Annotated in this window: 7 protein-coding genes; all 7 read right to left on the reverse strand. The window is 67.5% G+C overall.

The window, feature by feature from the left end; all coding sequences use genetic code 11:
* Positions 1-1,672 (reverse strand): WXG100 family type VII secretion target (locus tag QSK25_RS40870; protein WP_285646629.1); only part of this gene is annotated, 1,672 nt, incomplete at its 3' end.
* Between the two features lie 63 nt (positions 1,673-1,735).
* Positions 1,736-2,446 carry a hypothetical protein gene (locus tag QSK25_RS40875; RefSeq protein ID WP_285646630.1) on the reverse strand — a complete coding sequence of 237 codons (711 nt, stop codon included), beginning with the start codon at positions 2,444-2,446 and terminating at the stop codon, positions 1,736-1,738.
* A gap of 16 nt (positions 2,447-2,462) precedes the next feature.
* Entirely contained in the window at positions 2,463-2,753 is a 291-nt protein-coding gene (locus QSK25_RS40880; protein WP_285646631.1) for a WXG100 family type VII secretion target, read from the reverse strand.
* Positions 2,754-2,797: 44 nt separating this feature from the next.
* A complete protein-coding gene (locus tag QSK25_RS40885) occupies positions 2,798-3,127 on the reverse strand; it encodes a WXG100 family type VII secretion target (RefSeq protein ID WP_285646632.1) in 330 nt (109 codons plus the stop codon).
* Between the two features lie 358 nt (positions 3,128-3,485).
* A complete protein-coding gene (locus QSK25_RS40890) occupies positions 3,486-4,220 on the reverse strand; it encodes a type VII secretion system-associated protein (protein ID WP_285646633.1) in 735 nt (244 codons plus the stop codon).
* Positions 4,221-4,491: 271 nt separating this feature from the next.
* Positions 4,492-8,256, reverse strand: coding sequence for a hypothetical protein (locus QSK25_RS40895; protein ID WP_285646634.1), 3,765 nt, complete (start codon positions 8,254-8,256; stop codon positions 4,492-4,494).
* Positions 8,257-8,312: 56 nt separating this feature from the next.
* Positions 8,313-43,496 carry a toxin glutamine deamidase domain-containing protein gene (locus QSK25_RS40900; RefSeq protein WP_285646636.1) on the reverse strand — a complete coding sequence of 11,728 codons (35,184 nt, stop codon included), beginning with the start codon at positions 43,494-43,496 and terminating at the stop codon, positions 8,313-8,315.
* Positions 43,497-43,972: the final 476 nt, after the last annotated feature.

Genomic DNA, 43,972 nt, shown 5'->3' on the forward strand with positions numbered 1-43,972 from the left:
GAGCCATCGGCGGCATCATCGGCATACCACCCGTGCCGCCGCCGCTCAGGCCAAGTCCAGGCTGGTCGGTCGTGCCGGGAGTGTTCGTCAGTGGATCACGCAGGTTCGAGGTGTCCAGGTTGGGGGCCGGCGAAAGGCTGCCCGGCGCGTCCACGGCGCCCGGTGGCTCCACCGGGTTGAACGGCGTGAGCTCGGGTGTCTTCCCTCCAGCCCCGCCACCCGTGCCACTACCGGAGCCGCCCGGAATGCTCGGCGGAACAAGCGGCGAGATCGGGTTCACCTTCGGATCGAACGGCGTGATACCAGGAAGCGTCGGCGTCACACCGCCGATCTGACCGCCCCCGGAGCCGGTATCGCCGGGTCGTGGCAGCGTGGGAGGCGCGGTCGGGTCCAGCTTCGACAGATCGGGGGTACGCGGGTTCGCACTGCTCGGCGGTGCGATGGACCCGAACGGCGTCGGCGTGGTCAGCGGTGCTGTGGTCGGCGTGAACGAGCCAGGAGCGTCGACCCCTCCAGGGCCGGACAGGTTCGGCGGTGTGACCGAGCCGAGGGTGTCCGGCGGGGTCAGGGTCGGACTCGGGCTCGGGGTCAGCGAGTCGAGGTTCGGGCTTGGCGTCAGCGCGTCGAGGTTCGGGGGCGCCAAGGTCGGAGCGTCGGTCGGGCTGTCTCCCAGCTTGAAAGGTACGGGCGACGTCGGCGGCGGCTCGATGACCGCGGTGTTGGGCGGGTCCTCGATGCTGCCGCTGGGGGGAGGTTGCGTGGTGCCGGTCGGCGGAGGAACGGTGCTCACCAAAGGAGGATTGTTCTTCGGGGGTCCCGTTTCCCCTTCCGTTCCAGGACCGCTCACCGTCGCGGGAACGTGCTTGGGCAGGCCGCCACCCGTCTCGCCGCTGCCTCCACCCGTGCTGCCAGGCGGTCCTGTTGTGGCACCACGGGGAGCGCCGACTGGCGTCAACGTGGTGTCGAAGGTGGTGTGCTCGTACTTCTGCGCCAGGGTTTTCAGCACCTTGCGCATGTCGTTGGTCATCGCCTCGACGACCCTGGGGAACTTGCTGACCTCGACCAGGCCATTCGGCAGGATGACGTCGATAGCCTGACTGTGGGTCCTGACCGAGGCGTTGTGCAGGAACGCCATGCGCCTGACTTCGCTCGCGTAGTGCAGGTCGATCGCGTGGACGGACTGCCTGGCCCAATCGAGGTACTGCCCCGCCTGGTGCAGTTGCAGCGGCACCGGCGCCAGCTGAGCGGCTCCTCCGTCCAACTGCGTCGCATGGTTCAGAAACGCTTGGGCGAACTGGGTCATCATGATCCGAAACGCTGCGGAGGCCTCGCCTTTCCAGGGCCCGTCTTCTCCCGCAAGTGCTTCCGAGTGCTTGGCGAGCGTCTTGCCGATGGTGTGCAGCACGGTTTGCACCTCGAGGAAGGTGACGGCTGCGCTCCACAGCGTCTGCGGGTCGGACGGGCCATCGACTAGATCTTCACGCGAGGTGGCGGAGACCGCGGCTCCGTTCCAGATCGAGGCCTTGATCGCCTTCCAGTCCCACTTGTCGTAGTCGCCCCTGGTGAGACCATCCTGTTCGGAGCGCGCGATGAGCTCGCCCTGCGGTCCGACTCTGAACCCGTTGGGCGCGTTGCCCTGGTCGTCGGGAGGGCTCGTCGGTTGATCACCCATGGTGAGTTGCCTTCGCGTGAGACAGGGCCGGAACCGGGACTGGTGGGAACGACAGGTGACGAATCAGATCGACGGCGAGGTCGTCGTCGGCGGTGAGGTCGTCGTGGTAGGCGGCGTCGTCGTCGGGCCGCCGGTCGTCGTCGTTGGCAGCGTCGAGACGGGAGGCGCGGACAGGACGTCCGCTCCGCCGACCGCCTTGGTGATCTCCGGCCTGGCGGCGTGGAGAACTTCCAGAAGGTCGTCCCCTGTCGCCTTGTTCAACTCCTCGGAGTTGGTGACGGTGAGCGCGAACGCCTCCAGGTCATCCGCGCTCAGTTTGAAAGCGTGAATCGCCTGAACGACGAACTCCCTGGTTGACCCGTGAATCGAAGGAGAACCGTTGACTCCGACCACCTTCGAGGTCAGCTCCTTCGCGTCGTAGAACCCGCCAGGAGCCAGCCGAACGCCGTCGAGCTTCGGCAGCAGCCCGCGCAGCCAGCTCTCGAACGTCCTGAGATTCCCGGCGAAATGCCGCAGCGCATCGGTGTTCACCCGGATGTCGGTGCCGCCACCCTCGCCGGTGGTGGGCGATCGAGGCGGCTGGTAGACCCCCGCCAGACGATCGTCGGGCCGCCCTTTCCACTCCCCTACCGACTCGTTGAACTCGCCGGTGTATTTGTTGGGCACTGCGTTGTTGTAGTCAAATCCCACAATGCACTCCTTGTTCGTTCCGTCGAGCAGTCGCTCCGAGACGGCAGAGCGGGCGACCGTGATGCCGCAGAGAAGCGGCATCACGGGCTCGCCGAATTCCTCAGCTTCCCCAGCGCTTCATTCCGTTGCGCTCGGTCATCGCGTACTGGACGCCGATGTCGTTGAGCGCGCCCTTCACACTTTCCAGCGTCATCGGCATACGAGCCGCCGCGGCGTCCCACTGCTGCTTCGCGCTGACGTAGCTGAGCTTGGCTCCGTCGGACCAGTCGTACAGAAGCTTCTGCACCTGGGCGTCCATTCGCTCCAGCTCGTCCCTGAGCTGCTTCGAGACGGTGGCCATGTGCTGACAGAAGGCGTCAGCCTGGGCCCGGTTGAACGTGTAGGTGGTCAAGTCACTATCCTTTCAAGGAATTCGCCGGCCAGAGTCAGGTTCGACTAGAAGCCGTCGAGGCCAGCGTTCGCACCGACTGGAAGGGACGTGGCGATACGAGCGTTCTCGTCCTCACTCGCCTGGATTTCCTTGCTGTTCATCTGCATGTCGGCAGCCATCTGCCCCAACAGGCCGTTGATCGTCCTGCAATCCGCCATCCATCGCGCCACCGCGTTCTGGAACGCACTGGCCGCGTTACCGGTCCAGGTACCCGAAAGATCGACCAACGCACGATGAACGCTGCTCGCGCTCTGCTCCGAGAAAGCCTTGGTGCTGAGGAAGTGCTCAGCAGCCTTGTGCATTCCCGGCGTCGTGGTTGACACAGTTCCGGACATTTATCATCTCCTTGTCAAAGCTGGATCAGACGACGGGTTGCACCGCCGTGTCCAAGCCCACCACGAGAATCACGGCTGCGGCAGCCCCTCCGCCACCCAACTGCCCTTGAGGTCCCCCCGCCCAGCACGTTCACCCTTGCCCGAACCACGGGCGCGAATAGTTCCGCACGGCAGCGACCACGAGCGCCGTAACACTGGGAAACACGAACAAAACGACAACGGCCGACCGAGTCTGAGCAGATGCTCAGGCTCGGTCGGCCGACGGCTTGGCCGGCACGGAGCCGGATCGTGCCGATGGCGGGCAGGCGACATCAAGGCGCGACGACGTTCCCCGCGCCGCCAGGAGAGTCGCGAGAGCTCAGCTCTGGCCGGAGACGCCATCCTCAGGAGCGCTGCCCGTGGGAGCGCTGCCTGCCTCGTCCACGGCGCTCTCCTGGCGCTCCGGCAGGTCTACGACATCGACGACGGCCCCTGGGGGGCTCCACGGCGCCACCTGGAGATCGGTGGCCTCCTGATGCTCCGCGTACAGCTCAGCGGCCCGTTCGTCGTCCAGCATCAACGTCTCGCGGATGAAGTCACCGGTCAGGCGTACGGCCGCGGGACTTCCGGGGTTGAAGAACACGTCGATGCCATCCGCGAGCAGCACGACCAGTTCCTCCAGGTCGATCCGCCGCCAGTCCGGCGCGCTCACCCGCTGCCGGTGCAGTTCGCCGGTGGCGATGACGACACACTGAAGCTGATCGGGAGAGTTCATGATCAGCGGGCGGCCGTCGCCGTTCATCGCGATGTCGAACAGGGAGTCCCGCAGCATGAGCTGGATGTGCTCGGCCTCCGCCCGTTGCTGCATCACCAGCCTCAGCACGGCGTCCAGCGGGTCCGTGGGCGATTCGGCGTCCGATGGCACGTGTTCGGGATTCGCGCGGAACTTTCCCAGTGTCCCGTCGCTTTCGACGGGCCACATCCCCACCACGGCTTCGATCGGCGGCGTCTCGTCCTCTGTCTTCGGGTGCCACGCCGGGTCCATGAGGAGGAACCAGTTCTCCATCGCACCAGCTGGTTCGGTGTCCTGCGATGTGTCGGTCACGGTGTCCATGACGATTCCTCGCTCCTCAGGATGCAGGTCCTCCAGGAAGGACAACGGCTGGACCGAGTTTCCCACGGGGCGGGAACCACTGCCGCGCACAGTGCACGACCACCCCGCCACAACTGCCTCTACTACCCGCTGTCAGGGATTGCGTCTCATTTCGAGCTCCCGGCGTTCGCGCCGAGTGCCGAGTGCTGATGCGCAATACCGCGCCCTGGGACGCCCTCAACCCAAGAATCGTTCGCGCGACTCGCGGGGGGCGGACTCCGCCAAGCCACCGCTATGGAAGGAGCGTCGGGTCTCCCCCGGCGGAGCTCGCGAACGACCGCAGTTCCAGATCGCTGATCTCCACCCGAATGCTCCTGGTCTCATCCGCTTCCCACATCGTGAGAAGGAACGCGTCGGAGTGGAGCTGCGTCAATGGCGAAGTCGCCTGGGACATCACCACAAGACGCACGGGAACGCGCGAGTTCGACACCTGGTTGCGGAAGGCAGGCGACCTGAACACCACCTCGGCGAACTCCTCGCCGCCAAGCACCTTGCCGTCGACCAGGAACCCGCGGCCGACACCGGTCACCATGACCTTGAACTCCTTCTCCCCTGTCGCGGGCAAGGACTTGTACAGCGCTTCCCACAGCGGCGTGTCCCACCGGACGCCCTCGTTGAAGCTCAGCCCGCCCGCCGCGTTCTCCGACGGCGGATGCCCCTCTCCCCTGCGGGAGTGGGAAAGCGCCTGGAAGGCTCCGGCCACTTCGTAGGTCCAGGTATTCAGGTACTCCGACTGCTCCTCCGGCTGCGACTGGGAGAACTCGGGAATCGCTTGCAAAGCCGACTGACCGAGTTCGGCGTGCGGAACGTCGACCTCCACGAGAGCCGACACGTCGGTCCCTGCCGCGGACTCACTCGTCGCCGTCCGGATCGGGATCAGCGAGAGGTCGAACTCCATGCCCACGGCGCGGTACCGCTCGGCACTCGCCATCAGCGCACGCAGCAACTCGTGGCGCACAGCCGATGTCCCGGCGGTCGCGGGGTCTTCCAGCCTGCGTCGCTTCCCTCTGCCGTACGCGGCACCGTCGCGCGTGCTCCCCCGCGCCTGGATGCTGACCGAGGGCAGCGGCGCGCCATTGCGCAGTCGCCACCACACCACCGGAACAAGAGCGTCCGCGACAGCGCTCAGCTCACTCAGCGCCGTCTGATCGACGCTGGTCCCACTCCGCCCGAGCGACATGGCCACGGCGTCGAACTCACTGACGACCAGTGCGCTCAACGGAACTTTCGGCGGGACGGTGCCGGGCTGGGCCGACACCCGGAGATATGAGCCCCCGTCCGTCACCGCCAGTGACTGGCCTTCCCCGAAAGTGACCTTGCCGGTCGCGGCGAAGACAGGGCTCAGACCACCGTTCCAGGCTCGGGCGAACGAGGCGGCGGCACCACTGTCACTCTGCCCGGAATAGGACCGGCAGGCGAGCAGGATGACAGCCGTGTCCGCATCAAGATGAGCATCGACGAAATGTCCGGAGTGCCGCACGATAGTGGCCAGAGTCGCACCGGGAACAGTGAACTTGTCACCCACCTGCAACGGACGATCCGACGTGAGCGCTACCGCCATCCCTTCGGGAGTGCCGTGCGTCTCGATCATGTACTGCGACTTCACGCCATCGTTCCACGGCGTCAGGTGGTGAACAGCGCGAAGCAACGGGCTGCCGTCCTGACCAAATCCGGCGTCTTCCACCTCACCGTAGATCATCGTGCCGGCGCCGCGTTTTTCCTGCCAGACGAGCGCGTTGTAGTAGGCGTCCTTCAGGTCGGCCGAAAAAGACATCCCGGCGGTGTCGAGACGCTCACCGACGACAGGGCGATAACTGAGTACCGCACCGGAGCGCTCCGGATAGGCTGATTTCGCGTGCAGGATGAACGGGGCCCGGCCGGAGTGAATCCTACCGCCACTTTCAAGGGTGATCGCGTCCTGCGCCGTCAGCACATTCCGGTGATAGGTGAGCGCTCGTAGCTCGTTCGCGAACCCCTCCGCATCGGGTACGGCTCCGTCGAGTGACGCGAGGGCGATCGGTTTCGCCAGTGTAAGACTCAGGCGTGAACGCAGCCCACGATCAGCCCTCAGCACCCTGGCCAACTCGGCTGCGGACACCGTTATGCCCGCACCGTCCACGCGCTCGACGTGATAGCCGCATCCGCCGTTTTCCAGTGCTGCCAGAATCAGGAACGGAGGACCCACGCCCGAATCACCGGTCTGCTCCGCGCCGAACGGAACCTCCACCGACGCACTTCCGTTCCAGTACGAGTACGTCCTCATGGTGCGCGACCTGACCGCCAAACCCCACCTCGTCGCCGCCGCGAGCTTCGACCGGTCGCCGGGTGAACGCACGAACCACGCCACCGTCTGACCAGCAGAGTTCAGCAACGCGTCGGTCTTGAGATCCCCTGCCCGCAACACCGACACCAGCGTCAACCCCGGTTCGCCTCCACCATCACCGAGCAGACCGTCGGCCCCGGCCACCGCCCCCACCGCGAACACATCGCGGAAGTCTTTACCCACCCTCAACTCACCCGCGAAATCAAACCCCAGCCCACCGAAGTTGACCCGCTCACCACTACGCGCACCCACCAGTACCACCGGCCGTCCCGGCTCCGCCATCAACGCACTCTCAAACTCGGCATTCCCGCGCAACAACCGCGCCAAAACACCCCCACCCACCTCATGAACAACCCCGCCCTCCCCCGCTACCTCCGCGAACGTGCCATCCACCGAATCCACGACCACAAACAGCGGAGTACGGCCGCTCAACCGCGCCACGCCGTCGACCGACACCGATCCGGACGCCACCGCATCCCTGAACAACACCATCCGCCGTGCCGACTCCATCGACGACGGCACACCGAACACCGAATCCATCACCAGCATCCGCACGCCCGATGGCACGCTTTCCCCCAGTACCCGCCCCACCGGAACACGGGGAACAGGCCATCCGTCCGCCGCCTCCAACGGCCCCTCATAGTCGTAAACGTGCAACGACCCCGCCAGGCCCAGCAACGCTTTCACAAACCTCGCGTTCACCATGTCGCCGGACGAACTGTCCGCCCGAGAAATGAACAACAGCAACGGCGGGCGCTTCACCCGCCTCAGCACCAAACTCCCGAACAAACTCGACCCGAACACCAGCCGAGCCGCTTCCTCGGGAGACAGGAGCCTTCTCATCCCGTTCGTCACCGACAAGGCGAGTGACCCGTTCCAGTTCTCCAGGTAGAGAGGCACTGGCCGCACCCGCTGACCCGTCGTCGCCAGCGCCCACTCCCCGAGCGTCCACTCCTCCTTGGAGGTCCGGTCATCGTGGACGGCGACCACTCTGAGACTCTCGTCCGCGACGGACCGGCTCAGGCTCGCCATGACGTCCCAGGCCTGGTTCGTGGCAACGGACCCCATGCCGACCACGGTGCCGTTCCGCGAGCACAGCGGCTTCCAGGTGATCGACTCCGGCTGGAGCCGGGTCTTCACGGGCACGAAGTCGTCGAGGCTCGTCGACGCCTCCACGATGCGCGGTCGTTCCGGAGACCCCAACGCGTCGGCGAACGCCCGCACCTCGGAGTGGTCCGCCGCCGTCGTCCCTGCTCCGTCCCAGACCAGGCGCACCGGTACCGTGGACTCCCCCGCGTGCTCCTGGAAGTGGGGAGACCCGCTCACCAGTCCGGCGAAGGCGACTCCGCCGAGCGGTGATCCGTTGACCAGGAACTTCCCTTCCCCTGCCCGCACGAAGACGTAGAAGGCGCCCGACTCACCGGGTGCGGACGCGTAGAGAGCCCGCCAGTGCGTGTCTCGGGAACCGTCGCCGACACTGTCGAAGCTCAGTCCGCCCGCCACACGCCCGTTCGGCTGATGGCGCACCGCCCCGGCGAACTCCGGCGGATCAGCGCTCGTGTCCTCCACCATGCTCTCTGGCGAGCTGAGCGGGAACACGTCCTGCGCCTGTTCGATCGGTGCGGGACCTGGCTCGGTTCCCGGCATCGACGTCGACGCGGTGCGGCGCTCCAACGCCAGAGGAGGAGGTGGCATGAGTTCCGACCTCTCAGGCTCCGCTCCGCCTGTCGTCACCGCTCCTTCGTCTGCCACCCGCTCTTCGTCGGGTGACCCGGAAAATCCGGCAACATCACCCTGTCGACCGTCAGGTCCTCGTCCCGCATTCCCAGCAGACGCCCGATCGATCGCGCCAGGTCACGTTCGCTCATGTTCCTGGGCCATGTCACCTGGTCCGGCAGGTCCCCGGTTCCGGTGGTGATCGACACGGTCGCGTCCGCCGCCTCCTGATCGTCGGTGAACTCCACGGTCACGTGGAGTTGTTCACCTCCGGGGAGCCGGCGCCCGTCGTTGAGCATCTCCTCGACGCCCGTCAGTGCCCGCTGTTCCATCTCGGGGTCACGATCGGCGACGTGCAGACGCACCGTCAGGTCCTTGACCCTGACACCGTTCACGTTCAGGTCGCGTACTTCGTATCCGATCGGCCCCGCCAGGGATCGTGGCGATCCCGTCTCGGATGAGGTGACCGCACGAGCGTCGTCACCACCGCGCATCCGCTCGGACACGGCCGTGCGGGCGCGTACCTCCGCGATCGTCGAAGAGGAAACCGGCGAAAAACCCTCGTCGGTCGACACGGTCCCGCCGCCGGACTCATCACCGTCGGCCTCTTCGCGACCCGTGTTCGTCCCGGACGCCTCGCTGGTAGTCGACTCCGGACGAGGCGGGAGGACGACCTCGGCCCACCGAGGACGCGACAGCAGGTCTCCTGCCGAGCCCGTGGCGGAGTCCAGGTCCGACTCGAACACCTGAGTCGAGACCTCACGGGCCGGGCCGCCAGCGGCGAGCGCGGTGCGGAATCGCTTGATGCCAAGCGATTCCACCTCGGTGCCGCGTCGAGGCACCACCACGAGCCTGACCGGTACCGACACGTCGGCGGCGTGGTACTTGAACATCGGCGAACTCGCCGCCAGCCGAGCGAGCTCGGTGCCGTCGATCAGCTTGCCGTTGACCATGAACTTGTTGCCGGAGCCGGTCACCATGACGACGAACTCCTTGACACCGCCGTCCGGCAACGAGTCGTACACAGCCTCCCAGTGCGGCTTGTCCCACCGGACGCCCTCGTTGAAGCTCAGCCCGCCCGCGGCGCTCTCCGACGGCGGATGGCCTTCACCCCAGGGCGAGTGGGAGAGCGCCTCGAACGCCACGAACAGGCGCTCGGTCCAGAGGTCCTTGTAGTTGCGCTGCTCCTGGGTGAGCGAGTTGAACAAGGGTGCCTGTGTGAGCGCTGTCTGGCCCAGCTCCGCGGCGGGCACCTCGAACGCCACGACCGCGGACGCGGCCTGGCCGACGACCGAATCCGCGGTCTCCAGCCGGATCGGGATCAGGGACACGTCGAAGTCGATGCCCGCCGCGCGATACCGTTCGACGCTCTCGTTCAGCGCCCTGGTCAGCTCGCCCTTCGCCGCAAGCGCCTGCTTCTGTCCCGGCACCTCGCGCCTCCACCACCGGCGCGCCTTCCAGAAGATCGAGCTCTTGGCGCGGCCCTGGCCGGTGATCGTGATCTCCGGCAGAGCGGCTCCGGTGCGCAGCCTCCACCACACCACCGGCACGAGCTGGTCAGCGGCGGAACGCAGCTCGGCGCGCCCCTGGTCCCCGATCGTCTTGCTCGACTTCCCGAACGACAGTGACACCGTGTCGATCTCGTCGACGACGAGATCCTTCAGCGACACCCTGGGCAGCGCGCTCCTGCCGTGCTGCGGCACCGACTCGAACCTGTTCCCCAGTCCACGGGCGTGCACCGCGACGCTTTGGCGTGTGCTGACCGTCGACAGCGCGCCGAACACACGGATCTTGCTCGACTTCCACGCCTTTCCGAAGCCGGTCGCGACGTTCTCCTGGCCGTCCTCCACCCGCGCGTTCTGGTTGCACTGCATGAGCGCGACCCAGGAATCGGGATGGGGTTGCGCGAGCTGGTACGACGCGGACGCCCCCACGATCATCGCCAGGTCACGCCCGCTGACCTTCAGCGAGTCACCGAGTTGCAGCGGATGTTCCGTCTTCAGCGCTGCCGAGGACGTGGTCGGGCTGCCGTGGCCGTTGACGAACCACGGTGGCACGCCCGCTCCGCTCCACGGCGACAGATACGGGGCCACCCGGAGAATCGGCTCACCCGCCGAGTCACGAGCTCCGGTGTCCACGACCTCCATGTGGATGCGCAGCGTCATGTCCGTCGTCTTGCGAGCGATCGAGGCCCGCTCGAAGACCTCCTGGTGGTCGAGCGCGAAGAACTGGCCGTAGGTTCCGACCTGCGCGCTCGTCGAGGGCTGACTGAAGATCAGGCCACTCTTCTGCTCGAAGCTGAGCGCGTGGACATGGCTCTCCACCTGGCCCTTGCCCATGTAGATCACGCCGTCGGGCCGAGGAGTCACCGCCTGTGCCGGGACATGAACCTTGCGAAGGTACGCGCCCTTCGCCATCTCCTCGGTGAAGTCCGCGATCGCGGGCACCATGCCGTCCTGCGACACCAGCACGATCGGCAGTGACTTGTCGGTGCCGAGCAGTTCGCGCAGTTTCGGGTCGCCTCGCAGCACACCGGCCAGCTCACCGATCGACAGCACCTGTTCCGCGCTGTCCTGCCTGCTTGTCCGAATACCTCGCTTGTCGTGTGTGAGCCCCACGAAGATGACGACGGGAAGCTCGCTGGTGACCCCGCGGTAGCCCATTTCGAACGTGCCGGAACCGTCAGTGAAGCGGTATTTCTTCCGCTGGTCGCCGACAGCGTTGAGCGCCCACTTCTTCGCCTCTTCGAACTTCCGCCTGTCGCCGGGAGACCGCACGAACCACGCCACCATCTCTCCAGCGGAGTTCAGCAACGCATCCGTCTTGAGATCCCCTGCCCGCAACACCGACACCAGCGTGAACCTCGGTTCGCCCCCGCCGTCACCGAGCAGACCACTGGCTCCTGCCACCGCCCCGACCGCGAACACGTCGCGGAAGTCCTTGCCCAGCCTCAACTCACCCGCGAAGTCGAAGCCCACCCCACCGAACTTCGCCCGCTCGCCGCTCCGCGCGCCCACCAGCACCACCGGCCGCCCCGGCTCCGCCCTCAACGCGCTCTCAAACTCCGCGTTCCCCCGCAACAACCGCGCCAGCACACCCCCACCCACCTCATGAACAACCCCGCCCTCTCCCAGCACCTCCGCGAACGTGCCATCCACCGAATCCACGACGACGAACAACGGATTGCGGCCGCGCAACCGCCCTACGCTGCCAACCGACACCGATCCGGACGCCACCGCCTCGCCGAACAGTTCCATCCGCCGCGCCGACTCCTCCGACGACGGCAGACCGAACACCGATCCTGAACCCGTCACCAGCAGCCGCACCCCTGACGGCACGCTCTCCCCCATGACCCGCCCCGCCGGAATCCGGGGAACAGGCCACCCCTTCGACACCTCCAACGGCCCGTCGTAGTCGAAGACGTGCAACGAGCCCGCCAGGCCCCGCAACGCCTCCACGAACTTCGCGTTCACCGCACCGCCGGACGAACCGCCCTGCCGAGAGGTGAAGAGCAACAACGGCGGGCGCTTCACCTGCCCCAGCACCAAACGCCCGAACAAGTCCGACTCGAACACCAGCCGAGCCGCTTCCTCGGGAGACAGAAACTCGGTCATCCCGTTGTTCAGCGGAACGGCGAGGAAGTCGCCCTCACTGTCCAGCACAAGAGGCACGGGCCGGACACGACCGCCCGTCGTCGCCGGCGCCCACTCCGCGAGCTTCCTCTTTCCCCCGGTTCGCTTGCCGGCGGCGTCGTACGTCTCGATCATCCGCAGGCTTTCGTCCTCGACGTGCGCGCTCAAGCCGCCCAGCGCCTGCTTCGCCTCGTCCCCCGACGCGAACCCCATACCGCGTTCGGCGCCATCACCTCCGATGATCGGCACCCACTGGACAGACTTGGGATGCACGGGGACGTGCACGGTCCTGAAGTCGGCCACGCCGTTCGAGAACTCGACGTAACGCGGTTGTTCGGGCGTGCCGAGAGCCTCGATGAACTTCACGACCTCGCTTTCGGCCGCCGTGTCGTGCCGCGGCCCTTCCCAGACCAGTCGCACCGGAACCGTGAAGCCACCGGCGTGTTCTTCGAAGTGCGGCGAGCGGCGCACGAGCCCGGCGAACGCGGTGCCGTCCAGCAACGAACCGTTGACCAGGAACTTCCCGTCCTTTTTCCGGACCAGCACGTGGAAGGCGTCGGCGTCGCCACGCAAGGACTGGTACTGGACCCTCCAGTGGATGTCATCGGACCCGTCTCCCTCGCTGTCAAAGCTCACGCCACCAGCCACGTGCAGCCCCGGTTCGTAGGTCACCACACCGGGAAGCTCAGCGGTTCGCTCGACCAGCGTGAACCCGGCCGGTCCCCCCTGTTCGGAGGAGTCCGTCGTGTCCGACCCCAGTACGAGCGTCATCTCCACATCGGAGTCGGGGTCCGGTGAGTCGATCGGTCCCGGCGCGGGCTGGCCGTCGTGCGCGAGTTTCGCGAACTTGGCGTTGACGGCCGCGATCCTGGTCGTGTCGAACTTCGGTTCGATGGCCTCCAACTCGCTCTCGCCGAGATCCTCGGCCGACAGGAGCGTTGTGATCAACACGGTCGTCGCGGGTGTCCGGTCGAGGCTGCCGATCTCGATCGTCACGTCCCCGAGCGTCAGACCTCGTCCCAGCCTGCCCCTGCGCGCCCATTCCACGGCCATCTCGTTCTGCAACGCCGAAGCAACGAGGTCCGCCACCGTCATGCTGCCGCCGGCAACCGTCACGAAGGGTAGTTCGGCGCCGTTGCGCTTGCGCCACAACGCCGCACGGGCGATCCGCTGCCCGAGCCTGCGGATCTTCTCCGCGTCGCCCTCCGACAGGCTCGGGTCGATGTCGGAGCCGAAGAAGACCATCTCCGGCTCGATCCGGGAGGCCGCCAGGTCCGCCAGCGGCACATCGTCCTCCGGTCGTGGCGTTGGCGTGCCCGCCTCGCTGAAGAACGCGCCCGCGTCGATGTCACGGCCTCCGCTCAGCCCGATCATGCGGACCTGACTGTTCGCGGCGTAGAACCGAGGAGTGCCGTTGATCAGTCGCCGCAGCCTGGCCTGACGTGCCTCGGCCCGCACCCTGGCGGCGAAGGTGTCTCCTGCGGGCTGGATCGCGTTGACCCTGCACGACTGAAGGACGACAGGCCTGTTTCCGTCGAGCTGTGCCCGCCGGTAGACGTCGCTCGCGAAGTACGCCTTCGCGGCCGTCGCGCCGTCGAGCACCACCTCGTCACCGAGTTCCCCTGGACGGTCGGTCTTGAGGGCGAACCGGAATCCGGTGGCGTTCGCGTGTCCCATGAAGAACACGGGCGGGTTGTCGTCTCCTGCCCACGGCGACAGATACGCGATGGACCGGGTCCTGCTTACCTGGTTGCCCTGCGCGTCCGTCTCCTGCGTCGTCAGCGTCTTCAAGTGGTACATCTGCTGCGCCGCGTTGTCGTTGTGCGCGCTCATGTGCATGGTGATCAGGTCGTTGGCCTTCACGGGGGCGTAGGCCACGAAGGAGCCGGAAGGTCCGCCGCGATGGACGCCGTGCAGCACGACGTCGGCAGGCCCCGGTGTGGGGAGCGGATGCTCGATCAATCCCTGATCTGTCAGCCTGAGCCTGCCGTCTGCCTGCCAGCCATCGGCCGGCGCCGCCTCGAACACGGACAGCCGGTGTCCGCTCGCCATCAACGCCTGGGCCAGCCGATCCCCGATGCCGAGCACGCCGTTCGGCGAGATCAGCAGAATCGGCTGCCTGTTCGCCAGACCGCGTGACCGCGTGAGCATCGACAGGCCCGACATCATCGCGGCCAGTTCGGCCGGAGAGACGAACAACGGCTTGGTGTTCTGCGGCGCGCTCTTTCCTCCGTGGCGCAGCGCATGGTAGCCGTCCGGACCCGAGTCCACGAAAACCACGAGCGGCGGCATCGTCAACGACGACCGACGAGTCCGCGCCCGACCGTCAGGACCGACGATCTGATACTCCGCCAACGTGTCCAGCGTCGCCTTCGACGTCCACAGCGCCGCCTTGTCGTAGCCACCCCTGTTGCCGGAACTCCAGATGTACATCCCCTGGACGCCGCCCGGCCCCGCCGGCAGCACGCTGAGCGCGAGATCGCCGTGCCTGATCGTCGACACGTCCTCGACGTCGACATCGGCGAGTGTGACAGCACCCCCGAGCAGCGGCGCCGGCTCGCCGGTCGTGGCGAGTCCCTGTCCGAAGAACCCTTCCTTCCTCAGCGCACCGGCGAGGTCGAACGCGAGCCCGCCCGGTCCTGCCAGTTCTCCCGCGCGGCGTCCGACGACCCTCCACGGCCGTTCGGGATCATCCTTCATCGCCTGGCGGAACTCGGGAACCGTCAGCAGCATCTCGCCGAGCCGAGTGCCGTCGACCTCGATCAACGCACCGGACCGGCCGCGCAGTCTGGCGAACCTTCCGTCGGACGAATCCACCACGATGTAGAGCGTGGTGCTGCCCGACGTCCGGCCGAGCGCGGACGTACGGAGCCGGGCCACGGACTGGGCGAACGCCTGGACCGCCCGGGGCGTCACGTCGGCTCCGGGGAAGCCGAACACGTTCCCCAGGAACAGATGCGCGATATCGGCGACGGGGGGCAGCGGCGCCGGGGTGAACTCCGCGTTCCAGCGGACGGCCAGCGTGCCCTCCACGATGCCTGCTCGCCCGGCGTAGTCGAAGCTCTGCCAAGGGCTGCGGCTCAGCGCCCGCATCGCCGCGAGCAGGTCCGCGTTCGTCCGCTTCGCCATCGCCATCTTCTGCTTCGCCACCGCCAACTGCTGGGCAGTCGGGTTGGCTCCCGGCGGATCGACGCCCATCGTGGAGGTCACGAGGAGCAGCGTCGGCAGCACGCCGCCACTGGTGAAGGCCGAGAAGTGGGATGACCCGAGGATGAGCTTGGCGGTCTCCGCGGCGGGGACCCTGAGCGTGATACCGGTGTTCAGCGGTACGTCGAAGGTCGTGCCGTCACCGGTGAGCAACAGCAGCGCGACGCGACTACGAGCACCGTCCGCCGACGGCACCCAGACCTGGTTCAGGGCGCGCCGCTGGCCCGCGCCGTCGCCGATCTCCTTCATGACCCTGGTCTGGAGGTCGGCGGTGAGCCGACGGCTGGCCTGCGCCAAGTTCTGCTTCCGCCGGAGCTCCGAGTCGAAGGCCATGCCGAACATCTGGCCGTCGACGTCGGTCATCGGAATCCAGGACACGTCGTCGACCCTCGGAGAGGTCGCCCTCGCGATCCGGCTGCCCGACAGCGCCCGCGCCTGACCGTCCTGCCCGATCTCCAGCGAGAAGAGCGCGGCCTCGACGAGGCGGAAAGGTCCGTGACCGCGCAGCGCCTCTCCGAACCGTTGCGCGAGCTGCCCTGCCCGCACCGCGTCGTTCAGGTCGAGACCGAACAGCCGCACTCGTGTCCGCGCGTCCGACGCGTTGGCGGCGAAGTGCGGCGACGAGGCCACGATCGCGGCGAACGAGGCCGCGTCGACCATACGATCCGCGATCTGGAAGGCGTCGCCGTTCTGGAGGGCGAAGATGTCGAAGGGCCTGTCGGCGCCTCCGGGGATCGAGCCCTCCAGGTGAGTCCAGCGCGCGGTGGAATCGTTGGTCCAGTTGTAGCCCAGTCCGCCCGCCTTGCTCGGCGACGAACCGAAGGTGTCGACGAAGCCCTGCCTGCCGCGCCGCACCAGGCCACCCCAGCCAGAGCCGCCGCCGCCGTGGTCCCGCGCGTCAGGGGTGAGCTTGGCGAAGGCGGTGTCCACTTCGGCCACCGCGTCGTTGCTCTTGGTCACCGCGAGGTTCCGCAACGCCCGCTGACCGACGTCCACCGAGGGGAGAGTCACCTCGATGGTCGCCACCCGCGCGCCTCCTCGTGGCACCGCGTCGCCGATCACGTCGATCTTGAGATGCGCTGGGTCGGTGTCGAGCCCGTACTTCCGCAGCACCGCGAACTCGGCGCGCACCCGCGCCATGAACAGGTCGTTCGTCGCGTTCGCCCGGTCGAGCCCTGCCCTCGCACCGCGCGATACCGTGCCGATCGTGCCGAAGCCGGTGATCTTGACCCGGATCGGACCAGCACCGTTCGCCGCGTACCAGACCGCCGCGCGGGCCACCCTGCGAGCGGTGTCCGCCACCTGATCCCGCTGGTCCGCGAGCAGCGTCTTGCTCCTGGCGGGGAAGGACACCGTGACCGGATTGATCGCGTCGGCCGCGAGGTCGGCGAGCGGCAGTGGCGGCAGGGCGCCTTCTGTCCCCGCCAGCGCGGGACCGCCGTCCTGGTCGGCGACGAGAAGACCGTTGCCGGAGTGGACTCGCAGGCCTGACGTGAACCCCACGATCCTGGACGGCGTCTTCCGCGCGGACCGCAGGCCGGCGTCGAGATCCCGCACGGCGCCGGACTGGTTCACCGAACAGGCGAGCAGCAGGACGGAGTGCTCCTCGCGCGTGCCTGCCCGCTGGTAGGCGGCACCCGTCGACACCAGCCTCGACATGGTCGCGCCACCGATCACGACCGTGTCGCCGATCTCCCACTTCCTACTGGTCGGCAGTCCGACGACGAACCCCTCTGGGGTGCCGTGGCTGTCGATCACGTACGGCTTGCCGCCCCCCGCGATCGGGCTGAGGTACGCGACGTACTCCGTCTCGGACGGCCCGTTCTTCCTCGACGCCTCGGTGACCTCCTCCCGGACGTAGTACCGCCTGCGCGAGGACATGCTTCGCGCGGTCCGGGACATTAGATACGTGTCGACCGGCGAGCTCGGGAAGTACTGACCGTCCACCGCGCGCAACAACGTCACCCTGGGATGCGTGACGATGTCGGCCGCGGTCAGTTCGGACTGGTTCGACGCCTCGTGGATGGCGAGAGCCGACTCCCTGACGGTGATGGTGCCGTCGGGCTTGAACGTCAGTCCGGCGGTCGCCGTGCGCAGGGTCCGCCGGAATCCACCCTCCAGCAGCGAATCGCGCACCTTGTCGCCGTCTGTCACGCCGCCGTCCGGCGACGCGAGGACGATCGACCGGCCGGCACCGTCCGTGCCGAGAATCTCCCTGAGCCGGGGGTTTCCGCTCAATACCTTGGCCAGCTGTTCCGACGTCAGCGGCACCGTCACGCCGTCACGGCGCTTGCCTCGGAAACCACCCGCGCCCGATCCCGCGATCAGGAAGAGCGGCATCTCAGTCCAGTCCGCGTCACGCACGTCTCGTGAGCCGTCAGCAGCCTCGACCTGGTAGGCACGCAACTTCTCGTCCGTCGCGTGGAGCGCCCACTCCTTGGCCGCCTGGTAGTCCGCGTCGTCGTTGTCCGCGCGAACGTAGAGCGCGACCGGATGGCCGTCGCCGTTGTCGAGCACCTCGACGTCCAGGTCTCCGTCACGCAGGCCGGACACCAGAGCGAACTCCTCGTCCTGGTCACCGCGAGACTCGGGAGAGGCCCACGAGTAGACATCGCGGTAGATGCCCGCTTCCTGCAAGGCCGCGGCGAAGTCGTGGGCCGCGTCCCCGAAGTGGGGGGTCGTGACGCTGTGCGTCGTCACCAGCACCACCGGCCGGTCGGGATCCGCCGCGAGCTCACGCCGCACCACCGGGTGAGTCAGCACCATCCGCCCGAAGTCGGCGCCGCTGAGCTCCAGCTCCCGCCCTCCGTGCAGCGAGACCCGGAAGTGCCTGCCATCCGGCGAGTCCGCCATGACGTACAGCGGACGGCGACCGGTCATGGCGTCGGGTTCGAACCTGCCCTCCCGCACAGCCGACGTGAGGTTGCGCAGTCCAGGCATCTCGTGACCGGGCAGCGGGAACGCGAACACGGAGCCGGTCGACGTGACGATCGCCGGACTCACCGATTTCCGGACAGCGGCCGCGTTCAGGGAGAATTTGTCGTTCTTGCGCGAGGAGAACGTCTGCTCGAACTTGGCCCCCTGCGGCACGCGCAGGCTGGACACCGTCGCGTCGTGGTCGGCTGGTCCGGCGTAGGCGGTGATCCGCCGCGGTCCTCCCAACTCGCGCAGCCGCGCCTGGAACCTGCGGTTGGCCTCGCTGGTGGAGGCGTGGTCGGCGGCGGGATCGTTCGTGATCAGCAGGACGTCCGGCTGCCCGTTCCCCTGCTGGAACTTCGCGAACAACTCCGACTTGTACGCGAGCTTCGCCATCTCCTCCGGCGAGACCCGGACAGTGCCGTCACCGCGCAGCGGAACGACGAACTCCTCGCCGTCGGCGTCGAGTAACAACTCGAACGGCCGCAGTCTCGCTCCGTCCGTCGTGTCCGCCCACAAGGCGATCTTCGGCCGGACGTCCGTGAGGCCGCCCGCCTCGGTGTGTTCCTCAAGGACGAGACGGACGCTCTCGTCAGTCCCCTGACTCGCGTTCAGGACCGTGCCGCTTGCCTGACGGGCCTCGGTGTCGAAGCTCGCGCCGAGCAGGCTGCCGTCCGCGCGGTACAACGGCAGCCACGCCACGTCGTCCGGCTGGATCTCCGCGACCCGCTGGAAACCGTCTTCCTGGTACTTGCTCGCCTCGACGAGGCGGAATCCGTCCTTGCTCCGCAGAAGTGCCGCGAACTGGCGGACTTCCCTGTGCCGCGGGTCGGCCCCGACGATCCGCACCGGCACGGGTGAGCCCGCCGCGTGCTGCCGGTAGTGGGGCGAGTTCTTCAGAATCTCCAGCAGAACTCGCGGGGACACCCAGGAACCGTTGGCGTACAGGCCGCCGCTGCCTGGCGTCAGATAGAGGTAGAACGGCTTTTCGTCAGCCGGCGCAGGGGGCACGGCCGCATACCGGGTCGTCCGCGCCTCGTCGTCAAGATCGACATAGCCGCCCAGGTCGAAGCTGAGTCCTCCGGAAGCATGGGCCGAAGGCTCGTGCACGGCGGCCGGGGTCTCCGTGATCCTGGCGCGCGCCATCGGCTGGGTGCGGTGCGGCGTGCCGCCCTGCCAGGCCGGCTGGGCGGGCGGGAGCGCCAGTTTGGCGAATGCCCTGTCGAGCTTCTCGATGGTTTCCGGTGTCTCGCTGTCCTTGGTCCGCCCCTGCACCTCGGCGATCGCGGCAAGGCCAAGCTCGTGCACGGGCAACTCGACGCTGACGGTGGCGTGGCGGCGCGCACCGGGCGGAATGAGGAGATCCACGAGGTCGACAGCGACATCGTCGACGCCGAGCCCCCGCGCGAGCCTGCCCAGTCGTCCCCACTCCGCGACCATTTCCGACCTGATCGCGGCGTAGGCGCTCTCGGACGGCGATTCGCCCAGGTCGTCGGTGTACCCGTTGACGACGAGCTTGGGCATGCCGGCACCGTTGAGCGCTCGCCATGCCGCCGCTCTCGCCACCTTACGAGCAAGCGAGTGCAGCAACATGGTTCCGAGCTTGCCCAGCACCCCTGTCGCGTCGAACTTCGTGTCGACCGAGTCGATGTTCGCGGCGGCCAGATCCCACAACGGAATCCCGTCGTCAAGCGAGTTCCCGAGCTGTCCCACCGCACGGAACGTGGACGCCTTCACGCTGCGGACCGAGCTGTTCGGAGAGACGTAAACGTCTCTGTGGGTTCCGACCACCTCTGGCTTACCGCCGTGGACAAGCCTCCAGTGACGGGAGAACAACGCGGCGGCGGAGCCCTCTCGGCCCGGACTCACACTGTCCGCCACACACACCGACAGCAGCACCGGCATCTGCGGGTCCAGCCCGGCCATCTGGTAGAAGCCGCTCGCGTTCAGGAGCTTGGCCGCCTCCTTGCCTCCGACCACGACGGAGTCGCCGACCTCCATCGGGTTACCGGTCGCGAGCCCGAGCACGAAGCCGGTCTCCGTCCCGTGACCGTCCCAGACGTAGGCGGGGAGGTCCCCGGAGGCGTTCGGCGACAGGTAGGGAATGACCCACGCGTACTCGATCACCTGTCCCTGGGCGTCCTGCTTCGCGGACGCCACCCGCCTGAGGTAGTACTGCTGCCTCACTTGCTTGTCGATGCTCGCGGAAAGAGGCATCAACCAGGGATCACTCGGATCAGTGGGAGCGATGTGCCCGGACCCGCTCTGCCATGAGTCCTGCCTCGGGTACCACATGATCTGGTCCGCGCGGGGAGCCGGTGGACGATGGACCGCGAAGCGCCGGCCCCTGACCGTCAGTTCCCCGCCCGCGTCGAGCGACAGACCATGCGGAGCCTCGAAAAGCTTTCGGGCCACCCCTCCGTCCAGCAGAGCCTCGACGATCGCCTTGCCGACAGTCGTCCCGCCTGTCGTCGAGACGAGCAGGATCGGCCGGTGCGGGGAGTAGGCCAGCATCCGGCGGAACTGCGGCTGAGTCGCCAACATCTTCGCGAACCGGTCCGGCGACAACCGCACCGCCATGCCGTCCTTGCGGATGACGGGGATCTTGCCCTGGTCCTCCGTCACGAACACCAGGATCGGCAGGGTCCACGCTGGCCAGCCTGACGGCTTCAACGCGGTCAGGTCACCGTGCGGCAGTTCCACCCGGTGCTGGGCAAGCGATGCCGGAGTGACCTCCCTGGCCCATGCCGTGACGTAGGGCATGTCCGCGTTGCTGCCGTCTCCGAAGAAGTACAGCCCGAGCGACTCCCCGGCCGCGCCGAGCAGGACGTCGACTTCGAGGTCTGTTCCTCGCAGGTTCGACACGCGGGCGAACTCGACGTCCGAACGGTCTTCTGGGGCGTCGGGATCTCCGATCGGCGCATAGACGTCACCGAAGAAGCCAACCCTGCCGCGCAGCTCACCGGCGAACTGGTATCCCAGTGAGCCACCGGGTACGGATCGTCCCGCGTCGCGAGCCAGCAGGACCACCGGGACGTCCGGATCATCGTCCAGCGCCTCGGCGAAATCGCGAACCCTGAGCAGCATCGACGCCAGGTCTGCGCCGCTCACGTCGTACTTTCTGCCGGCCCGTGACATGACTCGCGCGTAGGTGCCGTCAGGCGAGTCCACGACGACGAACAGTGGCTTCTTGCCTCGCGTGCGGCGCACCGACGTCCAAGGACCATCGAGGGTCGACGTCCCGCTGTCCACCTCGTCGGCGAGGTCGGCGATCCGCGCGGACGCGCCACTGTCCGCCGGGAACCCGAACACCGACGGCGTGATGATCGTGAAGACTGACCGAATCGACAGCGGAGGGCCAGCGTTGACGACGGCGTTGGGGGGAAGGATGAGTCCTGTGGTGCCGTAGGCCAGCCTGCCCGCGAACTCATGTGTCTGCCAAGGCTCACCGTTGAGCCGCTGAAGAGCGTCCGCGAAGTCGGCCATGGTCCGCCCCTGACCACCGTCACCGGGGTCGTCGCTGAGCAGCAGGAGCCGAGGCCTCGTGATCAGGGAGCGGTAGGGCTTGAACGCCGTGGAGCCGAGCAGCAGCTCCGCCATCCTCAACGGAGTCGCCGCGGTGGCGTGCCCGCCAGGCAACGGCACCATGAACACGCCGTCCCTGCTGCTGAGCGCGACCAGCACGGGGCGAACCCTGGACCCGAACGTCTCGGGCACCCATGCCTGCTGGGTGAGACGAACGCGCGTGGAGTGAGGCACTTCCTCGTAGATCAGCCGCAGCGCCAGATCGGATTCCACCGGCTTCAGCCGTCGGGCGATGGTCGACAGAGGTTCGACGTCGAACGCGAGCCCGAAGTTCTCGCCGGTCGGACCCGTGAACGCCGTCCACTGGACATCGTCCGGCTCGATCACGGGCACAGGCAGATAGCCACTGTCCGGAACCGGAACGATGTCACCGTTGCTGTCGGCCTCGACCTGCTGAACGGCCAGCTCCGCGTACCGGAACGCGTCGGTCGGCCCCCGATCCGCCTGTAGGAACTGCATGGCCAGCTTGTGCTCCGAGGGGATGGACCGGAGCTTGTCCCGGTACGTGCGGCCGACCAGCCTGATCGGCACCGAACGATCGGCGGCGTACGCCTGGAAGTGAGGCGACCTCCGCATGGCCTCGGCCAACTGGGTGCCGTCCACCAGCTTGCCGTCGACCATGATCTTGTTGCCGGCCCAGGTCACGAAGACGTAGAACGGAGGAGGCCCGATCCTGGTCAGCTCGGTGGCTTCCTCCAGGGTCGCGTACACCCGCTCCCAGAAGGCCTTGTCCGTGCCCAGCCCCGAGTCGTAGCTCAACGCACCGGACGCCACGATTCCCGCCGGTGGGAAGACGTCCGGCAGCACCGCGAACACCGGGGAGCCGCCACCCGACGCGACGTCCGACGACTCGTCCTCCGACGACTCGACGATCGTCCCCTCCGGCGAGTCCAGCAGGAGGACACCGGGGTCCGACTCGCTGCCGGAATGAGCCCTTTGGGACGACGTGCTGTGCGCCAGCCAGGCGTCCGTCTCCTTAAGGCCACCGGGACGAATCCGGACCTGGTCCTCACCGAACCGGGTGGCCAGCCTCCTGGCCCTCGCCAACGCGACGTTGTTGCCCTTCACCCCGAGTTCGCGGGCCAGCACCGCGCGGAAGGCGGCGTTCGAGACGACGAAACCCTGCGAGACCTTGTCCAGCAGCGTCCATCGCTGCGCAGGAGTGAGTCGCAGGAGGTACCGCTGAGCACGGTCGACCTCGTCGGTCCAGGGAAGCTCCGGCAGGCCATCGCGGTGGATCAGCGGTCGAACGTCCTCTGTGGACGCCGCATCGGGCTCGTCCAGTCGAGCATCCGGTGCGTCGCCTGTGGCAGACGGCGAAGGCGCGGCGTCCGTGGTGGACGGCGAAGGCAGGGCGTCCGCCACCGGGTCCGCACCGACGGTCTCCGTCCGAGGCTGCGGCGCGTCGTTCACGAGCTTGGCGAACGCCGTCTCCAGCGCGTCGACCTCGGCGTTCGCGATGCCGTCGAGGTGCCCGGTGATACCGGCCACCGCGTCTGCCCCGAGCGCGTGTCCAGGCAGGACGACACTGATTCTGGCGAACCGCTTCTGGTGAGGGCGCCCCGCGACGGTGATGGTGATGTCAGTAGGCGAAACCGCGCGCCCCAGCCTCCCGAGTCGCGTGAGTTCGGCGGCCAACTCGGCACGGAAGACCGCGGCGACCGGTTCGGTGGAGATCGTCACCTCCGGCAGGTCGGCTTCGTTCCGCTGACGCCATGCCGCCGCCCTGGCGACCTTGCGCGCGATCTGCCGTACCCGCTCGGCGTCTCGTGCCAGCAGTTCGTTTCCTCGCCAGGACAGCTCCACCTCGAGCGGATCGATCCGATCGGCTGCCAGGTCCGACAGTGGCACGGACCCGCCGCCATCGCCGGGGGAACGGTCGGCGTCGGCCAGTGACCCGCCTGCCGTGACCACGACCGGCTTGCCAGGAGCGGTCACTATGACCGTCTCGGCCGCATAGGTGACGGCCTTCGCGCTGACGGCCTTGTTCCATTCCTTGCCCAGAGCCTTGGCGTCGCTTTCGTTCTTGCTGGCGCTCACCGCGTCGGCCATGCAGAACACCAGCATGATCGGACGTTCCGGGTCGGAACGCGCACCCATGTACGCGGAGGTGCCATACATGATCCTGGCCGCGTCGCCGCCCCGGAGCGTGACACTGTCACCGAAGTGCAGCGGCGAGTCGGTCTTCGTCCTGAACTCAAGGCCACCCACGTCCCCGTGACCGCTCTGAATCCACACGGCCTTGTCGGACATCGCGAAGGGCGTCAGGTACGGGGCGTACCTCGCGGGCACCTCGCCGCCGTTCTCGTCCTTGGTCGCCGGCGAGATCTCCTTGAGGTAGTACAGGTGCCGCACGGCACGGTCACGGCGCGCTTCGGCCGACATCCCCAGGACGTCGTCCACGTCGTTCGGGAAGAACTGCCCGTAAGTGCCCAGTTTCCCGTTCACCGACGGGTACGACACGATGTCGTCAGGCCTTGGAGGAGGCGGGGTGAAGGTCTCCAGCCTGGGTCCGTCCACCTCGAACCAGCCGGGGCCGGTGAGCTGGCCACTCGCCAGCAGATGAACGTTCCTGCGGAAACCCCCCTGGGAGAACACATCGGTGAACGTCCGGCCGTCGGCTGGCGACCAGCCCGGTGACACGACCACCAAAGGCCGATTGCCATCCGCCGGCAACAGCTGGCGCATCCGGGGATCGGCCCTCAGCACCTTCGCGAGCTGTTCGGCCGTCACCGACACCGGCCGCGTGTCCTCCTGACCGCTCTCGTCCGTACGGCCGTGACGCAGTCCGTGCGCTCTGGACGGACCGGATTTGAAGATCACGAACAGCGGCATGACGCTGGCAGGCCAGGGCGTGCTCTCCTCGTGGGTGCCGGTCTCGTCCGTCCGGTCGTAGGTCCTCAGGCTGGTCGCGGTGACGTCCTCCGCCCAGTCCCTCGTCTCCTCGTAGTCGTCCTGATCCCCTTCGCTTCGGACGAACACCGCGACCGGCTTGTCGTACATGTTGTTCAGCACGTCGAACTTCAGGTCACCGGCTCGCAGCCCGGACACCAGCGCCCATCCGTCGTCCGAGTCCGGCGACGGGGCGTACACGTCGTTGAAGATCCCGGCCTCGTGCAACGCCCCTGCCAGCGCGAAGCCGACGTGACCTGTGTTCAGCTCCCGACCGGCCGCGTGGATGCTGAGCAGCACAGGACGATCCGGGTCGGACTCCAGCGCGTGGCGGAAGGCGGGATCGGTCAGCAACGTCTGACCGAACCGGTGTCCGTCCAGTTCGTAGGTCACCCCGGTCGACGACCTGACCAGGACCACGCGACCGTCAGGCGAGTGGGCGGCGACCAGCAGGGGCTTGCGCCGTCCCGACAGGTGCGAAGGCCGCCGCACGACGGAAACACCGCGCTGCTCCTGATCAGCGAGCTCACGCAGCGACCGGGCCTCGTCGTCGGTGGCGGGGAACCCGAGCACTCTGCCAGAGGCCACCCTGTCGATCTCGCTCACCGGCATCGAGTCGGTCTTGGTGATCTTCGCGCCCAGCGGCACGACCAGACCCTTCGACTCGAACTCGAGCTCGCCCACGTAGTCGTAGCCAGGCCACGAGGTCCCGTCCAACGCGCGCAACGCCTCCCGCAGATCGGCGCTGACGGTGCTCTGATGGTCCTGGTCGGTGTTCTCCGCGCTGATGAACAGGAGCAGGTCTCCCCGAACCGCGTGGCCCTTCAGCTTCTGGTACGTCGGCGACTCGAACACCAGCCGTGCCATCCGCGATACCGGAACGACCGCTGACCAGCCGTCCTTCAGCGGAACGACGAACTCCCCCGCGCGCATCGCCAGCACGATCATCACCGGCCGGGCTCGATCGCCCAGGCCAGAGGGCGCCCACGGAGGCATCTCCAGCGTCGCCGGCTCGGAGCGATCGGAGACGTTGCGGCGCCTGCCGATCGCGCTCATGATCGCGTTTGATCCGTAGAGACTCAGCGAGTGGTTGAGGAACGCGTTCCTGTCGTCACCGAGGACGAGAGCCAGACCGAAAACAGGATCGTCCGTGTGCTCAAGGGGAGTCCACGACACCTCCTGGGAATCGAATTCGACGTCCTGAACGGCGTTGTCGGTCGCGGTCACCGTGACGAAGTCGCCGTCTTCGACGAAGGCGACACCCTCGTCGTCCAGCCGCAGGTCGCCGGTAGCCACCTCGACCACACGAGGCGGCCCGTCGCCGTTCAGCTCGCGGGTGAACTCCCCCACCTGGTCGAGAAACTCCTCCAGATCCTCGATATCCGAACCGATCACACGCAACGGCACCGAACCGTCGCCGGCGTACTGCTGGAAATGGGGAGAGCTCGACACGATCCGCGCGAGCTCGGCGCCGGTAATCAGGCTGTCGTCGTGTGCGAACCCTCCCTCAGTCACGGACACGAACACGTAGAAGGGCGCGGTCGTCAGACCGTGTTCCGGCAGGGACTCGTACAACTCGTCCCACATCCTGGCCTCGCCGTCGTCTCCTGAGGTGAGGAACAGCGCTCCCGACGACGCGGTCCCGAGCGGGTCGCGAACGTAGGCGTTGCCGAGTTCGCCCGCCGGAGCGACCTCGTTGTTCTTCCCGGTGTCCCAGGTGACAGGCGAGTTCGTCCGGTCCAGCTCGATTTCGGTGGCCTGTGAGCTGACGTCGACCGGGCTGACGGATCGTGCGTTCTCTCGCGGCGAGGCGTCGGACCATTCCGAGCCGTCAGAGCCGTGAGAAGAGCCACCACGGGCCAACGTGCGGGGTCCGTGTTCCATCCACGGCGTCTTCGGGTCCGTCCCCGTGCCGGTGGCGCTGCCCCGCTCGGCGTTGCGCAACGTGATCCGGTCGGTGCCGAACCGCAGCGCCAGCCGCTCCGCCTTGGCTCGCGCGGCCTCCTCGCCCCGCACGTCGAGCTCGTGACCGAGAACCATACGGATCTCGTCGTCCACATCGGCGATCTCGTCCACGAACTCGTTCAGCATCTCCTGATGCACGAACGGCAGATCGGCCATGTGGATCATCGCGGCCTCGTACTGATCCGCCCACGGCACCTCGTCCGTGTCGGCCACGACCGGCGGTTCCTCGATGCCAGGCGGTTCCTCGTCGACCGGCGACTCTTCGTCGTCGAATACCAGCGGCTCCAGGTTCGAGCGGTCCTCTCTCGCCTTCCAGACCGGTGTGGTGATCGCCTTCCGCGAGGAGACGTCGATGAGCGTTCCGTCCGGACGGAACGCGGACACGTGCACCTCGTAGATCGGCAGCCTGTACTCTGCGCCTGCCAGCCTGATGTCGTCCTCCGCGGGGCTGACGTCCCCTGTGTTCGGGTCGACCAGAAACACACCGCCGTCGTGGTTCAGGACGTTCCACACCCACTCGACCCCGTGCACCGAACGGCCGAACACCAGGGCGCTCGCTCCATGCCCTGCCTCACGAACCTGCCTCGTCACCTCCGAAATCGCGTCCGTGCCCACACCGACGTACTGGGGCTGGGAACCGATCCGCGACTCGAAATGCTCCATGCCGAGCGAACCACCGGCGAGCACCGAGAGCGCTGGACGCGGCCTGCCGGTGAAGGTCTCGTGAACCGCGATCACGACATCGAGGAGATCGGGCTCGAGGCCACCGCGTTGCTTCTCGCCACGGACCAGCCTCGCGAACCACCGGGGGTCGGAATGAAGCGTCCCTGGCGGGACTGCGTCCTCCAGCGCGTCACTCAGGTGTGGCGGAGGAAACTCCGTACGCGGCCGGGTCACCACGGCCAGCAACGGGGGGATGATCGAGTCGGTGTTGTACTGCGGCCGAACGTCGGCCACTTCGAGAAGGTCCTCGATGAGGTCCTGTGGTGGCAGGGTTTTGTGGTCAAGGTGCCACATGGCCGCGAGGTCCGTGACCTCGCTGACCAGAGTGGTGGACAACGCGCCCTGGAACTGGCCCGACCTCGCCACCGCCTGCCTCGCCACCCTCAGCGAGGTCCGCAGCGTGTCGCGGTCGACCTCGCTCAGGTGGGCATCCATCATCGCAACGACTGCGGGCCACGTCAGCGACAACGAAGTTACCTGGTCATTATGGAGGTACTCGGCAAAGAGCTTGCGCGCCGGCTCGTCCAGCATTCCGAACTGGTGGTGGAAGATCCAGCGTTCCGCCCACGTCGCGTCCGCTTCCAGCCTGCTGAAGTTCGCGTTCACCTGGTCGGTGAGCGACCACAGCCACAGCCCGAGCTCCGCTTCTCTGTTACGAAGCGACCTCCAAGCCGGACCGGCGACCTTCGACGGCCCCGCGTTCATCGACGGCCCCGCGTTCATCGACGGCCCCGCGTTCATCGGCGGCCCCGCCTGCGCCAACACCCAGTTGATCTCCATCGGCGCAGTGTTCGGCTGCGGTCCAGCGGGCTTCGGTCCGGCGACCGATTCCGCCGGCGTGGCCGAACGCCGCAGACCTGACCCGGAGGACGTACTGAGCCCGGACGACTCGGTGGTGGGGAAGAAAACCCCGGCGTCCGCGCCGATGGCGGAGTAGATCGGGATGCGGACGTGCGCGTCCTCGCCGGAGTCGGCGCCCTCCTCCCCTGACACGCCGTCGTCCTCGTCGGAGAGGAACTGCGCGCCGACGTCCACCTTGAGATCCCGAGCCCAGGTGGCGAACTCGTCCAGGCTGAGCGACGCGGGGTGCGTGTACACGCTGTCGTTGAGCACGAACGTGCGGCGGGCGTGCGCCGTGCTCGCCTGGACGAAGACGGCATGGTTCGGAGTGGTGAGCAGCACTCCTCGTGTGTCGGCCACAAGTTCCCAGAACTCGTTCATCGACTTCGGGGTCTCGATGACGCTGCTGAGCGGCTTCACCATGGACCGGAACTGCACCAGGTCGCGGTTGCCGAACCGTTGACCATCCGGGTCCGCCGCCAGGTGGCGCCGCAGCTTGTAAATGTAGGCGAGCCTGCTGACACCGAGAAGCCTGCGGTGTGGCCGATCGGCGAGGAGAGGCCACGACAGCGCGTTCACCGTCCAGCGATCGTGGAACAGCTTGCGCGTCAGCACGGCCGGCTCGGCGTCCGACAGATCGGCGGCGGCGAGCTTCTGCATGACGCGGCCCCACTGCCCGGACAGGTCACGCCACTGCCGCCGTACCGCCGGGTCGGACTGGTCCAGGTCCACGAGCCTGATCGCGCGCTGTTCGATCAGGTCGAAGGCCTGCTTCGCCTCGCTGGCCCGCTTGACGACCATGTCCTCATAGGACCGTCCGAAAGCACGATCCCGGTGGGCCTTCGTTTCCTCGTCCGTCTCGGCGAGCGAGCTGATCGTTTCTTCCGCCGTGCGACGACCGAGGTACAGCAGGCTCGCCAGCGTCGGAACCGTGTTGCGCAGGGCCGAGTCCATCGAGGCGACGGAACAGGTGTTGAGGAAGTACTGCTCCTCGTTTCCGGTGGAGGCGAACAAGGCCTCCTTCATCGCGGCGGGATTCCGCTCAAGCCGGGTGAAGAGCGGATCGCTTGCCATCGCCGCTCGCGCTGACGGCGCCAGGTTCACCAGCCCGAGCCGCGCCAGGCGCACGGCCAGCGGTTGATGCGAGGGAATGGAGATGTTCCGCACCGGAGATCCGACGGCGTCGAACGGGTTCGCGCCGAGCGCGAGCAGGTCGTTGATCTCGGTGAGCAGCTGGGAGAACCTGCGCTGGGTGATCGGCTGAATCGCCTGCCGGTCGATCTCGGTTCCCCTGCGGGTACGGGCGGACCGCTGCTGTTCTCTGGTGGGTACGAGGCTCGCGGCCAGAAGGGCGTCGTTGACCAGGACACGCACCCGCACCGCGAGGTCGGCGTCATCGAGCCTCGCCAACGACGCGTCCAGAGCCGCGAGGTGGGCACTCGTATCGGAGGGAAGGCCGCGGTACTCAAGCCGTCCCTCGCCGGCCAGCTCCTCGAACTGCGCCACCATGAACCGCGCCTGCTCGTCGTTCAGCGCGAGACTGGACGAGATACCCCGCATGACCTCGCCGTAGCCGTCGAGCGCCCGCTGAGACGGTGTCACGTCCTCGGTGTCCGTCCGGACCAGGACCATGTTCCGGCTGCCCCGCGCCGAAATCTCGTTCCGAACGGTGATGTCGATCTTCATCCGCGCCTGGGCGTCGGGTGGCATCAGTTGCAGCTCCGCCCGCAGCTCCCGCTCGATCTCACGGTGCACCTGCGCGGTGCGCTTCGGCACGAAGACGTCCAGGAGCCGCCGCACACCGGTTTCCCTGTGCCCGATCACGGTGATCGTGGGGGCGGGCAGTCCCCTGGCAGCCCTCGCGTTGGCGTCGTAGATGGCCCTCTGCACGAGCTTGCGGATCTTCCGCTGTTCGCCTGCTCGCAGGCTGGTGCGCATCCGCTCGAACTGCACGGCCACCGTGTCGCCCACGGATTTGATCCGTGGAAGGAACGACGGAGACGTCCGCACGCTGTCGTCGCTGTTTTCGCTGCTTTGGGTTCCGACACTGTCCGACCCGACGTCGCTCCCGTGCTCGCTCGGCGGGAAGGACAGCGCGCGCGGCTGCTCGGCGCCATCACCGCTCTCGCTCCCGCTGCTGTCTTCCGTTCCAGCGACTCGCTGGAAACGCAGCGCTTCCGTCGCCACCTCGATCGGCCGCGGCGAACCGCTGTCCGGCAACGCCTCGGCGAACTCCCTCGCCAGCCGCTCGGGTTCGGTCGTCTCGTCTCCGAGCAGCACCAGCCGCACCGGCGTCGTCGGAACGGCGGTTCCCGTCCGGTACAGGGGCAACCTGCGCAGGCGGCGCGCCAGCGCGGCCCCGGAATCTTCGAAGTCCTGCGGTGCGGCGACCACGTAGAAGGGCTTGCCCTCGGAGGGTGGCGGGACATCGTTCAGCGCCCGTGCGCGGATCGCGTCCGCCCTGGTGCCTGCCGACATGACCACGCCTCCGGCCGCCGTCGGCGTGGGGCCGTGGGCACTGATCGGCAGCGGCGAGGGCAACGGCTGCGGTGTGGGGGACACCGCGTTGCTCACAGCGGGCGACGCACCCTCATGCGGAAGCGCCAGCTTGGCGAACGAGCTTTCGAGCAGGTCGAGTTCGACGGGGTCCATCCGCGTGAGGTCTCGGTCGGAAACGAGGTTGACGGCGTCGAGCCCGAGGTCGTCGTCGGTGAGGTCGACGGCGATCGTGGTGTCGGCCTCACCGCCGCCGACACCGCTGCGCACCAGGACGTCGTCGGGGATGAGGCCCACTCCGAAGCGGCCGAGCATCGTCCATTCCTCGACCAGCGTGCTGCGGAGCTCCTGTTCCGCGTGCGCGTGATCCTGCCCGGTGATCGTGACCTCGGGAAGAGAGGCCTCGTTCGTCTTGCGCCACGCGGCGGCGCGGGCCACCCGCCGCGCGATGTCGCGCACACTCTCCTGCTGCGCCGGAGTGGGAGAGGACAGGTCGACGGTGACCGAGGGGATCTCCTTGGCCGCCAGATCGGCCAGAGGCACGTCCACCGGGGAGCCACCGGTGAGGGTGTAGGAACCGCCGTCGTCCACGGTGTAGTAGGTCCGCCTCATGTCCGCGAACATGCTTACCTTCTTGGTCCCCGCTGAGGAGACGACCGTGTCCGACCCGACAAGTCGTCGCCATTCCGTCAGATGCCGCTGCGCGGGACTCTCCGACATGTTCGGCGGAACCTGGCCGACCGAGCACACGACCAGCTGAAGTGTGGCGTTCGGCGGCGGGGTCGCCTTGAGAAGACTGCCGCTGGCGAACATGAGCCGAGCGGCATCCTCACCGGTCATCCGGACCGTGTGCCCTAGGGAGAACGGCCTGTCTGTCGACAACGCCAGAGCGAAGCCTTTTTCCCTGGGAAGACCGTGGCCTTGGAGAAGCCACACCGGGGCGTCGATCACGGCCAGCGGCATGAGATACGGGCTGAACCTCGCCGCCGATGTCTCCACTCCGTTGACGTCGACCACGGCAGGAGAAACCTGCTTGAAGTAGTACGCCGTCGTAATCGCGCCCGTCTGGATCTTGGAGCGATTCATGGGGACCGAAAAGTCGGACTGCCTCAACGGAAAGAACTGTCCGTGCACTCCGAGCAGGGAGTCCTTCAGCAGCCCTGAAACGAACCGCTTGGGTTGCGGGATCTTCGGAGACACCGAGACCAGTGCCCCGCTCTTGACCTCGACCCTGCCCCGGTCGGTCAGCGACCACCCCCCGTCCAGCGTGTAGACGTCAACCCACAGACCTCCCTTCACCAGAGACTCGCTCAGCTCGGCCCCGTCGACGGCGGTCCCGCTGGGCGAGAGGAACACGACCGGCCGGACCTCACCCTCTGCCAACGCGTCCTGAACACCGAGTTCCGCGCGCAGCACCTTGGCCAGCGACTTCAGTGGAACGGTGAGCGGCAGCCCGTCGTACCGATACGCCTGGAACCCGTTCGCCCCCTGTTCGGCGATCACGACGAACGGCAGCGCGAGATCACCGTATTTGGTCCAGTCCGCCTCCTCCGACCGGACCACGCCATCCGGCCCGGTGGAATTGATCAGCTTCACGCTGTCGAGCGTCACGTTCCACGCCCACCTCTGAGCCTCCCGAAGGCGGTTCTCGTCGCCGGGATACCGGACGAACGCCGCGACGGGCGTGCCCTCGGCATTCCTGAGCAACCAGGTGACCAGATCACCGGCTCGCAACCGCGACACCGAGACCCAGCCGATCTGCCCTGGGAACGCACCGCCCTTCAGCGCACGCCTGGAGTACACCTCGCCGAAGTAGCCTGCCTGGCGCCGCAACGCACTCGCGACCTCGAAGTCGACATCCCCGAACCCGATCTTCCTGCCGCCCGCCGGCATGTCCAGGACCACCGGGCGTTCTTCGCGCAGCCCCTTCCGGAACGCCGGCAGCTGAAGCAGAATCGCGCCCAGATGCCGGCCACCGATCTCGTGCAGGCGCGACGTGTTGTTCACGCCCGCGCCGTGCGTGGTCGTCACCACCGCGAGCTTGCCGTCGACGGTCTCCACCCTGACGATCATCGGAGCCTTGGCCGGTCCCTGGGTTCCTTGGGACAACGACGTGAGAATCTCGCTCAGGGGAGCTTCCGCGCTCTCGGCACGACGAGCACTCGCAGGCCCGCTGCTGAAGTTGAACTCAGATCCGTGGACGAGAGTGCGGACGGCGTTGAGCGGCAGCGCGGCACTGATAGCCATCTGAGCGTTGAGCCCGAGTTCGAACCCATCACGATCGAAGGCAAGCTCCCCCTGATAGTGGTGCATCTGCCACGGACCGCTCAGTTTCGCAAGCGCGGTCATCAAGTCCACGAGGGCAGTGCCCGACGCGACCCCGCCGGAGTCGTCGTGACGGACGAACAGCAGCAGTGGTGGCCGCCGCCGCAAGGCGGCCACCCGCGCGAACATCGGGGAGCCGAGGAGCAGGCGAGCCATCTCCTGCCCAGACACCTTGCGGGAGCGCCCACCGGTCAGTTCGAGGTTGAAGTACTTCCCCTCCGCGTCGGCGTCCAGGACCACCGTGAACGGACGAGTCGCCGCCCCCTCGGTGTGCTGAGCCCACACCTGCGGCTTCAACGTCCGATAGTCGACGCTGTGGTACCGGCTGCGGCGCTCCCACACGGAACGCAGGAGGAAGTCGGGGTTCTTGGACCTCAGACCGAAGCTCGTTACGCTGCGCACCAGGTCAATTGGGCCGGCCGACAGGACGTACGGCGCGGACTGCACCTGCTCCGCGGTGATGGCCCACTCCACCTCGGTCGACCGGATCAGCAGATCGTCCCAGAGCAACGCCGTGACGACCGGCACACCGGCGGGGCTGGTACCCATCCGGGCCGTCGCCTGCCACGCGATAACCTGCGGCGCCGCTTCGCGCAGCCGCTCCAGGAACCTCCGAGCCGCCACGTTCGAGTCGCCAGGAGTCCCGGAGTCGGCGGCGAGCAGCGCCACCTCCGAGCCACCAGACAACAAATGTCCCTGGAACGCAGGGGAACTCGCCAGCAGATCGGCGAACTCGGCCCCGTCCAGCAGCTTCCCGTCTACCCGGAACCGATCCTGCTCCATCGTCGTCACCACGACGAACGAAGTCAGCACGTTCGCCCGCACGGCCTTGTAGAGCGCGTCGTACACGGCCGGGCTCGTCCCCCCGGGATCGAACCCGATGCCACCAGGGTCCCCGGCCGCGGCGGGGAAGGTGGTGACGCCAAGGCCCAGCCTCACCCTCAGCCGCGACGCCAGCGCCACCGCCGCGGGCTCATCGTGCTTCACCCGTTCGGCAGCGACGAGCGTGCGCACGTCGTCCCACTGCCGCGTCAGCTCAGGCGTCAACTGGCCGGGAAGCGGGAGAAGGCGATCCGCTGTCTCCCACGCTTCCCGCCGCGCGTCCGGCGACGCCCCTGCGAGCACCGAGGAGCCGTGCGCCACGTCGTCTCGCCAACTCAGGTCGTGATCCACGACGGGCCGGCCCCAGGGGTCCTGCACGAGGGCGTGCACCTCGGCGTCGGCCGCGTGAGCGTAGTCGCCGGCCCGTGTCACGGTGCCGTGCTGCGCGTTCACCACGTGGACGGTGCCGTTGTGGTTGACGACGTTCAACGCGAGCAACGCCGCTGTCGGGGAGCCGTCGAGCACCACCGCCGACGAGCCCGGCCCGAGCCGCCGCACCTTGTCGACCACGTTCTCGAACGCGGTCTGCCCCTCGCCCACGCGCTCCGGCCGATGCCCGACCCTGTGCGCCATCATGTCGTGCGCGGCTTCGCTCCCGACGGCCTTGGCGTTGGGCATCGGCGCCGCCACCCGCGGTTCCCCGTACCACGTGTCCCTGAACGCGACCGCCGCATCGGCACCGTTGGTCTGGCGTCCCGTCTCCGCGAACACGGAGCCGTTGATCAACCGGGCGAAGGAGTGTGGATCGGCGAACCTCGTGCCGCGCGGGACGGTCGCGAGAAGCAGATCCCGCAACTGAGTGTTCGCCCTGGACATCGTCAGATCACGGCCGGTCTTCAAAGGCTGCGGCGGCCGCGTCGCCGGTACCCCGATGCCTTGGGAGGCGGCGAACTCCACGATCAGCCGTTGTGCGCGCTCTTCTCCTCTGGAGAGGGTCCACCACGTGACGACATCACGGAAGTCGTCCGCGTTCTGCCCTTGCAGCGCCGGCGCGACGGCGGCGGCGTAGTGGTGGACCGCTTCACTGTTGGCGAGCCAGTCGGTGTAGTCAGCGGGAAGCTGCGCGACTCGTTGCTTGGCGAGACTCACCACGTCGTCCCAGGAAAGCAGACCGAGGTCGAACTGTCCATTGTGGAGGTCGCGGGCCAGTGAGGCCAGCTCCACGCCGGTCATCGACACCAGTCGGTCGTGGAAGTAGGCCTGGTCCAACGCGCTCATCGCACTGACGCGCGTCACCAGGGCGACCCTGGCGTCGGAGGTCAGCGAGTCGAACCAGGCGCCGGCCCTGGACAGAGGCGCGGCCGCGAACTCCAGCCACGGAGCCCTGATGCTCCAAGCCCTGGCGATCACAAGCTCGGGCCGTCCGGTGGGCGACGGACCCACGGGCTTCTCGTTCAGCGGCCACAGCACCTCCTGCACGGCGTGCTCGGCGTCCAGCGGCTCCCCCACAGCGGTCGCCCATTCGGCCAAGGTCAGCGGACGGCCGGGGCTGACCTCGGGGTCCAGCACCAGATGCCCGCTGCCGGTTTCGATCGTCAGAGCGGAGTGGCTCGTCGCACCGATCAGGAAGACCCGCCTGATGTCATCGGCACCGAGGTTGTACAACGCCTCCATGCGCAGATGGAGGTCGGTCTCGCTGTCTGTCCCGGTGATCGGCACATCGGCCAGTGCGGCGAGGTATCGCGTCACGTCACCGGCGTCCAGAGGCGGCGGTACCGGCGCTACCGGCCCCGCCTGGCCGGAAGGAGCCGGGACGGGCGCGGGCGTCTCCAGGGCGACCTCGCCGATCATCTGGTGTAGCACGTCCGTGAACCGGGGCGGAAAGTCGGGCTCGCGTACCAGCAACGAACCGTCGTCGCCCGCGCGGTAGAACCTTCCCATCAGCGTCTTGTCGACATCGACGCCGTCCACGGCTTCCGGTCGGCCGTACTCGTCGACCAGACCGATCATGTGCATGAACTCGTGCGCGCCGAACACCGGCGGCTGGTCAGGGTGCCAACTGGCCTGGTCGACCTGCGCCAGCGCGGTCTTCGTGAAGCCGTCACCGGTCGGCAGCAGCGTCACCCTGTGAGGTGTCGCGGCAGGCTCCGCTTCCGGCTTGACCAGACGGAACCTCAGCAGGTCGCCGTTGGGCAGCCGGAGCTTGCGCTGGTTCAGGTACCGGGTCACTCCTCGCTGCGCGTTCCACCACGCCGCCTCGACAACGTCCTGTCCGTGCTCCTGACCACCGACGAGGTCCACGACCACGGTGATCTCAGTCGTGGGAACGGCGCTCTCCACCGCCCTTCGCACGATGAACTCGGACCGCTCCACCACGGGCACACCGACGTGCTCGATCCGGCCGGGCATCCCCGGTCGCCGCACCGTGCGCACCTGGCGCGGCAGCGACCTGATCCGGCCACGCGAGTGCGGCGTGGCCTGCGCCAGCTGGCCACGCCCGTGCTCGGCCGGCCGACTGGAGGACCGGTCCTGGTCCACCGCGCCCGGTGCCAGCACCCCCTCGTTCAGGCCGACCGGCACCGGAGCGTGCGGAAGCTGGATCTGGTCGGTCACACTCGACATCCAGTCGGAGTCGCCCAAGTCGAGTGCGGGTAGCACCGGCGCGTTCGTCCGCACCGGAGCCGCCGGAACCGATGGCACGGCAAGGTTCGCGGCCGGCCTGTCGGCCCGCGCGATCGGCTCCGTCCGTGTCGGCGGGGTGGCGGGACCCGATGTCGAGCTCACGGGTGCCGGGGAAGCGCTTCCCGCGACCTCGTGACCGCTTTCCGCGGCGGGTCGCGTGCCGCTGGACGAACTCGCGTTCGCCACGGGTGTCGCGGTCGCCTCAGGCGTCGACGTCACCGCGGGCGTCGCGGTCGCGACGGGCGTCACAGTCACCTCAGGCGGCGCGGTCACCTCAGGCGGCGCGGTCGCCCCAGGTGTCGCGGTCACCTCGGGCGTCGTGGGCGTCTCGTTCGGCTGAGTCTCCGGTTCCTCGGCGATCGACGACAAACCCGGCTTCGCACCGGCGCTCTGGCCTGCCCGCCTCGACTTCACGGAGGCTGGCTGCTTCTCCTCAGCCGCCGGACGTTTCGCGGCGGGCTCGCCGGTACGCGCCTCCTCTGCCTCGTCGCGATGCAGGCCGGCCACCTTGCGGTCGTAGTTCTCCTTGGCGTACCACCATTCGCGCGCCTCTGTCTCCTCGTTCTGCCGCGCCACCTCCAGCTTGTTCAGAGCCACGAGGAACTCGCGCAACCGCTCCAGGTCACCGCCGCCCGGTGCGAGCTCACCGTCCACTCTGGTCAGTAGGTCCGACTTCGCCCGCAGGTCCGTCTCGGCCTCTGCCAGGGCCGCGCGTCGCCGCGCTCGTTCCCCTTGCGCTTGTCGCCAGAGTTTCGTCGACGTCGTCCAGCGAAGCCGGACCGTCTCCGCGACGCTGTTGTTGAACTCGACACGCAGTCGCGCCACCTCGGCGGTGCGCTGTTCGATCGCGGTGGCCAGCGCGTCGCGCTCGGCCAGGCGGAACGCCCGTTCGCGGGCGGCGTCACCGAGCGACCGTTCCAGCGCCTTGCTCTCCGCTTCCGCGCCGCTCGTCTTCTGGTTGGCCTCGAACCACGTCTTGCCCTTCGCGGCGAGCAGCCTCGTCGCCTCGACCAGTTCCGACGGAAGGGCCTTCCCCGTGATCTCCTCCGCCTTCGCGTCCAGCATCCGCACGGCATAGCCGTCGTACACCGTCAGATCCCGATAGACCGGCTTGATCCTCTTGAACCGCCTGGACTGGACCTTGGGCGTGGGGACACTCGATCCGTTGTCCTGCTCCACCTTCGCGGCGCCGGTCGACGGCACGACACGACGGCCGAACCTCGTCACCTTTTGACCGCCGTGCGAGATCATGGTGAACGGCTTGGTCCACGTCCTCGGCCTCACGGTGCCGGGCGAACCGCCGTCGGTGACCGCCAGTTTGGTCAACTGGTCGGTGACTCCACCCGCCAGCTTCCTGGTTCCCCTGACGAACCCGCTGTTCGTGACCTTCTTGACGGCGGGATCAGCCTTGAGGGCCTTGACGAAGTTCCTGACGCGGTGCGTCGGCTCTTTCGGCGTCGACAGCGTCGGCTTCACGACGATGCGGATGTCCGCGTCGGTCAGCAGAACACGGGACAGCTTGTCGTCGGGCGCGATCGTCCACGGCATGAGCGGATCGAACATCCGAACCGGACCCATGTTCCTGGTGCTCGCGACCTTTTCGGACTCCGGTCCGTTGTAGATCGTGACCTGACGGTGTGCCGCGCCTGACTTGTCCGCGAGCGGGCTTCGCTGTGACGGCTTGTCCGCGGCCTGGTCCGCGCCGCTCGCGGCGCGACTGTCGGGGCCGAGGACGTTGCTCTCGCCTCCCGCACCGTACGGCGATACGGCCATCACGTCGGTGGCGTGGCCCGTGAAGAGCTTCGTCTCCTCCCTGAGGGACTTCATGGCGTACGACTTGATGTCCACCGAGGCGCTGGCGCTGGCGAAGCGCGGGGCGCGCAGCCTGATGTGGATCTCCAGATCACGACCGAGCTTGCCGGGCAGCGGGACCTTGAAGTCGCCGTCGACGGCCGCCGTCAGTCCCGCGCGGACGTTCGTCACCGTGATGCTCGATCTGATCAGCCGGCGCAGTGCCGCGTCGACCTTCACCCCGGACTGTGCCAGGGCTTCCTCCGCCTGACGCCGGAGCACTTCGATGTCGCCGAAGTAGTGCTCGGCCCAGTAGCTGGTGATGTCGGGCAACTTCACGACGTTCTCGTCGGGAGTGCCGGAACGCCAGTCTCGCAGAGCCTCGTCGGTGAGCTTCGTCGCCGGCTGGTCCGGGGTGATCTCGGCATGCCCGAACTTCGCTCGCTTCGGTTCGGGGAACGTCTCCTCCGCGAGCTTGTCGAGGCCGACCTCCCTGGACACGGGCAGGGACGCGAGGACCTCGCCGTGCCGCTCGACCTTCAGCTTCAGCTCCAGCGTGGCCGGGTGGCTCACGGCCGGTCCCTTGAGCGAGCCCGCGTGGGTGTACTTCGACGCGGTCTCAGCCGTCGCCTTGGACTCCCGGATGCCGAAGACACCCTCGATCCCCTGGCCCGCACCGACCTGCCCCTGAGCGCGACCGTCCTCTGTGGCCGGTCCCTGTTCCTCCCTGATGGCGAGTGCGGGACGTGGGGAGAGGATCGTGGTCAGCAGCGTCCGTGCCCGGCTCTTGACCGTCTTCGCGCCGAACTCCGCGGTCACCGTCGACTTGAGCTTCGTGAAGAACTTGACCACGCCTCGCCGGGACGTCCCGGCGATCTTCCCCTCGATCACCAGATCGTAGGTGCGCCCGCTGAACCTGTCCTCCAGGCGGACCGGTTCCAGTCGTCCGCCGTTGATCAGGCTGTTCGCCATGCCGTGCACGTCGGACAGGACCGCCTTGATCCTGGCGGTGTTGGCGTTCTTGGGATCGAGGGCGCTGTCGGGCAGCAGCCTGGCCGCGAGCTCCGGTCCGACCGCCGGGTTCTCGCCCAGATTCCGCCTCAGCGCGGCGATCTCGCCCGACAGGTCGACCGGCTCGATGGCGCCGCCGATGCCGAGCGACTGCTTCTCGACCTTGTCCTCGCGCAGGGAGTAGGGCACATCGGTCTTGCGAGCGGGGTGCGGAAGGACGGGCTGGGTGTCCGCGACGGGTTCGCCGACGGCGAGTTCTTCGAACTGCTTCTCGGTGAGCCAGACCAGCGCGGACTCCGGCAGATCGACGACCTCGCCTGCCGTGGCCGGTGCGTCCTGCTCCATCGAGAGGCTGAGGTTGCTCTTGTGCCGGGCCTCGGCCGTGACCGTGGCCTCCAGGTCGACGCGCGCCAGGATCATGCGCTGCGGAGGTGTGCCGACCCCGAGCTTCTCGCCACCCTTGAGGTGCTGGCCCTCTGCCTGTCCTCTGCTGGAACTGTAGGGAGAGACGACCCACACCAGGATTCCTCTGGGCGCGACCTCGTTGTTCCCCGCGCCGGCCGTGGACGTGTAGTCCAGGTTCGTCACGATAGGCACGAAGACCCCGTAGACACGCTTCTGCGAACCGGAAGCACTCAAGGCCGTCTGCTTGGCCCAGGCCTCGTGTTCGCGGAGGAACTCGTGGAACTGCTCGCTGCTCGGCTGCCGCGCGGACAACGTGGCCTTGAACGAGACTCCCAGTCCCGCGGTCAGGTCCGCGAGCCGCCGCTCGTGGTGAAGCTCGGCGGGGCCGATGACCGTCGTGGTGCTGAGCAGCATCGTGTTGTTCTTCAGGACGTCGACCGACAGCCGATCGTTGAGGGCGAGTCCGAAGTTGTGGTTGCGAGACCGCACGACCGGGTCGTTGTCCGCGGCGGTGCTGAGCACGTTCTCCGCGCTCTCCCTGAGAATCCGCACCGCCGAGGACGAGAGGCTCACGACACGGACGTCGTCGAACGAGCGGGACATACCCGGCTGGAGCGCGAGCGGGGGCTTGAGGTCGTCGCCGCCGAGCGGCGCGTTCGGCTTCGCCGCCGGTCCGGCTGCGAGCAGATCCGGGTTCGGCTCGGTGAGCAACGTCTCCGGCAGCAGGAGGCGCACGTCGAACGTCACGGGTTCGGGCGTGGTCAGCGGAACGGTCTTCGGAACATCCCTGCCAGGGCTGCCGGGGATGAGTTTGCGCAGCGACCTGACGCGCCGTTCCGTGAAGTCGATCTCGGTGTCGATCGTCAGCCTGGTGCGGAACTGGCGAAGCTTGAGGTCGCCGAGCTTGCCGTCCTTCGTCAGCGTGTCGGCGGCCTTGATCTCGACGTTGCGCTTGGAGGTCTGCGTCAGGCCCTGCCCGGTGAGCTTGGACCGGCCACCGCGATACCCGAACAGCAGCACGAGGAAGGCTGCGGTGGTCTTCGAGTTCTTGAGCGGCATGAGCGCCCTGCCCTGCGGGCCAAGGCCGAACTCACGCTCCTTGGCCTGCTCGAACTCACCAGCGCCGACGATCTTGTTCCGGTACTGCTCCCTGGCGGTGACGTCGTCGAGGGAATCTCCCTCCTCGATCTCACCGAGCCGTCCCCTGAGGATGATCGTCTCCTGGCGCACGTGTCCCCAGGTCGTCCTCTGCAACGGAATGTGGAGGCCGTTTCCGCTCATCATCTGTTCGACGAGCACCTCGATCTCCCGCTCCGACAGGTGATCCCTGATGGCGGCACCCGTGGCGATCGCCTCGGCGAACCGGCCCGTCAGCCTCGTGAGATCGGTGTCGGTGAAGTCCTTCGCGAGCCGGTAGCGGTTCTGCTTCTCGACTTCGCGGTTCGCCTTGATGTTGGCCCATACCTTCGCGAATCTCGACTGGTCGAGGTACCACCCCTCCTCCAGCGGCACCTTCGGCAACTGGGTCAGCACGGGCTTGAGCGCGTTGTAGAGCAGCTCGCCGCTGTTGACCTCCTCCAACTGGCCCAGCAACGCGTCGCCCAGTTCGAACTCACGCGGCCCCTGGGTGGTCCTGTCGGTTCCCGTGCGGAAGGCGGGGGTTTCCTCCGTCTCGACGATTCCGTACTGGACGGCTTTCCGCTTGCTCGTCCACTGGTGAGCGCTGACCACGTTCTCCAGCTTCAGCGGTTTCTTGCCCCGGTTTCCGGCCTGACGCACCTCAAGGTCGTAGACCATCTCGTAGCGAACCTGGTCGCCGTTGATCTCGATGCCGTGCTTCGCCGCAGATGACTGCTCGTGGCCTGTCGTCGTGTGCTTTTCGACGGTCATGTCGTAGGCGACGCCACCGCCGATGTTGACCAGGAACTTGGCGTCGAACCCGACACCCTTGTAGCCGTTCCAGCGCAGCAGGCGGCCGATCCTGGCCTTCGTCGAGAACTCGTTGTGGTGGTGCGAGCGGTTGATGACCGACATCTTCTCGGTGCCGTTGACCCGCACCCACCGGGCGACCGCGCGCATTTCGAGCTGGGTCGACTTCTTGCGCCAGTTCCTCTTGAGCGGGTCGCCACCCTGGAAGATCTGGTCGGAACGCACCCAGCCGACCTCGGGGTTGTTGTCGCCGTCGAACACGGCCATCCGAGCGAGGTTGCCCTTGATGTTGCCCTCGTTGAGGAAGTCCTGCACGACCTCACGACCCTGGGTACCGACGGCGACCGCACCCTTGTACTTCGGTCCGAGCATCTCGATCACCTGATCGGGAATCGACCTCGAAGCCGGATCGTCCTTGCCCCTCGTGATGGTTACCGACTCCACGGCGATGCTCTTCGGCGGTAGCTGCCTCACCGGGCGGATTCCCATCAGCTCCAGCACGGCTTCCTGCCGTTCCCGCTGGGTCATGGCGGGGTCCACGTCGCTCAGGGACTCCTTGCCGGAAAACACGTCGTGAACGCGATCACCGGCGATGTCGGACGAGTGCAGATCCGGCGACAGGGCCAGGACCGTGTTCGCGTCGTCCTCGGTGGCGACCGGCAGACCGGACGCGCCGAGCACGGGCAGGCCGGTGTCGATGTGCCGGAGCGAGAACTTGATCCGCATCGGAACGTCGACCTCGTGCGTCGACGAGAAGAACGTCATCATCGAGCCGGCCACCTCGCGCTTGCGGACGCTGGTGACCTGCTCGTCGGGCATCGCGGAACCAAGGACCTGGTCCAGGGTGACGAAGCCGGGCAACCCGGTGAACTGACCCATCGAGGTCGCCTGGAACGAACGCTGGTGCGTGGCGTCCGTGGCCGACCTGGTCTTCGCCTTGGTCTGCATCCTCAGCGTGTAGGAGGCTTTCCTTCTGACCTCGATGTTGTCCCAGTCGAAGGCTCCTTCGACCCTCAGTTCGTACTTCACGCCGTCGCCCTCGACGCCGATGGGAAGGCCACCATCGTGCAGCGCGATGGACGCGAAGTTCTCCAGGAACGGAACCAGACCGTCCTGTCCTTGCCAGGACTTGACTTCCGGCAGCATCTTCTTCAGCTGATGCCTGAGGTCGAGAGCCGGACCCGACAGCTTGGTCTTCTGCTCGGCGGTCCCGAGCGAACGGCTCTGCCGAAGGTAGGCGGGCAGGCTCCTGCGAATCTGTTCCTCGGTGAGCACGTTGCTGGTTCTCGTCTTGCCGCGCCGGTTGTGGCCGTGGACCACCTCCTCACCCTCGAAGTCCCGCGAGGGATCGGGGTCTGCACCGGAACCACCGATAGCGCCGGAGGACTCAGTTCCACCGCCGTAGACCTTCGGCAGGATCGTGCCGGGATCGACCTCCGGGGTGACGACGGTGTCCAGCGGATCTGGCTCTCCGATGTTGAGCGCCAACACGTCGAGGTAGCGCTGGGACATCGCGACCTTGGGAAGCACAGGGCGGCCGTCACGGTCCCTGGTGACATGCCTGCCCATCAACGTGTCGTCGAGGTTGAAGCCCTCCTGCTCCGCCCCCGTCGAGTCCTCCGTGTACTCGTCTGGGAGGCCGAGCATGTGGTTGACCTCGTGCGCGGTCTGCGCCGGGAACTGATCTGGCCTCCAGTGGTTCTGGTCGATGACCTGATCGCGGCCGAGCACCACGGTGTGATGTGCCGGTTCGCTCGCCGAGACGGGAACGACGCGGACGCGGATCAGCTCGCCGGAGGGCAACCGGAGGTTCGGCTTGTTGTGGAACTCGTCGACAGCCCTCTGGGCGTCGAGGATCGCGCGGTTCCGATCGGCGCCGCTGACATCTCCCTTCGTGGCGAAGTTGATGCGAACGGTGAGCTCGACGACTCCGTCGGGTCCCTGGCCGGCGCGTCGCACTTCGAACGCCGATCTCACGACGGGCGTGTCGTCCAGCGCGCCAAATCGCGGCACCGCGTGCCGACGCCCGCGCTGCGCCGCAGGAGCGCCCGCGAGACGTTCGCGTGAGTAGCCATGCGGAGCACCACCGAGCGCAAGCTCCGGCGCGGCGGCGTCCCGGCCGAGTTGGCCGGTGTCGGTGGTAGGTGAGTCGAGTCCGAGCGCGGGTCCGATGGGGATGTCGCTCTCGTGCCTGAGCGGCAGTCTCGCCGCGGTAGCCGTGTCGGGTTGGGCTTCGGCAGGCTGGGTCTCGGCAGGCAGGAAGTCCTGGGCCAGGCTGTCGTGTCCAAGCGTGTCGGGGGCAGCGACCGGCAGGAACCCTCCTGTATCGCCGACAGCGAACGGCGCGGGCGTGGCCTGGAAGTTCGTCGGCGGTGTGTTGCCGTTCGAACCTTGTGGCCGTTGTGGTGTCGGTGTGGCTGAGTTGCTGGTGTCGGTGCGTGCCGGGTTGGTTT

The organism is Lentzea sp. NBRC 102530 (genome assembly GCF_030269365.1).
Lineage (GTDB): Bacteria > Actinomycetota > Actinomycetes > Mycobacteriales > Pseudonocardiaceae > Lentzea.

Excerpts from the sequence above, each read along its gene's own strand:
- QSK25_RS40885 (WP_285646632.1), bottom strand. The coding sequence starts at position 3,127 with ATGTCCGGAACTGTGTCAACCACGACGCCGGGAATGCACAAGGCTGCT.
- QSK25_RS40890 (WP_285646633.1), bottom strand. The coding sequence starts at position 4,220 with ATGGACACCGTGACCGACACATCGCAGGACACCGAACCAGCTGGTGCG.